The following is a 56782-nucleotide window of genomic DNA, read 5'->3' as shown; positions in this document are numbered from 1 at the left end:
AAAGAAGAAATTTCCAAGGTGGAACAAGCACAAGCGTACGAAGAGGCAAAGCCTGTTATTAAACAAATGGACAAACTGGATATTTGGCATAAAATCAGCAGAGGTTTAACAGAAGCGGGCTATGAATCAAGGGGCGTGAATTCATCTCTTTACTCAAAGGACAGAGTAGAGCTGGATGTGTATATGGAGCCTTCCGTTTCATCTGACGTCAAAACGCAGGAAAGCATTAAACGAATAGTATGTAAAATACTGGAAGAAAATAAGTTTCAGCAAGAGTCCTTTCATGTCACAATTAAATTCCTGCCCAAAAAACAAGCAAAATAGACTTGTCTCGGGCAGGAAATTCTTTTATTAAAATGCTTTTTCATTGGCGGCTGGAATATTCTCTGAGATAGAAATTTCAGCATCTCTGGGCTGATATGCAATTTTTCCGTCCAGCACATCATTTGCTTTTTGTAAGTCTAATAAATTTTCCCATCTTGCGATAACAAAAGCAGCCACGGCATAGCCGATAATATTGACCGTTGTCCGGTAATTACCCATAAAGCGATCAGGAGCCAGCATCAAAGCAACCGCTGCTACTGGAATGGATCCAGTTGCTGCTGCGGTTGCAGAGAGAGCAACAAAGGCTGATCCTGGAATGCCAGCCATTCCTTTAGACGTAAGAAGCAGGACACCAAGCATTAAAAGCTGATCTGATAGGCTCAAGTCCACACCCGTTGCTTGTGCTAAAAAGACGAGGGCAAGAGACAGGTAAATGGAAGCGCCGTCTAGGTTAAACGAATAGCCTGTAGGCACAACAAGACCAACGACTGCTTTGTTGCATCCTGCTTGTTCAAATTTATCCATAAGCTGCGGCATAACGGCTTCGGTAGAACCCGTGGCAAATGCCAGCATAATTTCTTCTCGTATATATAGAATGACCTTCCATAAACTTAACTTTAGATAGATTTGTAAAATAACAGCTAAAACAAGGACAAATGCTAGACAAGCAATCGTCATAGCGATAAAAAGCTTTCCGAATGCAGCAAGCATTCCCAAACCGTACTGACTAACCGCAAATGCCATGGCGCTAAACGTCGCAAGAGCGGTTAACTTCATAATGTATCCCATGATTTTAAATAACACATCATTTACTTTTTCCAATACATTTAGAAGAGTCTCTGCTGTTTTTCCTCCTATATGTACAAGCGCGATGCCGAACAAGCAAGAAATTAAAAGCACTTGAAGCATTGAGTTGCTTGAAAAAGCACCAACCGCGCTGTCTGGAATCATATTAAGAAAAAAATCACCTTCGCTCGGAAGTTCGGAGCCGTTTGTTTTCGCGTCCACTTCGCTTGTGTTTAAGCTTGAAGGATCGACATTCATACCGGTGCCGAGATTCATTACATTCGCTACTAATAGACCGATAATAAGAGCGAATGTTGTGACAATTTCGAAGTAAAGAATGGTTTTTCCGCCGATACGCCCAACTGTTTTAATGTTTCCAACCTTGGCAATTCCGACAACGACTACTCCAAAAATAAGAGGAGCAATCAGCATTTTGATGAGCTTAATAAAACCGTCTCCAATTGGCTTTACAGCATTTCCAAAGCTTGGCCACAAATATCCTACTGCTATGCCAAGTACAATCGCCATTATAATTTGAAAGAAAAGACCTTTATAAAAAGGTTTTTGCTTATCTTTTGCCGCTGTTTGTGTCATATGTTCTCCCTTCATCGTACATTTTTTTAGGTATTACAACAGATGTTATGTTTTTTTACATTTTAACGTAAGGTTGTTTGGAGTGTCATTAGTCTCTTTGACTAAAATTTAATAAAGATATTGGTTGAAGTATATAAGGAGAGAAGTGAAAGGAGTTAAAACATTATTATTTTTAATATAGATCTTTAAAAAAACTAATAAAAAGCACATGCAAAGGCATGTGCTTTTATTTATTAAATGAGTTTAATTCCGCTAATTAAAATGATGGTCGCCATAATGGCTTGAAGCGGTCTTGAAGGCACTTTAGTTGATAAACGGCTTCCGAGTAAAACACCTGGAATAGATCCAGTTAATAGATTAGCAGTCAACATATAATCAACGCTTCCAAAGCTTGCATTTAAAATACCAGCCACCGTAACGAGAAGAAACGCATGTGCAATATCAGTTCCAACCAGCTCAGATGTTTTTAGCTTAAATAAGTACAGCATCGCAATCGCAAATAATGAGCCAGAACCAATTGATGTTAGTCCGACAATGAATCCAAAGACTACGCCAATTCCGATTGTTAATCCTTTTTTCTGATTTAAGTCCATTTCTTGAAAACGATTTGGACGAATCAATTTATCAAAAAAGACGCGAAAGATAATTGAAATTGCAACCAGTGTCATGACATACCCAAGAGCATGCTTGATAATCGTTTCTTGATGCTCGTGAAAAGATGGAAATGCATGAAGTGTTACAATGGCAAGCACAGCGCTCGGAATACTTCCAAAGGCTAAATATTTTGCTAATTTAAAGTTAATGGTTCGCTGTTTATAGTGCTGAGCGACTCCGAATAATTTTGTGATAGAATTGTAGACAAGATCTGTGCCTACGGCAATCGATGGGTTAATGCCGAGTACAATCAGTAAGGGTGTTAATAAAGCGGCTCCTCCAACTCCCGTTAAGCCTACAAGGGTTCCAACGAATAATCCCATTAAGGTAATTGATAGTTCCATATTTCGTCCTCCTACTCTCAAAACCAAGTACATTGATCTGATTATAGAGCATTATGGCTCATATGTAAATAAAATTCTGAATATTTTTAGGGGAGTTGAAAAGGTTTTTTTACCCTTCACTATTTTAGGGAACGGACGATAAAGTCATAGGAAGTTATAAAAAAGTAAATAGAATACGTTTATTTATCTATGATTACGCTCTAATTTATGTTACAAATGTAAATGCAATAAAAGAGTTTATTTTTATCTCATTTGAAAGACCGGTGAATGCATGAGTTTTGTCACGAAAGATTTGTTAATTAATTTTTTGTTTATTTTATTGGCGCTGTTCTTAGTGCAGATGTTTTATTTGATCAAGTATGCTAAAAAAATTCATTGGTGGAAAGATCATTATATCGCGGTTTTTCCGATTTTAGCTATTACCTTTTGCCTTTTGTTTCCCGTTAACGGAGCTTATGTCCCGGATGACTATCGAATGGATTTGCGAAGAATTCCCTATATTTTAGGAACGTTATATGGAGGCTGGCCGCTCGGAAGCTTGCTTTTTGTCTTTATTTTGCTGCTGCGCTTGTTAATTGGAGGGTACGATGTAGGGTTTTTATCAACATTAATTGCTTTGCCGATTTTGACCATTCCTTTATTTTTCATAACGAAATACTTTTTACATTTTTCATTAAAAAATCGAATTATCATGAGTACCTGTCTTAGTGTAATAGGTTCTTTATTAGCTATGCTTGTATCTATTTTTGTTTTGCACGTAACGAGCATCCCGATTAGCGTTTGGGTTCAGTTCGCAGTTTTAGATGTAGCAGGCATGTTTGTGATTACAGTACTATGGGAAGCGATACGGGCAAATTTATTAGTGCTGCAGCGCCTGATGAAAGCAGAAAAACTAGAAATTGTAAGCCATTTAGCCGCCAGTATCTCTCATGAAGTGCGAAATCCTCTAACAGCAAGCAGAGGATTTATGCAAATGCTGCAAGAAGATGAAAAAGAACCCGTTAAAAAACGCTATATTTCAATTGCTATTAATGAACTAGACCGTGCAAAAGAAATCATTGATGATTACTTGCTGTTTGCCAATTCTGCTCCAGAACGAAATGAAAAAATGAACCTGTCAGAAGAAATTCATCATGTCACCCATATCATGACGCCTCTTGCCAACATGAATGGAGTCGCTATTGATTTTACATTTGACGAAGAAGCGAAGTTCTTCGTAATGGGAGAGAGAAGAAAGCTTCAGCAGTGTCTAATCAATTTATTTAAAAATAGTATTGAAGCTATGCAAAATGGAGGTACGTTAACCGTTAAAGTAGAAAAAGAAGGCGAGGCTGTTATCGTTGATATTATTGATACGGGCTGCGGCATGACCCAAGAACAAATCAATCGGCTAGGTGAGCCGTATTTTACAACAAAAGAAAAAGGTACGGGACTTGGAACAATGGTATCTTTCAGTATTATTCATTATATGAAGGGAAAAGTGAGTGTGTCTAGCGTAAAAGGAAAAGAAACGTGTTTTTCACTTGAATTTCCCCTTTGTGAATAAAGAGCAGCTTTAGGGCTGCTCTTTATTTAATGAAGTTCACTCACATACTGATCAATCAACGCCTGCAGTTCTTCTAGCGTCGTTTTACTTTTGTTAACAGGCAGCTGCTTTAGTGAATGAAGAGCACTATCAACAACAAACTTGCGAGGAGTCGATTGCTTAAACAGCTCTTCTTCAATAAAGCTAATAAGCTCTGTGCATTTTTGACGTTCGAATTCATCGGTAAATTGCTTGTGAATTTGTTTTTTTAAATCAATAAGTGCTGTAGAAATGTCCTGTTCTATGTGATTTCTGGTATCCGGGCAGGACGGAAGCCATTCTTTAATTGTTTGCGGATCAAGCAAGATGTCTCTTGAACTTGCTACTTCGTCTACAAGTGGAAGCAAGCGCTTGACGCTGTAAGTTATAATCTCATGTGGATCCGTATTTGTGCCGTTAACCATAAAATTATAGTGAAAGTTGCGATGAAGCATACCAAGAAACATAATTGCACAATCTAGCAGATACGGTTTCTTTTCTTCTCCAAATAAATCAATAAACCGTTTGTAGAACCAGTTTACTTCAATAAACTGGGTTTTTTTTATGTATGCTTTTAAATCCGGATCATTGGAAACAAATACTTCTTCAAGCAATGTGAAAAATTTATGTTTATGATGGTTTTTCATCTGCGCATCGATTTGTTTAATAAATACATCTACATCGGTCAGGCTTTTACCAACCAGCAGCTGATTGCGCTCTTGTTCAATTGTCGTATGAAGCCATGTAAAAACAGCGATTAATAATTCATTTTTTGAAGAAAAATAGTTGTAGAATGTTCCTTTTGAAATGCCGCTATAATCAATGATGTCTTGAATAGATGTAGCTTGAAATCCTTTTTCAACGAAAAGATGATGTGCATTTTTTACAACTTGCTGCTTTCGGTTATTCATTATTATCACCTAAATATAAAATTAGACTCATGGTCCAACTTCATGATACATGATTTAAAGCGTTTACACAAATGTTCTTTTTGAAATGAATTAATGATATCCCTTAGATGTATTGATATAAAAGGAATGTAGGGCTAAAAAAGCCGGGTGAATAAAGGGTGTTAACGCAGAATTTTTCACTTGCATAAATTGAACTCTCAGTATAATATACTCTATGTAGAACATGTGTCTAAAAAAATGAACTTAAAGTATAAGGAGGTACAATGATGAGTCAATCGATAAATCAAATGGAAAAGCCGCCGTATGGCATAATTGCTATTTTGTTAATAGGCGCTTTTATCTCATTGTTGAATGAAACGTTATTAAACGTGGCGCTGCCGTCTATCATGAAAGACTTAGATGTGACAACGTCGACCGTCCAGTGGCTTTCTACTGGATATATGTTAGTGAATGGTATTATGATTCCAACTACCGCTTTTTTAATTCAGCGCTATTCTGTCAGAGGATTATTTTTAACGGCGATGACTTTATTTACAGCAGGAACAATACTTGCTGGTGCTTCACCCGTATTTTCTGTATTGTTAACCGCTCGTATTATTCAAGCATCAGGCGCAGCCATTATGATGCCGCTTTTAATGAACGTATTGCTAACAAGTTTTCCATTAGAAAAACGCGGAGCTGCGATGGGGATCTTCGGTTTAGTTATGATTTTTGCTCCGGCAATTGGTCCAACATTATCAGGATGGCTAATTGAACACTACGAGTGGAGAATGTTATTCCACCTTGTTACGCCAATTGCGGCAATTGTATTAATAGGTGCTTTCTTCTTATTAAAAGACAAAAAAGAAAAAGTGGAAATCAACCTTGATTTCTTATCCCTTGTGTTATCTACAATTGGATTTGGAGGACTTCTATACGGATTTAGCTCAGCAGGAGATAAAGGCTGGGACTCTGTGGAAGTATACGGCACAATTATTGTAGGAGCTGTGGCTCTGATTCTATTTATTACGCGTCAGTTCAAGCTACAAACACCTATGCTTGAGTTCCGTATTTTTAAATATCCAATGTTTGCTTTATCGTCAACGATTTCAATGGTAATTACAATGGCGTTATTCTCAGCCATGCTGTTAATGCCAATATATGTTCAGACCGTACGAGGCATTTCTCCGCTTCATTCAGGATTATTAATGCTTCCAGGTGCGCTGCTAATGGGTGTGATGTCACCGATTACCGGAAAATTATTTGATAAATTCGGAGCGCGTGCACTGGCTGTAACGGGTCTAGCTATTACAGCTGTTACGACGTATTTCTTCAGTAATTTAGAGCTTGATACGACATATACAACGCTCATTACGCTTTATACGCTTCGCATGTTCGGAATGTCTATGGTTATGATGCCGGTTATGACAAATGGATTAAATCAGCTGCCGCAGCGCTTTAATCCGCATGGTACTGCGATGAATAATACGCTTCAACAAGTATCGGGAGCTATTGGTTCAGCTCTTTTAGTAACGGTGATGTCAAACCGTACAGTTACGCATGCAAAAGAGCTGGCTCAAGATGCGATGAGCGGAGCAGGATCCGCTAACGCAGCGGCAGCCGGGGCAGCTCAAATGAAAGAACAAATTGAGATGCAGGCAATGGTACAAGGGATTAACGATGCGTTTGCCGTTTCAGTAGTACTGGTGGTTGTTGCCTTAATTCTTTCATTGTTTATGAAACGCGCAACGCCAACAAGTGAAGACGAAGTGGTAAAAGAAAAATCAGGACGCGAGCAGTTTGCTAAATAAAAAAAATCCCCGCTGTCTGAGCGGGGATTTTTTTAGCTTGTATATCTAAAGCTTAAGCCCATTTTCTTTAACAGTTTCCGGTAGCCAATGGACGTTTGATCAGCCATAATATGCGCTTCCATCTGCAGATCTAAAGGCAAGTCCTCAGGCTTTTGGTTTTCCACCATTTCACGGTCTTCGTCAAAAACGCGAAGATTAAAGTCATACACACCTTCAACGGGAGAATCTTTGTCAAAGTTTCGAGCAATTGGTGCGAATAAACGCGTTTCACGGGCTGAAATAGGAGAGACTGCATTCATAATCCAAAGCTCTGCGCCTTGTGGGAAGTAAACTTTTAATGTAGCTGTAAACGGCGGATAAACGTCAAAGACGCGAAGCCATTTAAAATCTGGTGGATTTAAATGCTGCTGTTCTTTCGAGTAATTGCTCACAGTGCTCGTATATTCTACATGAAACCCATAATCCGTATCGTTTACTTTATATTTAGGCACAAAGGCGTTGTTTCGATCGCCAAACGTATCCGTATGAACCCAAGCAAAATGCGCTACGTCTAAAAAGCCTTCCATTTGTCGACCAGCTGAGCCCATAATATCAAAGCTCGGACAAACAATTTGCTGAAAATCAGGGTCATCCCACGCGTCGAAGTAAGGCAGGTTATCTTGTTCTCCGGTCAGGGAAGTCCATACTAATCCAAATCGTTCAATAACTGGATAGACGGCCATACACAGGCGGGGAGAAATGTTGGCGTCGGGGTGGGCTGGAATGGACGTGCATGCGCCGTCCGTTGCATAGCGAAAGCCGTGGTAAGGGCAGACAATTTCATCATCTTCCACCCAGCCCATGCTAAGCGGTGTGCCTCGGTGAACGCATAAATCACGAGCGGCTACAACTTTTTTTGTGGTGCGGTATAGAACTAGATTTACATCCAGTAATTTTACGGACGTTGGTTTCTCTGTGACATCACTACAGCGTGCGACGGGGTACCAATACTTGGCGAGCGTGGTCCAATCTTCTAGGCTGAACGTGCAGTCTCTTGGGTAGGGAGTTGCCGCTTTCGATTTCGTCATGGTTGGTTGTTGTTCCATCTATTTTCTTCCTTTCCTTTGTAAGTTCTTTTACTAAGGGTAATATAAAAAAAGAAAATTCACACAATTTTTGTGAGAGGTTCTAACATAAAATATATAACTTTGTAGAAAGCGCGGATTTCAAAAGATGCAAATTGGAGAATGTACCAATAAAAAAAATTAGAAAAGCGCTTCCCAAATAAATTTAAACGTGATATAATTTTCCAAGACGCTGGTGTAGCTCAGTAGGTAGAGCACTTGCATGGTAAGCAAGAGGTCGCAGGTTCGATCCCTGTCGCTAGCATATTAAAAAACCTTCTTTCGTGTAGAAAGAAGGTTTTTTTATTATTGTTGGCTAAAAGACGACCAGCAGTTCTTCCCTTCGTGTAAAGGAGCACCTGTGCTTTGTGAAGATACGCTAAAAGAAAAAACTGAACTGAAAAAAACTTTAAATCAACTGGGCGGTAAAATCTGTAACGGTGAAATGCGCGAAATGAACTATCAAGTAAATGTGAAAGGAAAAAACGCTGAAGAAGTTGCTCATCAATTTTTAGTGAAAAAAGGATTGATTAAAGAATAAAAATAAAGAAAAAGCAATTACAGGCACCAGCTGCTCTGTGATTGCTTTTTTATTGTGAGAAAACGGCGAGTTAATGAAAATGAGGTCTTATGAACAAGCTAAAGGTACCAAATTTGTTTTCTTATGGAAGGCAGGCGCCGCTATGAATCGATTTTTTACGTGTCATCCTGTGCAACATTCCTTTCAGCTTTTTTCAATCGAACACCTTGTAACTTTAGCCATCATCGTTGTTATAGGAACATTTAGTTTTTTGTGTCGAAAGCAGCTGCGAAGGAAGAGGTTTATGTTTGTTTTGCTTTCACTCGTTCTAATTGTTTCAGAAGTGGCCTATCAGGCTTGGGAAATCGGCTGCCATCAGTGGTCTGCCAAAACTTCCTTGCCTCTTCAACTTAGTGATATAGTCGTGCTGCTGGCCGCCGTTATGCTGATAACCAAAAGCAGGATTCTTTTTTATTTTGTGTACTTCGCAGGGATCAGCAGCTCTGTTCAAGCAATGATTACACCAGACCTTGGAGGCTATGCGTATGACCAGTTTCGCTATATTCAGTTTTATGTATCTCACGGCGGTGTGGTACTTGCTTGCTGTATGCTGATTGCTATCTGCAGATATCAGCCGACATTTCGTTCTTTATGGATGAGCGTGCTATTTGTCAATCTTTATGGAGCTTTTATCTATGTCATGAATCGTTTAATCGGTGCGAATTATTTATACATGATGAAAAAGCCAGAGCACGCTTCCTTACTGGATGTTCTTGGACCTCATCCTTGGTATTTAGTATGCATTGAAGGAATCATGATTCTTAGCTTTCTTGTCCTTTATCTGCCGTTTTGGATGCATAAAAAAATTAAAGGAAGTAAAAGCAAAGTCAATTTTGTTGAAGGAGAATGACAATACTGGTAGTTTATAAGTGTAAATGGATTTACTGACTGAACAAGCTGTTAGAAGCAAGGGTAAAAAATACAAAAGAATAAAACAAGCACAGACGTCAGAAGGAGAGTATCAAAATGAAAACACTTGTTATTTTAGCGCATCCGAACTTAGCATCTTCTCGTATTAATAAAGCGTGGGCAGAGCGAGTAAAAAAAGAAGAAAATGTACATGTTCATGACTTATACGCAAACTACTCTGATTTTAAAATTGATGTGGAGCAAGAGCAGGAGTTAGCTGTTCAATTCGATCGTATTGTTTTTCAATTTCCCTTTTATTGGTACAGCTCACCAGCGCTTTTAAAAGAGTGGCAAGATGTTGTCTTAACATACGGATGGGCTTACGGGAGCACGGGCACTAAACTTCACGGAAAAGAGTTTGTCGTAGCTACTTCTACAGGAGGTCCTGCAGAAGCTTATCAAGAAGGCGGCTACAATCGCTATCCAATGAGTAATCTGCTTCTTCCGTTTCAAGCTATGGCAAATTTAACAGGCATGAAGTTCCAAACTCCGTTTTTATTTCAAGGAGCAGGCGGTGACCTGAATGACAAAGTCATTCAAGACAGTGCAGAAAGCTACGCTCAATTACTAAAGCAATAAAAAAAGCCGCGTTAAAGCGGCTTTTTAATTTGTATTTGTTCGTGAGAAAGAAGTAAGCAGCTTTTGAGGAGCAATATCTAATCCTTCGATTAGCAATCCTGTCATAGCAGTTAGACTCCCGACTTCAAAGGATTCCCCGGCTCTCCAAAATGCGGATTCACCTTGTTTAATATAAATTTTTAGTCCGTCATCACCAGCTACCCAGCCTTCCCCGTGAACAACTAAGAGAAGCTGTGGAATTGTAGCTTCTTGACGAGGTGTATAATCATTTTCTTGAAAAGATAAAAAGCTAATTTTGACATCTCCAGTATGAGAAAGCAATGGATTTATTCTATAGGTAGAGTGAAGAAAGGAACGCTGTTCTTCAGATTGAAAACCATATAATTTCATACTTTCATCTCCTTGAATAAGAAATAAAAAAAGAATGCTTCTTATTTCATATACGCTTGTAATAAAAAAATAGAACTCGAAAGAAACAGCTCCTTCCTAGAAAATAGCTTGATTTTATTTTTATTTTTTTGTCGAAGCTGAAATTTTTTTGGAGGATAGGGAGGAAAAACAGAAGTTTTTTTGAATAATATAAAAAAGGTGTCCCTAATGGACACCTTTTCCTAATTTAAAAATGACTGTAATGCTTGTTTGTTTTGTTCAAGGTCTATGCTTAACACAGCACCAATGCCGGATATTCGTTCATTTGAATAGGAGCCTTCAACCGGTAGCCTAAGCGATTTTAAATCTGGCTGATTTCCAACTAAGAAGTCTTTTCCTATCACAATAAATGTTTTTGGTGGAATATTCGTATCCACATACGGATCAATAACTCCCCATAGCTTAGGAGCTTTCGCAAGCGTCTTTACTTGAAGAGCTTCATCCATTAATTTACCAATAACTTCTTGCTGACGTTTTACCCGTCCGAAATCACTTTGGCTATCGTGTCGGAATCGCACATATCCTAGTAATTTATCTCCGTGAAGAGTTTGTTTTCCAGGTTTTAGCGTCATGCCAATTCCTGATGACATTTCGTGTGGCACGGTAACTGTGATTCCATCAGGGGCAATTGTATCGGCAACTTTAGAAAAACCTTTAAAATCAACAACGGCATAATAGTTTACATCTACGCCAAAATTTTCTTTAATTGTCTTGCGCATTAATTCAGGCCCGCCAAATGCATAGGCTGAATTTAATTTGTTTTTGCCGTGTCCTGGAATATCCACATATGAATCACGCATCAAAGACACAATTTTAGGCTGATTGCTGTCTTTATCATAATGAGCAATCATGATTGTATCGGCACGCGAATGTTCTTCACCTCGAGAGTCAATTCCAAGAAGCAGCACATTCATGCTATCTAAATTGGCGCTTGCACCATTAAAATCAAACTGTCCATCTTTCCCAAAAGCTCCGTCTGCTTCTGCTAACCCTTGTTGGTATTGATAATACACATACGCACCAGCGGCGATTACAAGAATTAGAAAGAAAAGAAGTAGCTTTCTAAAGCGTTTCTTTTTTCTTTGCTTTTTTCTTTTATGTTGTTTACGTTCTGTATGTTCTTCCAAATGTCTCACCATCGCATTCAAAAATATTAATACTTTTTTGTTTGAAACCAATTATGCAAAAAATTATAAAACGACATAATAAAATTAACACTAAGGAATTAGATTAGCAAGTAAGTTCACTAGTAAATCTGTAGAGACAGCTAAAATAAAAGCAGTATATAAATAGAAGAAAGAGGAAATAAAGGTTATTTTTTTCTAGTATATTTGTTATAATCTATCATAGTTAGGGAAAAAGTTCTGTATTTTAAAAAGTGGATAAGAGGAAAGTCTCTGTTTTTAGAGAATGAAATATAGGTCTAAATGTAGGGAAAAGGAGTGAAGCGAATGAGTATATATGTGTCATCTTCGAACCTTGTGCTAATTCCAGAAGCGGCGTTAAGCCACTGGAAAAGTTATGGCACAGGGGAATTGACCGGAGCTATTATTTCAGGTAAAGATAGTGCTGAAATAATTAAAGAGCTTAATCAGTCGTCTATTCTGCCTTTTACAAGTTTTTTCTATCGAAAGCATTTTGTTATTTTGTTTGATAAAGAACAAGTGAAAAATCATTTTGAACAACTGCTTTTATTATATAAATCTCAGGGCTATGTTTTTTATTCTTCTACTCTATACGATGATCACTGGTCCCAGGTTCTTGAGGGAACCAAGCAGCTGCTAATAGTAAATGGGCAAGCGGTGCCGGTGCTTGAGCTTGAACAAAACGGTGAATTTGATGTTGTACGTGATAAAAGTGGTTTGCACATTGTGATAGATGATGACGAAGACGAAGAAAAGCAGCTGGAAAAAAAAGTTCATGAGCTTCCGCTTGAAGAAGGTACCTATTTTATTGGTGATCCGGGATTTATTGAAAACCGAGACATGCTGGTAAAAGAATATCTTCCTAAAGGGACGTATGAATTTATTTATAGATACGGAGAAAATGGCTGGCTGATGAAAGTAAGTATTCAACGAAAAGCGATTAAAGAGCAGCTTACTACTCTTCATGCAGCTTTGTCGTAACCCCTATTCATTCTGCTTAGGATTGCTAAATAACTATGTTATAATAGTAATATTGCACAATGAAAGGGGTTTTTTTATGGAAGCACGTCTGCAAAAAGTCGTATCATGGCTTAAAGAAAAAAATGTAGAAACGGCCTTTATTTCGTCAACTGAAAACGTATTTTATTTAACTGGATTTCACACGGATCCGCATGAGCGTCTGCTTGGCTTATTTGTGTTTAATGACGCTGAGCCTATGCTTGTTTGCCCGTCAATGGAAGTGGGGCAAGCAAAAGAAGCCGGCTGGAAGTTTGATGTAATTGGGTATGAAGATCATCAAAATCCTTGGGAACTCATCAAAGAAGCTTTACATAAACGAAACGTAATAGATGTGAAAAAAGTTGCTGTAGAGAAAGAGCAGCTGCTGTATGCGAGAGCGGAAGAACTGCTTAACTTATATCCACATGCTGAGCTAGTTGGAGCAGAAGAGAAATTAAATCAGCTGCGTTTAATTAAAGATGAGCGTGAAGTTGAGATTCTGCAAAAAGCAGCTGAACTAGCCGATTTTGGCGTAGAAGTAGGCGTAGCTGCTTTAAAAGAAGGCGTTACGGAAATGGATGTTCTGGCTAAAATCGAATACGAGTTAAAACGAAAAGGAATTCGCGAGATGTCGTTTTCGACGATGGTTTTATTTGGTGAAAAAACAGGAGAAGCCCATGGAAACCCAGGCCTTCGTACGTTAAAAACGGGCGATATGGTTCTGTTTGATTTAGGCGTAGTGCTAGATGGATACTGTTCAGATATTACGCGTACAGTAGCTTACAAGTCGATTAATGATAAACAAAAAGAAATTTATGAAACGGTACAGCGCGCTGAGCAGGCAGCTCTTGAAGCTTCCAAGCCCGGCACTCGCATTGGCGACTTGGACATGGTAGCACGTAATATTATTACAGAAGCAGGGTATGGAGACTATTTCTTACATCGTCTTGGTCATGGTCTTGGTATTAGCGTGCATGAGTTTCCTTCAATGAGCCGCAACAATGATGATGTGCTTCAAGAAGGCATGGTGTATACGATCGAACCAGGTATTTATATTCCGGGTCTCGGAGGCGTGCGTATTGAAGATGATGTAATCATTACAAAAGATGGATACAAAACGTTAACGAAGTACCCAAAAGAATTGCAAATTATTTCATAATAATGTCAAAAAATAGAGGCTGCCGTGCTGCAGGCTCTATTTTTTATAGGGAAAGAAAAAATTGGTTAAGGTTTCTTGTTTGCTTCTCGATGCAATTCCATAGTATGTTACGAAACGATAACATTTCTATCACATTTTCTAAAAACTATATCGTAAGCGAGTGCGGTAGTATATGCTGTACAGTAGGGGGCTTTTTAAGGTCGCAAGCAAGGAGGCTTTTTATGAGTAATTTTACAAAAGATGAGGAATTAATTATACATAAAGCAATAGATGTATTTGGTCAAAAGGACCGCATTGAAGATTATTCAGATGAACGAAAAAAGCACGGCATTCATGTGGTGGCGTGTGAAAATCACCCGCGCCAAGACGTAACTGCTTATGCAACGCTCGGTGGACATCACTGTCCGACAGGTTATACAGTTGGAGGGATTCCACTTCGAATTGAAATTGTGGGGGCTTGCCATCAGGAATTCGGTATTTATTCTGCTATTTTAGCAAATTGTATTTTCCATATGATGAAATCCCATGTGTCCATCTTCCCAGGAGCTATCTATAAAGATGTTATTACGGTCCTTGATGACAGCTTCCATATGCAGCATATTTTGCTGATTCCGCCGTTTTTATGGGATAATTTTTCAACTATTGAACTATCTGATAAAAAAGTAACATTTCTGCAAGCTGTTCCAATTTCAGAAAATGAACGTGCTTTTGCACTCGAGTACGGAGTAGATTCATTGCTAAGCCGCTTTGATGCTGAGCAGGTTAATGTCTTCAATTTAGAAAGAAGATCTGTTGTATAAACAAAAAGAGCGTTGATTTAGACGCTCTTTTTGTTATTAGTTAGTAGGTTAATTCTTTTTTCGGTATAGCTTTTTTATGACTCGTTTGATAGCTGTGCAGAACCATTCCTGCTACGATAATTCCCATTCCAACCCAAGAAAGAAGCGATGGTAAAGGACTTGATAGAAGGAAGACTTCACCTAGCAGGGCAAATAAAACTTCCATCGACTGTGTTGCTTCAACTGCACCTAACTTTTGAGAATCTTTTTTGACAAGATCCGTTGCGGCAAAAAATAAAACCGTTGCACATACGCCTGAAAGTAAAGCAACTAAGCTGCTTTGATAAATTTGAGTTGTTTTCGGAGGTCCATCGGTCACGTAGGCGTAGACAGAAAGAATAATCCAAAACGGCAGGCTTGAAAGTGTCATCCCAAGCACGCGCTGAAACGTATTAAGTGACGACAGCTCCATCATTTTACGATTGCCAAGAGGGTACGCAAAAGACGCAATCAAAATTGGAACGGTACAAAGCAAGGCCGTAGCGGCCGATAGTTTAGTCGCATGCTCAAGCTGCATCAATACAACGCCTATTAAAATAATGAACGAAAAACCTAGCTGTTTGAAAGGAATAACTCCTCGCTGTTTTCCTTCCGTGTAAAACAAAGGAGCTAAAAGAGACCCCGATAAAATCGTAATTTGCCAAGTGCCTGCAATAAGCCAGCCGGGACCGTAGGCTGAAGCAAAACAAAGAGGAGCATAAAATAAACCAAATCCCACCGTGCTCCAAAGCAGCCATTTTTTTGGCTGGGCTTTTATTTCTGCTAATACAGGTTTAATACCATCCCGAAAATAAACAAGTACAAGTAAAAGAGGTACCATAAAGAAATAGCGCAGCGATGCGCTCCACGCCCAGCTGCCTCCGGATAAATCCATTGCTCGATTTAAAACGAATGTAAAAGCAAAAAAGAATGATGCAGCAATACCCAATAAAAGAGGCTTCACTTTGACTCCTCCTCATTTGTCAACGCTTCACCTAATGTGAGCCAGTTGGTTTCGACAAGCTGTGATGTCAGTACGGCATCTTTTTGACGGCAAGCGTTTATGATTTCTTTGTGTTGGTCAACGGAAGCAAGGCTAGAAAGAGAAGAAAAACGAGCGATTTCCAGACGCTGAATTTTGGCGCTTGTTTGTTTTACAACACGCTCTAGTTCTACATTTTTTGCCCGGTTTAAAAAAATGGAATGAAATGCTTCATCCGCTTCAATTGCTTCAAGGACATTTCTTGTTTTGATCGCATGTTCTAGAGATTGATTGTGTTTGGTTAGTTCCTCTATGTCGTCTTCTTGTAATGACGTACAAGACAGCTTAGCAGCAAGTGCATGAAGAGCTGCGACGACAATAAAAGATTGTTTTGCCTCCTCAAGGTTTAATGGAGCCACTTTTGTAGAAGACCCAGGTGTTGTTTGGACAAGGCCTTCATCTTCGAGTCTCTTTAATGCTTCTCGAACAGGAGTGCGGCTAACTCCAAATTGCTCAGCCAATTCTTTGTCCTGAAGCTTTTGTTCCGGATGAAATTCAAGCATAACAATATTATGTTTAAGTGTTTGATAGACTTCCTCCCGCAGGGAAAGTCGTTTGAGAGGTTGAATGTTATTTTTCATAAAACCAATATATCGCATATTACATTAAATAACAATGTAAAAACTAAAAAACTTCATCTAAAAAGCAGTTAACTGCTTTTTAGATGAAGAGCTTAATTACTGCTGCGTAAAGATTTAGATAAGATACTCGCAATCGCTTTGCTGTGTTCAACCTGCGTTTTTTTTGACTCTTTTCGTTCGAGAGCTACTTTTTGAAGACTTTTTTCTTCTTCAGTTTGGACGATGACTTGAGGAACCGGTGCTGGTTTCCCGTTTTCTAATGCGACAAAGGTCAGAAAAGAAGTAGCTGCAATACGTTTAATGCCCGTTAACAAATTTTCGGCAATAACTTTGACAAAAATAATCATAGAGCTTTTCCCTGTGACAACAACAAATGCTTCATATGAAATAAAGTCTTCTTCGGTAACGGGTTCGATAAAGTCAACGTGATCAATGGAAGCTGTAACACACGACTTTCGAGAATGCTTAGCTGCTGAAAGAGAAGCCGTCATGTCCATATCAGCAACAATTTTCCCGCCAAAAAGAGTGTGATGATTGTTTAGATCATTTGGAAAAATGTGCTGTGATTTGACTACTCGTGAGACGCTGCAAAGTACTGCTTTTTCACTCATCGAAAACACTCCTTCAAACTGTTTATATGGTTTAATGTATGTTGACTGCTTGTTCTTATGTATACAAGTTATAGAAACCCCTTTCATAAAAAGCTCTTCACAAGCCTCTATATGGTAAAATAGAACAAATAAGAAAGAAAGGATGAGAGCATGAACTTAACTCAATTTTCTAGAAGAAAATATACGGATTCCCCTACACCTTTAGAAAAGCTATCGGTTTTATCTCAGCAGTTAAACGGACCCTCAATTTATATGAAGCGCGATGATATGCTTGGACTGACAGGGGGCGGAAATAAGACGCGTAAGCTTGAATATTTAGTAGCAGATGCAAAAGCCCAAGGAGCGGATGTGCTTGTAACGTGCGGGGCAATACAGTCGAATCACTGTCGTTTGACGCTTGCAGCGGCTGTAAAAGAGCAAATGAAGTGCGTGCTCGTATTAGAAGAAGGCGAAAATAAAGCAAGCGATCAGCCGACAGGGAATTATTTTCTTTATCATTTACTAGGTGCTCACGACATGCGGTTTGTTGCTGAAGGTTCAGATTTAACAGCGGAAATGAAAAAAGTAGAGCGAGAGTTGATTGAAAAAGGGCATAAGCCGTATTTGATTCCAGTAGGAGGTTCCAATGTTATCGGTGCAACAGGATACGCTGCCTGTGCACAAGAGGTGCTTATGCAAAGCTATGAGCAGCAGATAAAGCTTAGTCACGTGGTCTGCACAAGCGGCAGCGGAGGCATGCATGCAGGACTAGTGGCAGGTTTTCAAGGTCTTCAAAGTGACGTGTCTGTTATTGGAATGAATGTTAGTCGTGCTAAAGAAGAGCAAGAAGTGAAAGTTGCCAAGCTGGCGAGTGAACTTTATGATCATTTACATAGTAAAACGCCTTTTAACAAAGAAGATATTGTGTGTATGGATGAATATGTAGGTCCAGGCTATGCTGTTCCGACAGAAGAGATGGTGGAAGCAGTCAAACTTGTGGCCAGTACGGAAGGAATTTTATTAGATCCTGTGTATACTGGCAAAGCCATGGCCGGTCTGATTGATTTAATTCGAAAGGGCTATTTTAAAAAGGATGAAAATGTGGTGTTCATCCATTCAGGCGGTTCACCGGCTCTTTATGCATATACGTCAATTTTTTCATAAAAAAGAGATTGCGACATAACTAAACTAATCGAACCTAAAGACGAACAAATGGGATACATGAGCTCGTATAGATCGCTTGTGACACCGCTGTTGATTTCCGTGCAAGGCTTCGCTTTCCTCGGGCGGCCGATGAGCCTCCTCGCCGCTTCTGCTCCTGCGGGGTCTCATCTATTCCGCTTTTCCCGCAGGAGTCTTCGCCTTGCCCTCCAATCAACAGCTAGAAGCAGCTAGATACGTGAAACCTACGTTCACCCTACCAATGAAAAGATCCAAACGAGTTTGATTTTCCATCAAGAATCAAACTCGTTCGGATCTTCCTTTTTCGTTTATATAGGAATAGTAAGTGAAAACGTCACTCCGGTGTCTGTGTTTTCAGCTGTAATTGCTGCATCGTGCATCGTAACAATACGCTTTACGATACTTAAGCCGATACCGAATTCACCGTTCGCTCCTTTTTTAAACGGTTCAAACAAGTGTTGAAGCACACTTTGATCAATCGGCGGACCATCGTTGCTGATTGTACATTGAACGTTCGTTTGCTGTTTAGTAAGTGAAAGTGAAACCTTCGTACCGGCATAGCGCAGCTGATTATCGAGCACATTTTCGAACACTTTTGTCCACAGCTCTTTGTCTCCTTTAATCGTTGCGTTTACGCCATCAAATGCCCACTGTATTTCAGGGCGCCTCCACCGCAAACGATCCACTACTTCATGAAGAAGAGCAGTAAAATCAAAATCATCTTTTGCAAGCTGATGAGTGGACATATAGTCAAGCTTGGTTAAGTAAAGCAAATCGCGGATTTTTTTCTCAAGGTTTTTGGATTCATCTTCAATGACTTTTACTGTTTGAGATAAATCACCTTTTGGATAAATGCCGTCTTGAATTGATTGGGCGTAGCTTTGAATAACCATAACCGGTGTTTTTAGATCATGTGAAATATTTTGAAGCAGCGTTTGCTGTGCTTCATCTTTAGATACAAGCCTTTTGCGCATTTGCTCGATGGACGCGCCTAATTTGCCAATTTCATCGGAACGGTTCACCGTAACAGGCTCATGCCAATTTTGTTCGGCAATTTTTTTTACATCTTTTTCAAGCGATACAAGCGGCTTGCTTAAATATCTTGATAGCCAAATAGATGGAAGCCAGCTGAATAAAAATACAATAGAAATCACGAGAAGCAGCTGCTTAAAAAGAGCAGAAGTGAGCGCGTTGCGATACGTATCCCACGAAAATGAAAGCAAAAAAGCGGGCTGTCCGTTTACGCTTACTTTTCGAATCACATAAAAAAGCGTCCGGTTCCCGAGATCTTTTTCATAGCGAGCGACGATTTTTCGCTGACTGATTGCATCTTCCTGTGCTTTTCTCAAAAAGTCTTGAGGCAAAACGCGTGATGAAAAGTAGGAGATGTCGGCATGTTCGGGAAGTAAAATATGATCAACGGTTCGATTACCGAGCGTCGGTTCACTATCTTCATTGCTAAAGTAATATTCTCCTGAGCGGCTTGGCAGGCCGTATTCTTTTAATATATGCTGCTCATTTTCAATGGTAGTATAAATTTCATCTGTGAAGAACTGCCTGAGCGTCGTTGGAAATAAAATAGCGAGCAAAATTGAAATAAGCAGTAAAATACCGGAGATTACGAGCCAAATTTGAAATGCAAGCGACTTGTTTTTCATGCTTTCATCATCCGGTATCCGTATCCGTAAATCGTTTCAATTCGTGCTTGCGGCATTTTTTTGCGCACGCGCCTTACTAAATCATCCACCACTCGGTCTGTGCCAAAATAATCTTCTCCCCAAATGAGATTCAGCAGCTGCTCACGTGAAAAAGCCTGTCCAAGATCTTTTGAAATGGTAACAAGAAAATCAAATTCTTTGGACGTTAAATCAATTGGCTTTCCATTTTCACTGGCTGTACGGGTATGTAAATCGATTTCATAAGGAGTCAGCGTAATGGTATCGGTGTGCTTTTGATTTGGACCATATACGAGGTTCAGTAGTTTGTTTGCTCGAATGACTAGTTCACGAGGCAAAAAAGGCTTTGATAAATAGTCGTCGCTTCCCATTTCAAGTCCAAGAACTCGGTCAATATCGGCATCGCGTGCTGAAATGAAAATAACAGGCACATGTGGCGTTTGCTGCTTGATTTGACGAATGAGCTGATACCCGTCAATGTCAGGCAGCATAATATCTAAAATCCACAGATGTGGAGGGGTTGCAATCATTTCTTTGGCGTCTGTGCCGTTAAAAAATGAGCGAACGTCCCAGCCTTCTTTTTGAAGGTAAAGAGTTAAAACTTCATTTAAATTTTGTTCATCCTCTACTAAATATAGTGTAAAGCTCAAATTTGACACCTTCCTCTGAATATATGAAAATTAAGGTAAATAAAGCAAGATGCTTCATAAATCCCTGTGCACATTTCTTTAATGGTCTATGTACCCGCTATTATACTACGTGTTTGCTGTTATAAAGAAATTTTTCACAATTTCACATATTGTTTTGATACTTATCCCAAACTTTTATTTTATAGTATAGATAACATAAAATTTGCTACGTTAAAAGGAGTGTTTTTCATGGATCCACGTGACTATGAAAGAGAGCAAGAACGAAAAGAAGAATACGAAAACCGCCAGCAGCGCTATGATCAGTATCAGCCTTCATCGTCATCACAGCCTCCAAAAAGACGCTTATTTCCAGTGATTGCATCTTCAATCGCAGGAGCAGTGCTAGGGGGAGGAATTGTGTTATACGGGGCTCCGCAGCTAGGGTTAATGGATTCAGCTGATACGCAAACAGCGAATCAAACAACGCAGACTCAAACAGCCACAACAACGAGTACAACACCTCGAACAGTAAGCACAACTGTGAATCAGTCAGATCTTGTTTCAGTTGTAAATAAAGTATCAGCCGCTGTTGTAGGCGTGAACAACATTCAACAGCAAACAAATCCATTTTCTGGAGATACTCAAACGCAAGAAGCAGGAACGGGTTCTGGAGTTATTTTCAAAAAAGAAAATGGCAAAGCATATGTTGTGACCAATAACCACGTTATTGACGGCGCAAGCGAAGTAGAAGTGTCACTTTCAAACGGGCAAAAGGAAAAAGCTAAAATTGTCGGAGCTGATGCGCTAACAGATTTAGCTGTACTTGAAATGTCTGATAAAAATGTGGAACAAGTGGCGAAGTTCGGGAAATCATCAGATTTAGTAGCGGGTGAAACCGTGCTTGCAATCGGAAACCCTCTTGGTGAGCAATTCTCTCGTACGGTCACACAAGGTATCGTGAGCGCAGCGAAACGCTCCGTGCCTATTTCAGACAATTGGAACGTAGACGCAATTCAAACGGATGCGGCGATTAATCCAGGAAACAGCGGCGGTGCTTTGATCAATTCTTCCGGTGAAGTAGTCGGCATCAACAGTATGAAAATTTCAGAAGACAATGTAGAAGGCATCGGCTTTGCTCTTCCAAGCGATGAAGTGCAGCCAACGATTGAACAGCTGATGAAAAACGGAAAAATAACGCGTCCATATATGGGTGTAGGTCTTCAAGATGTAGGTCAGCTTTCAGCTGCAACAAAGCAAAATCAGCTAGGCCTAACAAGCGATACGTCTGAAGGAGTTGTCATAACGACGGTTGAACCATTTTCTTCTGCTTCTGATGCAGGTTTACAATCAAAGGACGTAATTGTTGCCATTGATGGAAACAAAGTCAGTACTTCTAGTGATTTACGTCAATACTTATATACAAAACGCAAAGTAGGAGACACGGTGAAACTAGACGTGTACCGAAATGGAAAAAAACAAACCATTTCTTTGAAGCTTTCAGAGCAGCAGGATAACAATGGATGAGTTCAACACCGTTAAAGCTGCTGCTAGCAGTGTTAACAGCGTGCGGAATTTTGACAGGATGCGAAGGGAAGCAGTCAAACACGATGTTTCCTTCTGTAGAAATTAGTCAGCTATCTTCTACTAAAGAAGTGGCATCGTATGAAGGAGGAATGGTGACAGGAGCTGAATTCAACCGTTTTTTAGCAGTTGAAGGGTTCTTAAATCCAGATGCTCCGCTAAATGATACAAGCTACCGCAAAGAGTTGTTGCGGCGGCTTGTCATGCAAAAAATCTTAATTTCGCATCTAGAGACAAGTAATAGAGTACAAAAACAAGTCGAGGATATGTGGAAGCAAATTACACGCTCATATGACGAGGATACAAGAAAGCAAGGTTATGAAGTCTTACACATTCGTTCTAATGACGTAACCAACCAGCTAACGAATCAGTTTAAATTAGAGGAATACTTCCGTAAACAAGTTACGTCTGATGAACTAGGTGCTTACTATAAACGTATTGAAAACGATATAACGCGCGTCTCTTTTACGCAGCTAGCTCTTCCAACTTTACATGATGCCGATGCCGTTGCGGCTGAACTGCAGAAGGGAACATCGCTTCAAGATGTTCAAAAAAAATGTGCTGATCTCCACACCATCAGCAAAATAGAGAATGCTGATAATCTAAAGCTTTCAAGTCTATCTTCCTCTTTTATAGATGCTTTAAAAAAACAGCACATCGGAGAGAGTAGCGAGCCTATTAAAATGGATAAAGTCTATTATATTCTTATTTTAAAACAAAAAGATAAAAAAACGGTATCAGAGGTCAAAGAAGAAATGATGAATGAACTTGTTTTGAATGGAATCAACCGGTATATCCAGGATGAACTGCCAAGGTTTCACGTGACTTTGAATCTTAGGTAGTTCCCTTTTATATAGATTGATTGTTTTCAAAAAACAAGCAGATAAAAGAGCTTTCTATTAATAGAGAGTTCTTTTACATTTTTAAGTAGACAGAAATGTCAGCACCTGATAAAATAAAGTTGTAAAACTTTCATTATTCGGAAAACTTATACCCTCCAGCTTTGGAGGGTTATTTTTTTGTGTTTTCATGCTGTACAATTTAATAGACGAACAAAAGCTCCTATCGTTTACGATAGGGGCTTTTCATTTCTTAAATGATGTAGTAATGCAGGAGACATCTCTACGTGAGAAAGGGCGATGTGTGAAATCGTTTTGGCATAAGGTGTAATGTCATTAATAAATTGTTCCAGTACGTGCAGGTGAGGAAGTTGGAGCTTTGTAATAAAGCAGGCTTGCCCGGCGATGCGTTCACAGAATAAAGCATAGGGATACTGAGAAATAAATCGTTTAAAACGCTCGTGCTCTCCGTTTTTCATGGTTACTTCAATAAAACATGATACCGGTAAATTCAGCTTTTCATAATCAATATCAATCGTATATCCCTTTATAACGCCAAAGCTTTCTAACTGTCTTACCCGCTCTGCCACCGAAGGAGGAGATAAATTAATTTGTTTTCCTAGCTCTCTTAAGGAAAGACGGCTGTTTTGCTGCAGCGCCTGCAAAATCGATAAATCAATTTCGTCAATTTTCAATTGGAAACCTTCTTTCTCATTAATGTTTCATTTGATTAGTAATAGTAGATAAGATGTTTTATATGTTATCTAAAATTTCTATTTTTCTTACTATAATAATTAAAAAGGAGTGAGTGGAAAATGGCAAGAGTTTTGTTAACAAACGAAGAGGGAACAAACTTTGAAAAAGCACTGAATTTAATTCCACATGTAAAAAGATTGTATGATGAGCTTTACGAAACGCTTTGGAACAGCGATGTACTAGAGGTAAAGACAAAGGAAAAAATTCGTCTTTATCTAGCAGGGGTTAACGGCTGTGAGACGTGTATGAGCATGTCGTATGTAGGTGATGAGACGCTTAATCAAAAAGTATTAAGAGAAGAAGAGCTTGAAGAAAAGGATCGACTACTGTTTCGATTTATTGATGTGTACCGGGTGAGCCCGAGGGATTTGACGGATGCTGATATGAATCAATTAAAGAAGTTTTACAGTGATACGCAGCTATTAGAGCTTTTGGCTGTTATTAATTTGTTTGATCAATTTCACAAACTGATTGTCAGTTTAGATTTATATGATTTTTGCAGTTTGCAGCGCAATTGATGTCTTCGTTAAAAATACCTTGACAGACAAAATACACAGGAGTAAGATAGCTTTCGTGAAGTGAAACATATCATGAATCGAATCGATTATTCTAGAAAATAGATCATAGACATTTGAATAAAATCGCTTAATCCATTATGGAGCGGAGGACCCATTATTTATGCACAGATTGTGCTCTGGGGTGAATCCTTAAAAAAGGTAGGGTTACTCTTAAAACCCGAACCCGACAGCTAACTTCGCAAGCGTTTTGAGGGGGAAGAATGTGAAAAAACACAGGAGCCTTCCTGTGTTTTTTTGTGCTTTTTTAAGAAGAAGATGTAATTTTTTAGAAAAAGTATAAGCTAAGAGAACACACAGCAGTTGAGGAAAGGAATAAATATATTATGAAAAAACAGTTTGCTGTATTGGGATTAGGTCGTTTTGGAGGCAGTTTGGTTGAGGAGTTTGCTAATTTGGATGTGGATGTGCTCGCTATTGACCGCAACCAAGAGGTAGTAAATAAATATAGCAACTCAGCTACATATGTTGTGCAAGCGAACGCAATTGATGAAGCTAGCTTAAAGGGGCTAGGTATTCGTAACGTTGATCATGCTCTTATTTCGTTTGGAGATGATATCGAAGCAAGCGTGCTCGCAACAATGCTTTTAAAAGATATGGGTGTTAAGCAAGTATGGGTAAAAGCGGTGAATATGTATCATCAAAAAGTGCTTGAGAAAATAGGAGCAGACAAAGTCATTCACCCGGAGCGTGATATTGCTAAGCGGATTGCTCATCACGTTGTGTCAGAAAAAATTATTGACTACATTGAACTGTCAAAGGACTATAGCATTGTTGAAATTGTCGCCTCTAAGAAACTTCATAATAAAACGCTGTTTGATTTAAATATTCGTGCAAAGTACGGCTGCAATATTATCGGATTTCAGCGAAAAGATGGGGAAATGGTGATTTCACCTACGGCGCATGAAATAATTGAACAAGGAGATATGCTTATTGTCATCGGACATAATCGCGATTTGAATCGTTTTGAAGAAGAAGGAGTTTAACTCATGAAAAAACAAATCATTAAACTCACCCCTCCGCAGCTGCTTGTCTCTATTTTTGGCGGAGGAATTATTATTGGTGCTCTTTTGCTGATGCTGCCTTTTTCTACTACTGAGCCAATCCGGTGGGTAGACGCTCTTTTTACGTCTACTTCTGCTATGACAGTAACCGGCTTAGCCGTCGTAGATACGGGCACTCGTTTTACTATCATTGGTCAAACGATTATTATGCTGTTAATTCAAATAGGCGGTCTTGGTATTATGTCATTTGCCGTGCTGATTTTTATAATGCTAGGTAAAAAAATTGGATTTAAAGAGAGAATGCTCGTTCAGCAGGCATTAAATCAGACGAGCGTCGGTGGAGTTGTGCTGCTAGTTAAAAGACTGTTTATCTTTTCATTTTTAATTGAGTTTATTGCACTTATCTTTTTAGCGATACGCTGGGTTCCAGAGTTTGGATGGTCTAAGGGACTGTTCTTTAGCTTGTTTCATTCGGTTTCGGCTTTTAATAACGCAGGGTTTGGGCTATTGTCTGATAACTTAGTTCAGTATGTAGGTGATCCTATTATTAACATAACGATTTCTTTTCTGTTCATTATTGGCGGGTTAGGATTTACCGTCCTTGCTGATATGTGGATCAAAAAATCGTATAAAAAGCTAACGCTGCATTCAAAAATTATGATTATCAGCACGTTTGCGATTAATGTAATTGCCATGCTTTTTATTTTTTTCTTAGAGTACGGCAATTCACATACGCTCGGAAATTTATCATTAGGAGACAAAGTATGGGCGTCTTATTTTCAAGCGGTAACGACAAGAACCGCTGGATTTAATACGATTGATTTAGCACACCTGCATGACGCAACTGTCTTTTTAATGGTCTTATTAATGTTTATTGGGGCAGGAAGTGCTTCAACAGGAGGCGGTATCAAACTCACGACGTTTGTGGTGATTATCTTTTCTGTATGGGCATTTTTACGAAGCAGGGAAGATATTGTTTTACTGAAGAGAAGGCTTCTTCCGCTTCACGTATTTAAGGCGTTAGCCATCACGATGATTTCGATTATGTTTGTGTTTGGAGCCATTTTTCTGTTAAATATTTCGGAAAACCTGCCGTTTGTAAAAATTATGTTTGAAGTTGTTTCAGCGTTTGGGACAGTAGGCTTATCAATGGGAGCGACTCCTGAACTTTCATACTTTGGACGCGTAATCATTATCTTTATTATGTTTTTAGGAAAAGTGGGGCCATTAACGCTTGCTTTTTCATTATCAAAGCAGAAGCGAGAAGCTGTACGATATCCAAATGAAGATATTATGCTAGGGTAGAAAAAATCGCCTCCAAGGAGACGATTTTTTTTATGTTATTCATGGAGTCAGGACATGAAAGATGTCAGGCATAAAATGGTCGCAATGAGTAAAAAGAAGGTGAAAACAAGAATACTGGGCAATTTGGAATGTCGGCGCATCAAAGGACCCCCTTTTTTATAGTGAAAAATCTCTTATTATATATAACGAAAGAAACATAAATATGATTCACTTTTTTAGCGAATTTTGAAGGTTTTTCTCATAAAAAATCTGCACGGCTGTCCTAAACATTTTGCCAAGCTGTTGCATACAATAAAAGCAGATAACAAGAAGTGAGGGATGATACGTGGGAAAACAAAATTTTGCGTTAATCGTCGTGTTATTTGTTATTGTAGGTGCGTCTGGCTTTCGTTTTTAAACGTTAACTATTTATTTACGCATAGCCTCCTTGAAGAAGGGAATACTAGGCGGAAGTAAAAAACCAAAATTTCTTCAATATTGCCGAACAATGAGGTCCTCTACTCATTCATCTAATCGGTATGTAGCCATGCGAAAGCATGGTTTCTTTTTTTGAAAATAGAGGATGAATAATGTTCATCCCCTTTAGAAATCAGTAGTAGCAAGAGCACCCTACGATTACTAATAGAATAAATAAAACAACGATAAATGAAAAACCAAAATCGCCTTTTGCGCCCATATGGGTAACCTCCTTTAATAAAAGTCACTATATCTTAATCTTATGAACTAATTGAGTTAAGTGACTGAGAAATTTGCCCATTTTTTAAACGGTAAATAGCTTATGAGAAGCATGCCCAACGCTTACTTTTTTCATTTGCGTAGAAATCCTTTATGATAAAGAAGAAAAGGAGGGCAAAGTGGTAGGAATACATGCAGAATACGTCATGAATCAGCTGGAAGAGGGTAAGTGGAAAGAGATCAAACGCGAAATTCAACAAGAAATGAAGAAAAAACCTGAAGCATCTGATTTGTACTGTTACTTAGCGGTTTGTTTAGCAAAGCAAATCGAAGAATCAATTATTTTCGAAAAAATGGTATTAAACTTAGAAATGGATCGTGCTCTTCATCAGGCACTAATATTAAATCCATCTTCAAGCTTGGCGCACTTCGTTCGAGGAGTAAAATACCGGGAAACTCCGTTTATGTTTGGAGGGAATTACGAAAAATCGCTGTCTTATTTGCAGCGAGCGCAAGATCTTGGTTTTGAAGGGATTATGCTGTTGCTCGAACTCGCCAAAACATATATTCAATTAAAAGAAATTAAAAAAGCGAAAGAACAGATCGCTTATGCCCGAGAAATTAATCATACTCATGTGGACATTAAAAAAGTCGAAAACATGCTGCAAACAGGACAATGAATCAAAAGTCCTGTTTTATTTTTTATTTTCAGGAAACGTATGCTGATTTTCATAAAGGATTTCTTTTTATATAACAATAAGAATATTTATAGATATTTTTATAAGTGAATGTAAGTCAAATGGCTTCTTAACTGCTAGATTTTTTACATTATTAGAGCGTTCAGTCTACATAGTTCCAAAAATAGTAAGAAACTATCAGCCTATGGATAAATTGTTAGAAAATATAGATAATTGTAAATAGATAGAGATAAAAGTTAAAAATGCGACTAACTAAAAAAGCAAAGGTATGATTTACTTTGCTTTTTATTTATACATATATGTAAAAAATATCATAATAAACTAATTTATTCTTAGGGAAATCCATCGTCTCAGGCGATGTGAAATAATGTATTTGAAGGAGGAGACCCAGATGAAGGTTATAAAGATGTTGGTTATTGCATTATTTAGTGTATGTTTAGTTGTCACACCAGCTGCTGCTGAAGTTCCGGGTGTCGACCATTCAATGAAACGGGGTGCTACACAAGGGATTGTAGCGGCATCTCACCCGCTGGCTGCTGAAGCGGGAAGGAAAGTTTTAGCTGAAGGCGGAAACGCTGTAGATGCGGCAGCTGCCATTCAACTATCTCTAAACGTTGTAGAACCGATGATGTCTGGTATCGGTGGCGGTGGCTTTATGATGATTTATGAAAAAAAGAAAGATAAAATCACGATGCTAGACAGCCGTGAAATGGCGCCGGCTGGTGTTACACCTAAGCTGTTTTTAGATTCAAAAGGAAAAGTAATCCCTTTTAGTAAGCGGCACATAACAGGAAAAGCAGTTGGAGTTCCTGGCACGTTAAAAGGAGTAGAAACAGCACTTGAAGATTATGGAACAATGGACTTATCAGATGTTATTAAACCAGCTATTACTCAAGCGGAACAAGGAATTAAAGTAAATTGGTCAATGGCTCAGTACATTGATGAAAATGTGGACAAGCTTGAAAGATACCAAACGGCCGGTGACGTATTTGTACCGAATGGCAAACCGTTAAAAGAAGGAGATAAGCTTGTTCAGGCTGATCTTGCTAAAACATTAAAGCTTATTCAAAAAGAAGGTTCAGACGCTCTTTATAAAGGAGAAATTGGAGAAGCGCTTGTTAAAGAAGTTCAAAAACGCGATGGAAGCATGACCATGGATGATTTAAAAAATTATGTTGTAAAAGAACGCGAGCCGGTAAAAACAACTTACCGAGGCTATGATGTGGTTAGTGCGGCTCCTCCTAGCTCCGGTGGATTAACTGTGCAGCAGATTTTAAAGTTAATGGAAGGCTATGATGTAGAAAAAATGGGTTCCAATACGCCTCAGTATTTGCAGCATTTAACGGAAGCTATGCACTTAGCTTTCGCTGACCGTGCGGCATATATGGCGGATGAAGACTTTTATGAAGTGCCGAAAAAAGGGCTATTAGATGAAGATTATATTAAAGAACGTCGCAAATTAATAAATCCAAATAAAGCAACGCCTAATGTTAAAGAAGGAGATCCTTGGAAGTATGAAGGAAAAGAAAATCCAAATAAAGCAACTGTAACGGAAGAAAATCCAATTGGCCAAACGACTCATTTCTCTGTCGTGGACAAATGGGGGAACATGGTTTCTTACACGACTACTATTGAACAAGTATTTGGCTCAGGAATTATGGTTCCTGACTACGGATTTATGCTCAACAATGAAATGACAGATTTTGATGCCGCCCGGGAGGCGTGAACCAGGTTGAGCCTAAAAAACGTCCTCGAAGCAGCATGTCTCCGACGATGCTGTTAAAAGACGGAAAGCCGTTCATGGCAATTGGTTCACCGGGAGGTCCGACCATTATTGCGTCTGTAGCAGAAACGATTATGAATGTCATTGACCATAAGATGCCGATTCAAAAAGCAATTTTAACACCTCGCATTTATTCAGGCGGCTATCCAACCGTAAGATGGGAACCCGGCTTTAGCCAAGATACGATCCTTGAAATGATGGCTAAAGGAAATGCGTTTGAAGAAACGCCTCAGCATATTGGAAACGTCCAAGCTGTTATCTATGACTATGAGACGGGGAAAATGTACGGAGGAGCGGATAATACGCGCCAAGGCACAGTGTTAGGAGTAGACGCGATTAAATATGTGTCTAAACAGTCAAAACCAATTAAAGAAGAGAAAAAAGGAGAGTTCACCGTTGAAGTCAACAGCGCGGTGTATCCATTTACAGATAAGCAAGTGAAGCTGATCGATGGAAAGCCTTATGTTCAGTCCGACCGTCTCCTGTTAGGCTTAGGCGTCATTGATTCGAGTGGCTTAAAGCTGTATAAGCCAAATCCTCATTCCTATTTATCGGTTATCAAAGTAGCAAAATCACTTGGCTACAAAGTGAAATGGGATGATGAAAAGAAAGTGGTCTCATTAGAAAAAGATCCTGGTGAAGGTGATACCGGTGATGATGAAGATGGAGACATTATTACAAATTAAAAAAAGTCAAAGGGGTAATCCCCTTTGACTTTTTTTTATGGAAGCAAATAAAATTGGCGATTTTAAGCCAAAAGACAAAAAAATTTGCACAGTTTTCCAAAAAGTTGCAGAAATCGACAACTTTTTTTGCGTGTGTAAGAAAACACGTGATAAAAAGACTGATAGAATGCTTTAAACAAAGTTGGCATCATTTTTGCATAAGAAATAGATGAGGGGCTGTATGAATGAAAAAAATACATAGTTAAATAAACGCCTATGTTTACTTCACACAGAATAAAATGCAACGGAGGTATAGAAGATGAAAAAAGAAATTTCAGTTATCGGTGTACCAATGGATTATGGACAAACAAGAAGGGGTGTAGACATGGGGCCTAGTGCGATACGCTATGCGGGCATGAATACACGATTAGAAGCTCTTGGCTATACCGTACACGATGAAGGTGATATTAAAGTAGAAATTAAAGAGCGAGCAGACGTAGATAAAAATACAAATTTGAAAAACTTAGCGGCCGTAGCGAGTGGCAATGAACAGCTTGCTGCAAAAGTTGAAGAAGTGCGAGCGCAAGACCGCTTTCCGTTAATACTAGGTGGAGACCACAGTATTGCGATTGGAACGCTTGCAGGAGTCGCGAAAGGTTCAGAAAATTTAGGCGTTGTTTGGTATGATGCTCATGGTGATTTAAACACCGCTGAAACATCTCCATCAGGCAACATTCACGGCATGCCGTTAGCTGTGAGCCTTGGTATTGGACATCCCGTGCTTTTAAATATTGGAGGTTATACGCCAAAAATTAAACCTGAAAATCTAGTTATTATCGGTGCACGCTCATTAGATGATGGGGAAAAAGAGTTAATTAAAGAAAAAGGAATTAAAGTGTATACAATGCATGAAATTGATCGCTTAGGCATGACCCAGGTGATGAAAGAAACGATTGATTATTTAAGCGGTACAGACGGCGTGCATTTGTCACTAGATTTAGATGGCTTAGATCCAGATGATGCACCGGGAGTAGGTACACCAGTAAAAGGCGGCATCAGCTACCGAGAAAGTCATTTAGCAATGGAAATGTTAGCGGAAGCAGACATGGTGACATCCGCTGAGTTTGTAGAAGTGAATCCCATTTTAGATCAGCACAATAAAACAGCAGAAGTAGCGGTTGCTCTAATGAGCTCATTGTTTGGAGATAAGCTTTTATAAAAAAGAGCTACTTATAGGTATCGTGTAGAGAAAGTATAGTATAATTCAAGAAACGGTCATGCAGGACAGGACTAAACGGCTGTCACCCTCGCTATGGGGCTGGCGCCGTTTGCAAATAATCCGACGTCCATTGAGTTGAGCCATGAAATGAAAAGGTTATGTCATGACAGGCTACCTAGTAAGCAGCTATAAAAACATAATAAACCTAAAAAAATGAAAGCGATTTCATTTTTTGCAGCAAAGGGAGGAAATGGGATGAATATTCCACAGGGACAGCCAGGAGAATTAAAAAGAACGATGAAAACAAGGCATCTTTTTATGATATCACTAGGAGGATGTATTGGTACCGGTTTTTTCCTTGGATCAGGTTATACCATCAATGAAGCAGGCCCGATGGGAGCAATGATTTCCTACTTGGTAGGAGGGCTTATCATGTATTTAACGATGCTGTGTCTTGGAGAACTATCCGTTGCCATGCCAGTTGCAGGATCGTTTCAAACGTACGCCACTAAATTTATCGGCCCCGCAACTGGTTTTGCGATTGGATGGCTATACTGGCTAGGCTGGGCAGTAACGGTTGCGCTTGAATTTTTAGCAGCCGGACAGTTAATGCAAAGATGGTTTCCAGACTCGCCCGTTTGGTTATGGTGCGCAATTTTCGGGCTATTAATCTTTTCGTTAAATGCACTTTCAGCCAAAGCATTCGGTGAAACAGAATTTTGGTTTTCAAGCGTTAAAATTTTCGCCATCATTATGTTTATCGTTGTAGGCGGAGCGGCAATGTTTGGACTCATTGATATGAAAAGCGGGCAGGAAGCACCGTTTTTATCAAATTTCTTTGCCGAAGGGCTATTTCCAAATGGCGTAACAGCTTTGCTGATTACAATGATTACGGTGAACTTTTCGTTTCAAGGAACAGAATTAATTGGAATTGCAGCAGGAGAAAGTGAAAATCCTGAAAAAACCATCCCAAAAGCAATCAAACAAACGGTTTGGCGTACGCTTTTCTTTTTCGTCTTATCCGTGTTTGTCCTAGCAAGCATGATTCCTCGTGAAAAAGCAGGCGTTGTAGAAAGCCCGTTTGTTGTTGTGTTAGATAGTGTAGGAGTTCCGTATGCGGCGGATATTATGAACTTTATTATTTTAACAGCTCTTCTTTCAGTAGCAAACTCTGGATTTTATGCAGCTACACGTATGCTTTATTCTCTTTCACGAGAAGGAATGGCAAGTCCTGCGCTTGGAAAAGTAAACAAAAGAGGAGTTCCGTTTAATGCGTTGTTAATTACGCTTGTGATTTCATGTTTTTCTCTGCTTTCAAGCGTAGTGGCAGCTAAAACCGTTTTCGTATGGCTGATTTCACTGGCTGGACTCGGCGCTCAAATTGGCTGGATTGCGATTACAGCTTCACTGCTTGCATTTAGACGCACTTACGTAGCGAAAGGCGGAAAAGTAGAAGACTTAAAATTCAGAACACCTCTTTATCCGGTTCTTCCGATCGTAGCTCTGATTACAAACTGTATCGTCATGATCAGTCTTGCGTTTGATCCCGAGCAGCGAATGGCGTTATACTGCGGAGGTATTTTCTTTATAGGCTGCTATATTTATTATTATTTGAAAATTCGAAAACAAAATCAGGCAAAACAGGAGCAAGAAGTTCAGCTCGCGGAAAATAAACGAATGATTATTTAACATAAAAACCCGGAAAACTACGATTTTCCGGGTTTTTATATACTTATATTTAACTGTCTAACGTGGCATCTTCGTTTTTACGGCGGCGGAGCAGCTTCCATAGGGTGACAAGAGCAACCAATGTAAGGACAATACCGCTGCCGAGCAGAATATGACTCACCGTTTTATCCTGCTTTTTTTGGCCTTGTTCAAAATATTTTTTGTACATCGCCACCGCAGCTTTATGTTGCTTGTATTTTTTCGGAACGTTCATTTCTTTTCCAAGTTTCCAGCCGTCTTTATAAGCTTTTTGCTGTAAAGGTTTCACATCTTTATTTGAATAAAAGCCTGCTTTGTACCATTTTTCTAGTTGGGGCTTGTCCTGAAGACTTTTTGGCGCTCTATAGGTCTGATAGGTAAAAGCTGAGTCGTACCCCTGGGCTTTTATATCTTTTTGCTTTTGTTTTTGCCCTTTTTCGTATCCTTGCTCAAAGGCTGTTTGCAGTTCGCCTTCTGCTTCTGGAGGCACTTCAAGTGAAAGATCGTGATAGCCTTGAACGTAGCCTTGCTTTTCAAACTGCTTTTTTTGCTGGTCCAGCACTTCGGCTTGGCCAGTTTCAAAGCCTTCTGTAAAAGCCTGACGTGTGACATCCTCCTCATCATACATGCTCGGAACACTCATTGAATCATTTTCAAGGCCTTGCTGATAGCCTTCTTTTTTTGCTTTAACGGATAAGTCCATTAAAGAAATAGCTTTTTGGTAGCCTTGAACATAACCTTTATTCCAATCGGGTGACTTAGAAGGGAAGGATTCGACATCTGATTGAATGGTAGCGTGTTTGTAATCAAGCACGCCTTGCTGATACCCTTCCGCTTCACCAGCGGACATTTCATTTTCTTGTTCCGTCTTGAGTTCTTCCTCTTTTTGCTGCTGTCCTTTTTTATACCCTACCGTATATCCCATCATAAACCACGTGAATTCTTCAGAAGATTTGTCCAGTCCTGTCGTTTGATCAAACTGTTCAAATTTTTTCTCTCCGTATCCATCTTCTTCTCCAAGCGAATAGCCTTCTTGGTAGAGAGAGTCAAAAATAGCTTTTACATCTTCATTTGTATCCACGTCTGTTGGCTGATCCAAAGCGTCCGGAGAGGAATCAGGAGTAGCATAAGAAGGAATGGGATCACTTGCAAGAATAAGTAAGCAAGCTGTACTAATAACGGCTAATTTTTTTTTCATCATTTCTTCACCTTTTAGTTCAAAGTCAATGTTTATTTTGTAGTTTAAGCGTACAGCTTTCCATGTAGAAAGACGTGTAAAAGTTATTCCAATTATGAAAATTATAACATTTAAATGGAAAGGAGAATAGGTGGTAAAAAGGAGAAATATGTGTTTTTTACGTTGTTTTATCTTTAGCGCTGTTGTGCTTTTCTACTTTAAATGAGCGATAAAATACTTCAGCTACAAAACAGAATAAAAGGGAGAAAAGTACAAATAATTCAGCGAACTCCATCACACGAAATGAACTGTAGCCATTTTGCAAAGCCATGGAAAAACTAAACCCTTGCATCATATACACACCGATAGAAAACCCGATTAAGCACCCTAAAAGCAAAACTGATATCCAAATGATTTTCATATGTTTTACTCTCCGTGTTCTTTTCTTAAAAAGATATTCTACCGATAGTTCCTGTTGGTTTTTTGTCTTGTGCTTTGTTTGTGCTATTAAAAATTGCATACAAATCATTTATTTGGAAAAAGCTAAAAAAAGAGAAGAAAGGTGTTTTTAATCGTGCCTTCTTTATTTAAAAATAAAAAAAGCAAAGAAAATAAAAAGAGTACAGAAGCATCGTCATCAACGGAACAAACGACAGCACTTTATTTGTGGTGAATGCTATGCTGTTGATTTGATTATTTATAAGGTGCACAAAGGGTTTGAAGTAATAGCTAGAGCGGCTAGACGTGTTCTTTATAATTGCAAGTAAATGTTCAAGAGTTTTTAAAAGAAAGGCTAACGATTATGCCGGTATTACTCTTTATCCCTTTTCACGTAGTGATTCCGCTTACGCTGCTTTTTATAGCATTTATTAAGCAACGCGTGAAAAACAAAAGCGCTGCAACCATTATGATGTTTGCAGCGCATTCGCTTTCTATCCGGCAGAGACTATAAGAATAGTTTCTACTAGAGATACATTATACTAGCTGTCGGCTACTGTAAATGCAGCTGTTCTCGCTCTTGTTTTACTTGTTCTAGCTGTGAAATCGTAACAAGCTGATACCCTTGTGCATGGAGTTTCTTCATAATTTCAACGGCTGCTTCGGCGCTTGTTTGGTAGATATCATGCATTAAAATAACTTTCCCGTCTCCGACCTGACTCATAACTGCTTGAACGGAGTGAGGAACGTTTCTATATTTCCAATCTTCGGGATCGATATCCCATAGAGTCACACCAACATTTCCGATATAACGTCTTACATTTGCATTCACAGCTCCGTATGGAGGGCGTACATGCAGTGGTTCATACCCGCTGACTTGTTTAATAAGCGCCTGAGTATCACCAATTTGGTGTTTGACCTGTGCTTCATTCAAACGAGTGAGCTGGGGGTGATCCCAAGAGTGATTGCCGACTTCGCTGCCTTCCTTGATCATACGTTCGATTGTTTCAGGATAATATTGAACGCGGCTTCCTAATACAAAAAAGGTAGCGTGTCCGTTTACTTCTTTTAATCCGTCTAAAATCACATTGGTAGATGAAGGGTTAGGTCCGTCATCAAAGGTCATTGCAACGACTTTTTTAGTTGGATCAATAGGTGCTCCTTGCTGCGGTATTTCGTTAACAATATGTTTTGGAGGCGTTTCTTTAACTTTATTTTTATTTGCCGCTTCGTCTTTGTAAACATCGTTCATTACGTCTTTAAATAAATCTTTTTGAATAGCGATTGTTTTAGGTTTTGTTTGTTCAGCTCCTAACTGATAAGGTTTAAAGTAGATTACAATACTGTTTTCAAGCAATGCAAAATGACTGAAATTTTGATCAGTTGACTGAGTTCCTTTTTGAAGGTTCGGGTCAAAATCAGCTGTTTTCAGTTGTTTTTTTAATTCAGCGTATGAAATAGCCGAAAGGCGATCTAAATAGTTGGCATCTCCTTTAAATAAATCCTTTAGCGCCACTTGCTTTTGAGCAGGCAGGTCAAATGTAAAGGTTTTAAGAGAAGACGTTCCTTTCTCTCCATTTACAGATTCATATTCATCAAAGACAACGCTTAGCGTTTGCTTGCTGTAATGGACGATTTTATATGTAATGGTTAATTCAGATTTTTTGTCCTTTGACTGCTTCTGCAGCTTTTTTTCATAGTGCGCCACTTCATCTGTTACATAAGCTTGAATGGATTGATCAACTTCTTTTTTGCCAAAGGAAGGGTAGCTGATTGCATAGCCTCCGTAGGTAAGATCCTTAACTAGCGTTTGAATTTCAACGTTAGGATAGGTTTGATCTGTTTGAATACTTGCTGTTTTTTTCTCTGTACTGTTTGCTTTGACAATATACCCTGCTGCACCAAGAAGCAAAATGCAGCATCCAAGCAGTGTCAAAATACGTTTGTAGCCCATGGTTTTCATTTAGTAATATTCCCCTTTTTGTATATATCTACCTAATAGACGCATGAGAGCATCATTTAGTTTTACTTTTTTTTAAAAAACAAACTATTTTTCTACTTATTCCGTCTACCTTATAGACTTACTTCAGCAAGAGAAAATAGAAGGAGTATAAAAGACGATGAAAAAACATGATGCACATCAGATGCTCGTAGCGTGCATAACCGAGCATAAAGCGGATTTTTACAGGCTTGCTTTTAGCTATGTGAAAAATCAAGAAGATGCGCTTGATATTGTGCAAGAATCGATAAAAAAAGCACTCATTTCAATGGACAGTATCAAAGATATTCAATCGATTAAAAGCTGGTTTTATAAAATTGTCGTACGAACAGCACTCGATTTCCTTCGTAAGCATAAACGCTTAACGCTTATGGACGAAGAAGCGCTTGAGTACCTGAGCAGTGGACGTGAAGATCAGTATGAAAATATCGATTTGAAAAAAGCAATGGATCGGCTGCCTGTTAAATATAAGACCATTATTATTCTACGATTTTTTGAAGACTTAAAAATGGACGAAATTGCAGAGATTGTTGAAGAAAATGTAAATACGGTCAAGACAAGACTCTACAGAGCGTTGAACCTGTTGCGGATTACGATGACGGAGGAGGACTTAGAACAATGAATGAAAAAATAGAAAAGTTAAAGAAGCAGTACCGTGACATTCCTATTCCGCAAGAATTAGATGATGTGGTCGAACAGGCAATTGCTTCACATCCTCGTAAAAAGAAATCCTATATTTGGCCAAGCACGATTGCGGCAGCAGCGGTAATTTTTATCACAACGGTGAATGTAAGTCCAGGTGCCGCAAATGCAATGGCAAAAATTCCTGTACTTGGAAAAGTAGTAGAAGTAATCACGTTTGATGAACTGAAGCAAGAGGAAAAGCATTCTCGTATTGATGTAAAGACGCCATCGATTTCAGGTTTGCAAAACAAAGGTCTTCAAACAAGTTTGAATGAAAAGTATGTAAAAGAAAACGAGCAGCTGTATGAACAGTTTAAAAAAGAGATGAAAACATTGCAAAAAGGAGAGAAAGGAAACGTGGCTGTTAGCAGCGGCTATGATATCATGACGAATACTGATGATTTGCTTGTTGTGCACCGATATGTGGAAGAATCGAGAGCTTCAACGTCAAGTGTGAATCACTACGACACGATTGATAAAAAACAGGAAGTGCTCGTTACGCTTCCAAGTCTGTTTAAGGATAAAAGCTATATAAAAGTTATTAGTGAAAATATTAAAGAGCAAATGAAAGAGCAAATGAAGCATGAAGAAGGCAAAATTTACTGGCTGACTGAAGAAGATATGACCCCTTTTAAAGAGATTGATGAAAATCAAAGCTTCTACATTACAAGGAATCACAAGCTGAGAATTGTATTTGATAAATACGAAGTTGCTCCAGGTTACATGGGGAACATTGAGTTTGAAATTCCGACAGACGTTATTTCCAACCTCCTAGTCGGTGAACGATATATTCATTAAAAAACAGGCATGAACGCTGAATGTTCATGCCTGTTTTTTTACATAAAGAAACGAAAAAATTTATTTTTATGCAAAAAAAGTTGAAATATATAAGCAATCATGTATAATGTTTTGTATATATTTTCATTATTTTTGTTTATAAAGTCTTAGAAAAAACGATGTGAACGGTTGCATTTCTAGAGAGGAAGTGAAGAAGTGAAACGCACGTTAAATCAAGATACCATTAAAGATGCCATGTTGTTTAATCAGCTTGTAATGCAAGTAAGCAAAGCTCTTTGGAAGTCTACTGAAAAGGATTGGGAACAGTGGGTTAAGCCGTACAATTTGAGCATTAATGAACATCACATTTTGGGGATTGTTTATCAGCTGGAAATTGCGTCGATGACCGACATTTCAAAGCTAGGTGTTATGCACTTGTCCACAGCTTTTAACTTTGCCAAAAAATTGCACTTGCGGGGCTATCTTACCCTTTCTAAAAATGAAAGAGATAAGCGGAATACATACGTACAGCTCACAGAAGAAGGAAAAAAGATGTTCTTAAAAACGATCGAGGATTATAACCCCCTTGAAAACCCTTTGTTTCAAGGAGCGATGCCGCTGAGAGATGTTTACGGAGAGCTGCCTGACTTCGTCGAACTAACGGCTCTGATTCGAAGCATATACGGAGAGGATTTTGTCCAGTTTATCGAACGTTCTTCTCAAGAACCCGCTAGCTTGAAAAAATAAAAAAAGCCTTCTTGTGCAAGCTGAGAAGGCTTTTTGCATATCAACTTTTTTCGGTTAATCGTTCAAGTTCTTCCGAGGAATGTGCCATCTTCTCAATACGTAGAGATAGCTGCTTCATTACGTCCGCTATTTTTTCAAGTTCTTTTTTGGTTAGAACGGTTTGTTGTTTGTTCTCCGTTGTCATGCTAAGGACGTTCGTGAAAAAAGAAGTAATATTGTTCATATTACCAGCCGTATCTTTTGTTAATGTAGCAACTTCGCCACCTAAAGCTGAAACGCTTTCGATTTGTTTTTGAATGTCTCCGATAAAAGTTGAAATATTAGAAATAGATTTCTTCGTTTCTTCCGCAAGCTTCCGTACTTCTTGCGCCACCACTGCAAATCCTTTTCCATGCTCACCCGCCCGAGCCGATTCAATCGAAGCGTTTAATGCTAATAAATTTGTTTGTTCAGCAATAGAAGTGACAATTGAAACAATTTGATGAATTTGCTGTGATGTATGTTCGAGCGTTTTCATTTTGTTTTGAATGAGTGACGTGTTTTTTTGTATGCTTCCAAGCATGTTTTGTTCTTCCCTTAATTTTGCTTGACTAGTAACGGACTCTGCCTCAATAACTTCTGCTAGTTCAGAGCTTTTGTTTGCATAGGAAACGACATCAGAAGACTGCTTGCGCATTTGATCCATAAATTTCTTCGTTTCTTCAGATAACGAAGAAAGGACAGATGAGGTGCGAGAGATTTCTAGCTGAATTTGCTCTTTTTGAATTTGAAGTCCAGCGCGCTGCTCGTCATATTCAAGCTCATAGGCTTTTAACACTATTTGCTGTTCTAGACTAATAAGCTTTGTCATACTTGCAATAAAAGCCAGGCATTCTTCTTTTGACTCTATCGTATGTTCACAGACTGAAAGCAGTGACGTAAATAAATTTTGAAATGCGCATAAATACCAGTTTGGCTCAAGTCCAATTCTAACGTGCATCTTGGAAATTTTTTGACGTTTTGCCACAAAAGCGTCGTCTATTTGTCCATCAAACATTTCTAAGATGTGCTGTTTTAACGTTTGTTTTAATGCATGAACGCTGCTGTGCTTTTCGATAATCGCAACCAAATGAGCCTGTTCGCCAATAGCTTTGTAAAAATCATTCACAATCTCTTCAATGGCGTTCAGCGCGTGAACTTGAAATCTGGCAATCCGTTTGAGATCATCTGCTGTTAAAGAAATCATGTTAATCTGTTTTTTTATCATCGGATCCGATACATGCAGCTTTACAGTGATGGATTCGACAGCCGCGGCTTCGGCGTTCACTTTGTTTCGTTTAAACCAATTCATGTTTATCACCTTTATTTGCTAGAATAGTTGTTTTTCTTTTCTTCTTATATTTCGGCGTTTTATATCCAAGAGTTGAGGCTGTTTAAAAAGATTGTTATCAAATTGTTATCTTCTATTAATTGAATTGTTATCCACAGATGGTATGGTTGTATGGTGCTTAAAACATGATTCGGGGAGGAAACGAAATGAAAAAAATGCTATCGGCGCTTCTTATAGGAGGAGCTTTATTTGCAGGTCCGGCAATGGGACATGCTGCGTTTGGCGACACGGTTTTAAAACAAGGGATGACAAATGATGATGTAGAACAAGTTAAAACAGTGTTAAAAGATAAAGGATTTTTAAAAGGCGAAGTATCGCGATATTTTAATTATGAAACAAAAAAAGCGGTCATGGCTTTTCAAGAAAAACATAACTTAGAAGCAGACGGAGTAGTTGGGGAAAATACATACAATGCATTAGGTAAAGACGGCGTTGTAGAAGGCGAATCAGAAGTGAATACAGATAAAGTAATTACCAAAGCAAAATCTTTAATGGGCACGCCGTACAAATGGGGCGGTACTACACCTTCAGGATTTGACTGCAGCGGATATCTTCAGTATGTATATAAAGAAAGCGTAGGCATCGATATTCCAAGAACGGTTGAAGATATCTATAAAGCAGGTGAAAATGTAAGTGAACCCCAAGTAGGAGATCTTGTTTTCTTTGAAACGTATAAAGAAGGTCCTTCTCATGCAGGCATTTATCTTGGAGATGGAAAGTTTATTAACGCATCGTCTTCTAAAGGAGTTACAATTAGTGATAAAAATTCAAGCTATTGGAAAGAGCGCTATATTGGAGCAAAGCGTATTACAGCCAACTGACTATAATTAAATAGATAAAAAAAGGCAAAGTCTAAGGGCTTTGTCTTTTTTGTTTTGGTTTCAGTAGGTAGGAGGCGGTAGGGGATAACCCTATACAAAAAGGGCTAGTCATGAGCGTATTTGTATGGAAATACGATAAAAGTTCTGTCACCTTTATGGTAGAGCTTGTATATATTGATAGAGTAATCTCTTAGGTTACGTCAATTGTTGTAGGTAATTTGAAGGGATAGCAATATAAAAAGGAGGAACAAAATTTATGTTTTTTTGTTGTTACCGTCGCTATGTAGAAAAGATAAGACACCTGTTGTTTTCAAATAGATTTGCTGAATTTATTCAGGAAAACACAAAAAAAGCAGTAGAAGACGTTGTTTATTCCGATACGTTTAGAGAATATGTGATCAGTATTATTAAAGAATCTCAAGAATCACCTTTTAAAGAAATTGCCGAGCAGTATATCGGACAAGAAGTTGTGATTGAAACAACGGCTGGTCCGCTTGAAGGCGTTGTGACGTTTGTTGGGGATAACTATTTAGAATTAGTAGAGTCTCCGACGTCAACGGTATTACTTCCATTTACAAGCATTGTTACTATTCAAAGCGCTTAAACGAAAGGAGAGAAAAGTATGTTTCAAGATGCATTACGAGAAAATGTTGGTTCATTTGTGCAAATTATCACAGCTATTGACGTTATTAATGGAACACTGCTCGCTGTTACGGACGCAGCGGCTATTGTACGTACATCAAGCTCATATGGTGAGCCAACGGATGTAACTATTCCACTAGTATCCATTACGTATGTTCGAATTTTTAGCGGAGTTGAGTGAGTTTGAAGGTATCGGTTGTTATTCCAGCTTGTAACGAAGCTGATTCATTATTACCTGTGCTTAAAGAAGTTCAAAAAATGAAGCCGTTTGAAATTATTGTCGTGGTAAATGGATCCAGTGATACAACAAAGGAAATTGCTGAGGGTGCAGGCTGCCGCGTTGTTTATTATGAAGAAGCTCTTGGTATTAATATTGGAAGAGCCATTGGGTCCAAAAAAGCAAAAGGAGATATTTTGCTTTTTTTGGACGGAGATATAGCGGTTCCTCATGAAGAGCTGATGAAATATACGCAGGCTATAGAAACTGGTCATGATATAGCGTTAAACAACCTTTCATGGATTATGAAGCGGAAGGTGCGTCCGCATCCCGTTTCCGTTGCAAAATATATGCTGAACTTATGCTTACAGCGTGAAGATTTATCTGTTCAAGCATTAACAGCTATTCCTCATGCCATCAAAAAAACATCGGCGGCTAAAATTGGATACGAGAACTTAGCTCACCCGCCCCTCGCCCATACGATTGCCCTTATAAAAGAAATGTCAATTGTTGCACCGTGTTCCTCAGACGTTATTTATACAAATAAGATTAGAACCACTCACAAAACAATTCCTACCAATTCACCTTTTCCTATTTCGACTAATTATATTATTGGAGATCACATTAAAGCGTTAGCTCGTCTTATCGAAGAAAAAGGAATAAGAGGCGGACTAACAGACGGCGATCGAAACCGTAAAATCATTTCCGCTTATACACCGAATGTGAAGCGGAAAACAGGCATCAAGTACAGTGCTGTTATTCCAGTAGGTGAAGAAAAAGAGACGATTGCAAGCGTTATTAAAGAAGTAAAAAAAGGCGGAGTGGAAGAAATCATTGTGGTTGCCAATGGAGCAGATGAAGTAACGGTTAAGCGAGCGATTGAAGCTGGAGCCACTGTTCTTCATTATAAGGAGCGGCTTGGACACAACGTACCTCGGGCAATTGGAGCGATGTACAGCAGCGGAGAAGTTTGCTTGTTCGTAGATGGAGATATTGTTATTTCCGCGGAAGATTTACGTCCCTATTTAGAGGCAGCTGACCAAGGAATTGATGTAGCGCTTAATAATTTAGAGTGTCTGCTGGACGAAGTGTATCCCATCCACTCTGTAAGTGCGGCGAAATATTTTCTTAACATTATTTGCAAACGTCCTGATTTAACCATTAATACAACGACGGCGATTCCTCATGCCATTAAACGGAATGTAATGGAAAAAGTAGGCTACGAATCTCTTATTATTCCGCCTTTATTTCAATTAAAAAGTATCATGTACGGCTTTATGGTTCAGCCCGTTCATTTTGTTGATGTGGCGCGGACAAATCGTATTCGAAAGGAGCATATGAAAATCAAAGGTTTGGCGGCATCAACGCAGCGAATTCTAGGAGATTATGTAGAGGCCATTGCATACTATATCAGCCAAACCAGCGAAAGAGGCGAATTTCTTCCGGACATACGAAGACATGATATTTTGTTTGAGGTGTTGAAGAATGAATAAAAAAGTTGCCGTTATTGGTCTTGGCTATGTGGGACTGCCGCTTGCTCTGTTATTTGCTAAGAAAAATTATAGCGTTGTTGGCCTTGATATTGACACGCGGAAAATTGAAGCGCTAAAACAAGGGAAAAGCTATATCCCAGATGTGCGTAACGATGTAATTAAAAGCGAGAAAAACTTTCAAGCATATGAGCTGAAAAATGGTATTTTAGCATTTCAAGCATGTGATTATGTAGTAGTGACCGTACCAACTCCTATTACAGAGAATCACAATCCGGATTTAGGGCCAGTCATTAGTGCATCTATATTTTTGAAAGAACATATGGTGAAAGGGCAAACGGTTATTTATGAAAGCTCTACTTACCCAGGCACGCTTGAAGAAATTGTTTTGCCTATTTTGAAGGATTCCAATTTGCGACCAGGAATAGATTTTTATTTAGCTTATTCTCCAGAAAGAGTCGATCCGGCAAACAAGTCGTATGACATTGAGCATATTCCAAAAGTGATTAGCGGCTACAGCAAAAAATGTCTCCATCACGTGCAGACGTTTTATAAAAGTATTTTTCAGCAAGTCGTGTCTGTTTCTTCTCCAAAAGTAGCGGAAATGTGCAAGCTGTTTGAAAACATTCAGCGCCTTGTCAATATTTCGTTAGTGAACGAAACAAACGAACTGTGTGAGGAATTAGGAATAGATTTTTATGAGGTATTACAAGCGGCATCTACTAAGCCATTTGGATTCACTCCTTATTATCCAGGTCCCGGAATCGGAGGGCATTGTATACCGGTTGATCCGCTGTATTTTTTATGGAAACTAAAACAAAATGGGTTAACGAGCGAACTTATTGAAGCGGCACATCATATTAATGAAGAAATGCCAAATAAAGTGATTAAGCGAGTTGAAAAGCAGCTTGAAGCAAATGAAAAGCGTGTGTTCGTTGTAGGCGTTGCGTATAAAAAAGACGTAAATGATATACGTGAATCGCCGGCGCTGCCGGTTTGTGAAAGGCTTTTAGAAAAAGGGTATGAATTAACGTATCATGACCCGTATATTGACTCTGCCGTCTTTAAGAAGCAAACGTACTTTTCTGTCCCGTTGACAAAAGAAGAAGTTGAAAAAAACGATATTGTGCTGGTATTAACTGATCATAGTCAAGTCGATTGGTCAATTGTAAAACACGCAAAAAAAGTTGTAGACACAAGAGGTATTTTAAATGAATGAAGCCGCTGAATTATTCAGTGGTTCTTTTTTTAGGGGTGATATCAATGAAAACTCTTTCTGTCGTACTGCCCATTTACAATGAAGAAGAAACGCTAAAAAACGTGCTTAAACAAATTAAGAAAGTAAATGTGCTCGAAATCATTGTAGTCGCGAATGGCTGTACCGATGCTTCAGTGAAAATAGCCAAAGAAGAGGGATGCACCGTAAAAGTAGTGGAAAAACGCCTTTATCCACATGAAGCGAGAATGGAAGGAGCAAAGATTGCCAAAGGAGATGCCGTCTTATTTGTAGACGGAGACATTATTCTTTCTGCTTCTGAGCTTGAGCGTTTTGTTCAGCCTTTGTTATTTGGGAGCAGTGATGTGGTGCTAAACAAGTGGGAAAAAACAAAAGTGAATACTTTTAATCGCAGCGAGCTAACGTGGAGTGCGGTCTTGCATCATGCGATTGGGAAGCCTCACTGGACCAATGCTTATTTAAAAGCGCCTTACGGGGTACTGTCAAACGTCTTGAAAAACTACTGGAAGATGCCGCCTCTTTCTTTATTTGTGACATTCTTAACACAGTACCGTGTAAGTATGCATATGACGATTGAAACGCAGGGGAAAGGAAACTTTCGTCCGTTTGATCGCCCGCTGCGCAGCAGAGAAAGGATTAAGTCCTACCAGCAGCTTCTTCAAACATACTACACGCTTGCGTCAAATCGCAAAAGGCGAGTGGATCTGCTTGCGAAGCCCATTCCAATTGTTGAGCAAGGCTGGGGGAAATTATCTGCTTTTTATGGAGGCAAACAGCTGTCTGTTATTATTCCGGTTTGCAACGAAGAACAAACAATTAAACAAGTGATTGCAGAAGCAAGAAAACTTGAACCGTTAGAAATCATTGTTGTGATTAACGGTTCAAGTGATCAGTCAGAGGTGCATGCCAAAGAACAGGGTGTCAAAATCATCGTCTACAATGAGCGGTTAGGGCATGATTGCGGAAGAGCGGCAGGAGCACTTGCAGCAACAGGAGATATTCTTCTCTTTATAGACGGAGATTTTGTATTGCCCGCACAAGAGTTATATCCGTTTGCTTCAGCGGTAGCGAGCGGTGTCGATGTAGCTTTAAACATATGTGAAGACGAAGCAAAGCTTACGCATGTGGTGCAGGGCTGGAAGTATGTGTTGAATGAGACTATAGGAAGAAAAGATTTATTAATGAGCTCCATGACAGCTGTTCCTCATGCAATCAGCAGAGAGTGCCTGGAGCAAATTGGCCCCGAATCTCTTGCTGTACCGCCTTTTGCCCAAGTAAAAGCGGTGATGGAAGATTTTCAAGTGCAGGCCGTCCATCATGTTGACGTAAATAAATTCAACCGGTTTCGATACTCTGAACACCTATCATTGAAGAGCTATTCTGCTACCGCAGAACTCATTATTCATGATCATATTTTGGCTTTTCTATCCTATCTTCAGCGTGATTGAGCAGGGGCTGACTTATAGAGAGAATATCCAAAATGAGAAAAAGAAATTTGCTGATAGTTTGTTTTTCTGTTCTCCCCCTTGAATTTGTTCTCAGTTGTAACTAAAATTGTTACATGTGTAGACAAAAGTAAAAAAGGAGGAAAAGAAATGAAAAGCTATCAGCTTGGAACGTTTTTACTGCGTCTTATGCTAGGTTTAACGTTTTTTATTCATGGACTTGGCAAATTCCAAAGTGGTATTGATAATACAGTTGGCTTTTTCCACAGCATGGGCATTCCTGCGTTTTTCGCCTATGCGGTTGCTGTTATTGAATTCGTAGGAGGAGCTGCCATGATTCTTGGTTTTCAAACGCGCTTAGTTGGTGTCCTGTTCTCGATTGTGATGATTAGTGCTGTTTTTACAGCGAAAAGCGGTGCTGGTTTTACCGGCGGCTATGAGTTGGAACTTGCGCTTTTTGTCGTTTCGCTTCATATGATTCTAGCAGGAAGCGGCGCGTATGCATTAGACAATCGATTACAAAAAACAGAAGAATATTATTCTTAAAAAAGGTAGGCGCGTAGCGTCTGCCCTTTTTTTGTAAAATATGTCCTCCTATCGATTCATTTTCCCTAAAATATACAGCTGTCATTTTTAAGAAAATTCTTATATATGGTACTATTTGGTCATAGATTGACTATACAGTCAATCTATTTGAACGATACAGGGAGGTTTTTAAATGAAAACGGAAAGAGAAAACGGAATTGTCCGTCAAGTGAATACGATTCAAACAAAAGAAGAGCGCTTTAATCCTTTTTCTTGGTACGAAGACATGAGAAACAGTGAACCTGTGCAGTGGGATGAAGAAAGGCAGGTATGGGATGTTTTTCACTATGAAGGGGTTAAAGAAGTGCTTGAACAAAAGAATATTTTTTCTTCTGATCGAAGACCTCCACAAAATCAAAGACAAACCGCTCTAGGAACGAGCTTAATTAATATTGATCCGCCTAAGCATGCTGAAATGAAAGCGCTTGTTAATAAAGCTTTTACGCCTAAAGTAATGAAAGCATGGGAGCCTAAAATTGCTCGTATTACAAATGAATTATTACAAGAAGTTGAACACCTTGAAGATATTGATATAGTCGAGCATCTTTCCTATCCGCTTCCAGTTATGGTGATTTCCGACATTTTAGGCGTACCGATAGAAGATCAGCGTCAGTTTAAAGATTGGTCGGATATTATTGTAGCGGGTCCGTCGAATAACGAACGTGAAACGCTAGAGAAATTGCAGCAAGAGAAAATGAAAGCAAATGATGAGCTAGAAACTTATTTTTATGGAATCATTGAGGAAAAACGTACACATCCAGGAGATGATATCATCTCCGTGCTTCTTCAGGCAAAAGAAGAAGGGAAGCAGCTAACGGATGAAGAAATCGTCGGGTTTTCTATCCTGCTGCTGATTGCAGGAAACGAAACAACCACGAATTTAATTTCAAATACTATTTATTGTCTAATGGAAGATAAAGCTTCTTTTGAACGGCTCAAACGAGAGAAAGAACTTTTGCCTTCTGCGATTGAAGAAGTTCTTCGCTATCGTTCACCCGTTCAGGCTCTTCACCGAATCGTGAAAGAAGATGTGATTCTTGCAGGAAAGAAATTAAAAGCTGGCGAGCACGTCGTTCCATGGATGGGATCAGCGCACCGCGACGCTCAGTACTTTGAAGAGCCGGATGTATTTAAAATTGACCGAAAGTCAAATGTGCATATGGCATTTGGAAGAGGCATTCATTTTTGCTTAGGAGCACCGCTTGCTCGAATAGAAGCAAAAATTATGCTGTCCGAGCTGATTGACCGTTATCCGCATATGGACTGGAGCCCGTCTTTTGAGTTAAAGCCAATTGAAAGTACATTCGTATACGGGTTAAAAGAATTATTGATTCGTAAACATATATAAAAAAAGCACGCTCTGCGTGCTTTTTACTCTTTTTCTGCTTGAATTCTCGCTTCAGCGATTTTATCGGTATAATTATATCCCCATTGAAACATCAGCTCAATAATAGGAATGAGCGTTTCTCCAAAAGGCGTTAAATAATATTCTACTTTAGGCGGAACTTGTTTATAGACTTCGCGGTGGATAATTCCGTCGCGCTCGAGTTCGCGAAGCTGCAGCGTGAGCATTCGCTGCGTCACGCCGGGAATGAGTCTGCGCAGTTCATTAAAGCGCCGGCGTTCTTTTGATAATTGATATAAAATGACGGTTTTCCATTTGCCTCCGACTACATCAACGGCTGCTTCCACTGGGCAAGAATAGCCGTGAGGCTCCCATTTTGTTAAGTCGTATTTCATAGTGATTACTCCTTTTATCAGTGAGTTCAGCTGCATTTGTGCTGCTTATACTATAGCACGTCTTATTTGATAAAAACATGGAAATGATTCATGGAATTATTGACGGAAAATTTAAAAAGTAATGGAAATAATTATGAGTTTGTTGTATGATAAAACTATGAAAATAACTTTTTTATTAAAAAGCGAGATATTTTGAAAGCGCTTTATTTATAAAGGACGACAGGGGAAAGGGCGGAGGAATGATGAAAAGATTTATCAAAGTAGAAAAAAAAAATCATGTGGCGGTTGTACGAATGAATCAGTCAATGCTCAATCGTTTGAACAGTGAAGTCATGTATGAGCTTCAAGAAACGATGAATGAGCTGCAGCAAGATGCTTCGGTTGGATCTATTGTATTTATGGGAGAGTACTATAAAATGAACGGAGACAGCAGAGCCACTTCTTTTTTACGTGAAGAAACAGGAAAGCTTTATCAGCCGATTCATGCAGTAACAGCTCGAGCGATTTTTCAGCGCATTTCATGCAGCTCCAAACAAACGATTGCGCTTCTTACAAACTTTACGTTCGGCGGAGGGTATGAGCTAGCTTTAGCATGCGACGTACGAATTGCGGAAGAACCTGTGCAAATCAAGTTAACAAACGGCATGACCGTTAGTGCGCAAGAAGCGTGCAACATGGGGAAAGTGCAGCATGTTGTGCAAAAAGGAAAAGGATTAGACTATTCGCTTGCGCTGAAAGCATTAGAAAAGGAAGCTTAAAAAACGCTTTCACTTTATTTTTATAAAGTGAAAGCGTTTTTATTTTATTTTATTGGTAAAATGGTATTGAAAATTCTGAAAAAAGGAGTAAAATGATAACAAATCTACTTATTTTAAATAAGCAAAGGAGCTGGTATCAATGCCATTTATTTTTAAAGAAGCGGTAGTCGGATTGTTTACAGCGGCAGCAGCAGGTTTACTGGCGTTTCAAGGAGTAGAAGTGGTGTCAGCCATCATTCATCTGCTAACTTTTTGGAAACAGTAATAGCTAATAAGTAGAGGAACAACTTATAAAGATAAGGGGCTTGAGACTTTCTCGGCCCTTTTTGTTGTGGAGTTCATTATTTTTCAGTATACTAACGGTGGAAATTAAGACATAATATGGTTACATAGCAGGGATTTGCAAACTCAGTATGGAAGTATGTAGACTCTGAAAAAATAAACAATGATCACTTTTGCCCGGTAACAAGTCTTGTTATCGGGTAACGTATGTAAGGGGTGTGGATAAGTGAAAGATAAAAATTTAGCAGAAGAACAGCAGCGAGTTGATTGGGTAGTAGAAGAAATCAGTCAAAAAGCTGAAAAGATAGGCAAAAGTGTAGGAAATGTAAAAGGCGAAATTGTTGATTTGCGGAGCACGTTTTGGGACGATGTCACGGTTAATATGGATGAGCCGGACGATGTGATTGAGACATTTACAAGTATTAAGCAGCAGGCCGAACTTTTAGCTGAACGTGAAATTACCCATAGACAAGCGTATGATCAATTAAAAACGTTAAAAAAATTAACGCAATCCCCTTATTTTGGACGTTTTGATTTTATAGAAAATGGTGAAAAAGAAGCGGAAGCTATTTATGTAGGCGTAGGTTCCTTAATGGATCAAAAAGGTGAAGCGTTTTTAATTTATGATTGGCGTGCGCCTATTTCGAGTCTTTATTATGATTATTCACCAGGAAAAGCGCAGTACGAAACGCCGGGTGAAGCGATTAAAGGAGAGATGAAGTTAAAGCGTCAGTTTATTATTGAAAATAGCGTAATTAAAAGCATGTTCGATACAGGAATTACTATTCGAGACGAGCTGCTTCAAGAAGTGCTTGGACACAATGCAAGCAGTCAAATGAAAAGTATTGTCGCGACTATTCAAAAAGAACAAAACCAAATTATTCGAAATGAAAAAAATAAAGTATTGATCGTTCAAGGTGTAGCAGGAAGCGGCAAAACATCCGCGGCTCTTCAGCGCGTGGCTTATCTTCTCTATCATTACCGAAAGCAGCTGACTGCGGAAAATATGATGCTATTTTCGCCAAATCCGCTTTTTAACAGCTACGTCTCAACTGTTCTTCCGGAGCTTGGAGAAGACAATATGAAACAAACAACGTTTCAGCAATATGCCGATGGACGGTTAGGAAATGAGTTTGAAGTCGAGGACTTGTTTGTTCAAATTGAATATTTACTAACGGAAAAAGATATCGCGACAAAACAGCATAAAATGCAGGAGATCCGCTACAAATCAAGTCGTGAATTTAAAAAGCAAGTTGATGCGTATATCAAAGAGCTGTCTACTAAAGACATCATTTTCAAAAACGTTAAGTTTCGCGGCGAAATCGTTTTATCTGCTCGGCGTTTGCTGTCTTATTTTTATTCACTTGACACGGGAATTTCCATTCCTAACAGGATGCAGCTCGTAGCGGAATGGGCGCTTAAGCTTGTCAACCAGCTTGAAAAACTGGAGCGTAAAAAAGATTGGGTTCAAGAAGAAATTCAATTTTTAGAAAAAGAAGATTATGTGGAGGCCTATCAGCATCTGCAGAAAAAGGAAGGCTACACGGAAAGTTCATTTGACGACTTTGACCGTGAACAAGCATATTTAGCAAAAGCCGTTGTAGCTAAAAAAATGAAATTTATTAAGCAGGCCATCAAGCAGCTTAAATTTATCGACATTCGCCGCATCTATATGCAGCTGTTTGAAAGGCATCACCTTTTTTCACATGTAGAAGGGTGGGAAGAAACAGCTAAAAACACGGTGCAAAGTGTTACAAACATGAAGCTGTCTTATGAAGACGTAACGCCTTATTTATATATTCAAGATCAAATTGAAGGGCGCAAAGCTAATCCTGTTATTCGCTACTTATTTATTGATGAAGCCCAAGACTATTCACCTTTTCAGCTGGCGTTTTTAAAAGAGCTGTTTCCGCATGCTAGAATGACGCTGCTTGGAGATTTAAATCAAGCGATTTACGCGCACGCCCTGAATGCACCGACCATTCTTTCAAGCGAGCTGTACGAAGAGAAAGAAGCAGAAACGCTGACGCTTACAAGAAGCTATCGATCAACACGTCAAATTGTCGAATTTTCAAGGGATATGGTGGCAAACGGCCATTTAATTGAGCCGTTTAATCGAGACGGAGCGAAGCCAACCGTGACGGCTACAGGTAACGTCCAAGAGCTGCATAAGACAATCATACACAAAATTAATGAATTGAAGGAACAAAACTATAAAACAATAGCTGTTATTGCTAAAACAGCTGAAGAAAGTCGAGAAGCATTTGAAGCTTTGCCTGCTTCGATGTCTGCAAGGCTGCTGACAAAGGAAACAAGTTCATTTGAAAAAGGCATGCTTGTTCTTCCTGCTTACCTAGCTAAGGGGATTGAATTTGATGCTGTCATCATTTATAATGCATCGAGTGAATCTTATCAAGATGAATACGAGCGGAATTTATTTTATACAGCGTGCACAAGAGCCATGCATGAACTGCATTTGTTCTCACTTGGTGAAATCAGTCCGTTTATATCGAATAAAGAAACCTATGAATACCAAGGCAAATAAAAAGAAAACGGCCAGTGGCTTGAGCATATGAGAAAGTGGAGTAATAGTAGAAGTAGTACGGGAAATCGAGGGTGAAATCGCTAAGGTTTTATCTTCGATTTTTTATTTACATGAATTCAGCCTATTTTCATTGCCGAAATAAAAATTGTTTGGTTAAAGTTCAGCTATCATAAAACAAATTAGCAGGACAGTGAAAGGAGGAATTTTATATCCAATATTTACGAATAAATGTATTACTTTGTACAAAAAAGCTCTGAGCTGTATACAGCTCAGAGCTTTTTATAAGTTATTTACTGTGTAATCATGTTTATACTATCTGAACTGCTTACAGTAGGCTGGCTTCTTTTTATTGACTTTCAAAATGCAGTAAGTATTTCACTAAATAGAGGCCTGAGTTTGTTTTTTCTTGAAGAGGAATGGTCAGGCATGTGACGTAATAATACCCTTTGGGAATATCATAGCTTAAGGTTTCGGATAGGACGCTTTTGATTTCAATCCCATCGCTTTCGACGTGAAAAGGAAGGCGAGTTGTCTTTTCAGCTTGTGATGCGTCGGGCTCTTCGTTTATCCACAATTCAACAATGGCTTTTGTGTTCGACACGGCTTCAAACGAAATGGCTTTATCGTCTGCGACGTATCCTTTTTGAATATCTTCATCACTCCAGTCGTGATGGGGCTTTGGCTGTCCTTTTTGAAACAGCGTAAACTGATGATAAGATATTGTTAGCTCTTGTTCTTTCCATTTTGTTTTCATCGTTTCACCTCTTCAAAGTAAAGCTTGTTCTGCTATTATTGCACGATAAATTGTACGCGCGTACCGTCTGGGTACTGTTCTAATTGATTTCCAACCCATGAGCCAGCTCCGCGGTTATCAGAAGGTGAGATATAGCGAATGTCAGCTCCTGCTCCGCCTTCTTCACACATAGCCATTGGCCATTCGTCACGGTCATAGCCTGTTTTTGTTGGATATCCTTTTAGAGATTCTTCCCGGTTCGCTTCCGCACCGTCGCGATCGATTGTGCAAACGGAAGAGTGCCCAGCGGCAATTGCGTCGCGAATATGATCGCCCGTTTCAGGATATCGGTCTAACGGAAAATAAAGCGTTGCATCATAGTTTACTTCAGCTTCCGTTTTTTCAGGAGCTAAAAACGCCGCATGTCCCATAAACCCTAAAACACATGCAATGATAATGAATAAACTTGTCATTAATTTTTTCCCGTATGTAGCCATCTCAAACCTCCAGGGTAGCCGTTTTTACAGCTTAACTATACTCTCAGATTGCTAAGTTTAGATTACAGCACAATAAATGCAGTGTAAACAAGTATTTACATTTATGTAAAAATGATCTTTTTGTCTTATGTGTAAGAGATACAAATCCGTGAAATATTCCGTGAGTTATACTTTCTGCTGTGCATTTACTTATTGGTCAGTTTAAATGAAATGTGAAGTGTCTATTTGTATATGATTGAGCCTGTTAAAGGTCTGAGGTACTAAGTGGAAAAATCCGAGCAGTGGAAAACGAAACAGTAAACTTCCTTTACTTGACAACATACCCTGATAGGTATAAAGTTGTGTATACATTTACTTCTTGCGTATAGCTTAAAAGGAAGAAACGCAATAATCCATGGGCGGAGGTATTAGTATGGTGGAATATGATAAGCAAGTTAAAAATCGTTTGAAACGAATTGAAGGTCAGTTAAAAGGCGTCTTAAATATGATGGAACAAGGAAAAGACTGTCGTGACATTGTGACGCAGCTTTCAGCAGCTAGAAGCGCAATTGATCGCACGATGGGCGTTATTGTCAGCACGAATCTTGAACAGTGCGTAAGGGAAAGCATTGAAAAAGGCGAGGATACGGAAAATTTAGTAAAAGAAGCAGTAGAGCTGCTAGTAAAAAGCAGATGAGATATTCGTTTCATCTGCTTTTTGTTTTTACTGCATGCTGCTCATAAGGATAAAAACGGCTGTTCCTAAACACAATACGGATAGGAACAGCCGGTTTTTAGGTTTATCTCGTTTTAAGAACAGGAAAGATATATGGAGAGAAAGGAGGAGGTCAAGGTGAGTGATGACAAAAAGTCACCAACATATAACCATGCGGAAATTCATCATAAAATTGAGGCTTCTCCAAAAGCGCCGGGAATCAAAGCTGCTTTTCGCTTTAACCACGCTTCTTCTCCGTGGGTACGAGGAATCAGCTCAGGTTTGTCTTCAAGCCTGCCGATTTTAATCGGAATTTTGTATGGGCATTTGCAGTACGGACTCATTGCAAGCATTGGCGGCTTTACATATTTGTATACAAAAGATGAGCCTTACGCGCAGCGTGGCGTTAAGTTATTTTTAGCTTTGCTGGGCGTTACGCTTTGCTTTACACTTGGCTCGTTATTTGCTGACGTAGATTGGATGAAAACCATTTTATTTGGTGTTATTGGAGCCGTATCGGTTTATGTCTTCGGGGCATTAAAAATCCCAGGACCTTCTGCTATGTTTTTTGTGCTTTCATTTGCGGTGAGCACAAGCATTCCAGCTCCAAATTTACAGGCTGTTTTTTTACATGCAGGACTCGTTTTTTTAGGAGGAGCACTATCCTGGTGCATTAGCATGAGCGGCTGGCTTATTAATCCGCGCGGACCTGAAACTGCCGCTGTGGCGAAAGCGTACAGGCAGCTAGCTTCATTTGTCGGTTCGCTTGGCACGGAATCGTTTCACGCGGAGCAGCACAAAACGGTTGTAGAGCTTCGGGCTGCGGAAACAGCGATGAAGCAAGCGAAAATTAATCGGAAAAAATCATCATTTGCACATCGGCTGTTTTTATTAAATCAAAAAGCAGAAGGGCTGTTTATCTTTGTGATGGCCGCTGCAAATGATTTTAATCCGGCTGTTTCTAAAAAAGCACAAGCGGTGATTGAAACATTCGCATCCGAAATGGCCACGTTAAAAAAACATAAAAAAATTCGAAATGTCAGAGAAGAAATTGAAGAGCTGTCTATAAAAGAAGAGCTGCGCACATTATTATTAGATGTAAATGACGTTCTTCAAATGAAGGAATTAAAAGAAACAGAGTACATTCAGTTCTCGCACGGTACCATAAAAGAACGGTTAAAAGCTGCTTTTCACAAACGTTCATATGTGCTTAAAAACGCTTTGCGCTACGGAATTATTATGATTATCGCCGCAGCCGTTGCCTACACTACAAATATTCCAAGGTCTTACTGGATTCCGCTTACATGTGCAGGAGTAATGCTTGGGGCAACCGTGCGTGCCACCGTTCAGCGAGGTATTCAGCGTTCAGTGGGTACGATTTTAGGTATTTTAATTGGGACGGGAATTCTCATGCTTGAACCGACGGGAATCATCATTGCGCTCATTGTCTTTTTGCTTCAGTCAACGATTGAGATTGTAATTGTAAAAAATTACGCGCTTGGCACGCTTTTTATCACGCCGAATGCTCTTTTAATCGCTGAGAGCGGTCATCCCGATAAAGCTATTAGCTACTTTACGTCCGCTCGGGTGATTGATATTGTTATTGGTTCTGTTATTGGAGTGGTTGGCACGGTATTAATTTTTAAACGAGCTTCTTCGCTTCGTTTACCGTATTTACTTGGAGATGTGATTCGAAAAGAAGGACAATTTTTAGAAATGCTAAGCACGGAACAAGATGAAGAAAAAATTAAACAAGAAAGAAATAAACTTCAAGGAGAACTTGTTAATCTTCGGGCGCTGTACGATAATGTTATCGGAGAATATTCTAAAACGGCTGTCAAACTTGAAGGATTGTGGCCTGCGGTTGTTGCTACGCAGCAGTTAGGATATATGCTTCTTGCCTCGTTTGAAGGATATAAGCTGTCAGAAACGGAAAAACAAGAGCTTCAGGAAACGTTTCAGAAGCTAGCCGCAGCGGCAGAGCAAAAACGAGCGCCAAAGCTTTCAAGTGTTCCCGCTTTGAAACGCTATCCTATTATTCAACAGGAAATAACCGCTTTGTATGAAAGTCTGCAGGTAGAAATATAAAAAGCACGGAACCAATAAGGCTCCGTGCTTTTATTTTTACATATCGACAACTTCATTTACCGTCTTATTTACATCGTCACGGGTCATTTTTTCTTTTCCTTTCATCAAGGCGTTTAATGTTCCATCGGCAAGCGCTAACGGAATTTTACAGAAATGAAGAATCGGAAGAGATTTGACATCTTCTAAATATTTCTTTCCTAATGAAAGATTGCGGCGGGCATAGGCAAACATATCTTCTCTGCTCCAGTTGTTAGGGAAGAAGCTGACACCACGCTCTGAATCTTCCGAGGTATTGCGCAGGATATTTACAGACTGCAAGCCGCGTCCAAACGCAATAGCTAATTCTTTATCTGTCTCCGTGCCGTCATACCATTTCCAAATGTCGTTAAGCATCACGCCTACTAGACCAGCTACGTAGAACGTATAGTCATCTAAGTCCGCTTCATTTTGAATATGCCAGTCTTTTTCTACCCAATCGGCCATCCCTTTGGCCATAATGGAAGTTGCATCTAGTACTTGATCTGCAACTCCAGTCGGACAAAGCGCAATCCAGTTGCCGAGCTGAAGCGATACGTCAGGTAAATCAGCTTGATAAGGACCTACTAATGCCATGTACTCGTCT

The 56782-nt window shown here is 39.2% G+C and carries 56 protein-coding genes, 1 tRNA gene, 2 pseudogenes and 1 riboswitch (2 of these 60 cut by a window edge); of the genes and pseudogenes, 37 read left to right on the top strand and 22 right to left on the bottom strand.

Annotated elements, in window-relative coordinates; translation table 11 throughout:
* Positions 1-324, top strand: the 3' portion of a protein-coding gene (locus ACLHDF_RS03820; protein ID WP_413917684.1) for a hypothetical protein. It extends 72 nt beyond the left edge of the window; only the last 324 of its 396 coding nucleotides appear in the window; its start codon lies off the left edge, out of view; it ends in the stop codon at positions 322-324.
* Between the two features lie 27 nt (positions 325-351).
* Here ACLHDF_RS03820 and ACLHDF_RS03815 read toward each other — a convergent pair whose 3' ends face one another.
* Together ACLHDF_RS03815 and ACLHDF_RS03810 are read right to left on the bottom strand one after the other, a co-directional pair.
* Positions 352-1704, bottom strand: a complete 1353-nt coding sequence (locus ACLHDF_RS03815) for a cation:dicarboxylate symporter family transporter (protein WP_413917683.1) — start codon at positions 1702-1704, stop codon at positions 352-354.
* Between the two features lie 233 nt (positions 1705-1937).
* Entirely contained in the window at positions 1938-2702 is a 765-nt protein-coding gene (locus ACLHDF_RS03810; protein WP_028415040.1) for a sulfite exporter TauE/SafE family protein, read from the bottom strand.
* Between the two features lie 271 nt (positions 2703-2973).
* Here ACLHDF_RS03810 and ACLHDF_RS03805 point away from each other — a divergent pair, with 271 nt between their 5' ends.
* Positions 2974-4248: an ATP-binding protein gene (locus tag ACLHDF_RS03805; protein ID WP_413917682.1), complete on the top strand. Its 1275-nt coding sequence runs from the start codon at positions 2974-2976 to the stop codon at positions 4246-4248.
* Between the two features lie 26 nt (positions 4249-4274).
* Here the strand turns inward: ACLHDF_RS03805 and ACLHDF_RS03800 are convergent, their stop codons facing one another.
* The gene (locus ACLHDF_RS03800; RefSeq protein WP_413917681.1) at positions 4275-5177 is read right to left on the bottom strand and encodes a TetR/AcrR family transcriptional regulator; all 903 of its coding nucleotides are present in this window, start codon (positions 5175-5177) and stop codon (positions 4275-4277) included.
* 266 nt (positions 5178-5443) lie between these two features.
* On the opposite strand from ACLHDF_RS03800, the gene ACLHDF_RS03795 reads away from it, so the two are divergent.
* Positions 5444-6967 (top strand): DHA2 family efflux MFS transporter permease subunit, encoded by a 1524-nt coding sequence (locus ACLHDF_RS03795; protein WP_413917680.1) that lies wholly within the window; start codon positions 5444-5446, stop codon positions 6965-6967.
* Between the two features lie 32 nt (positions 6968-6999).
* Here the strand turns inward: ACLHDF_RS03795 and ACLHDF_RS03790 are convergent, their stop codons facing one another.
* Entirely contained in the window at positions 7000-8052 is a 1053-nt protein-coding gene (locus ACLHDF_RS03790; RefSeq protein ID WP_413917679.1) for a Rieske 2Fe-2S domain-containing protein, read from the bottom strand.
* A gap of 210 nt (positions 8053-8262) precedes the next feature.
* On the opposite strand from ACLHDF_RS03790, the gene ACLHDF_RS03785 reads away from it, so the two are divergent.
* From ACLHDF_RS03785 to ACLHDF_RS03770, 4 genes and pseudogenes are all read left to right on the top strand, one after another.
* Positions 8263-8335: transfer RNA gene (locus ACLHDF_RS03785), tRNA-Thr, on the top strand.
* 60 nt (positions 8336-8395) lie between these two features.
* Positions 8396-8611 (top strand): annotated as a pseudogene (locus tag ACLHDF_RS03780) (glycine betaine ABC transporter substrate-binding protein); the annotation flags it as partial.
* Between the two features lie 142 nt (positions 8612-8753).
* Positions 8754-9500 (top strand): TIGR02206 family membrane protein, encoded by a 747-nt coding sequence (locus tag ACLHDF_RS03775; RefSeq protein ID WP_413917678.1) that lies wholly within the window; start codon positions 8754-8756, stop codon positions 9498-9500.
* A gap of 116 nt (positions 9501-9616) precedes the next feature.
* Positions 9617-10138 carry an NAD(P)H-dependent oxidoreductase gene (locus ACLHDF_RS03770; protein WP_413917677.1) on the top strand — a complete coding sequence of 174 codons (522 nt, stop codon included), beginning with the start codon at positions 9617-9619 and terminating at the stop codon, positions 10136-10138.
* 24 nt (positions 10139-10162) lie between these two features.
* Here the strand turns inward: ACLHDF_RS03770 and ACLHDF_RS03765 are convergent, their stop codons facing one another.
* A complete protein-coding gene (locus ACLHDF_RS03765) occupies positions 10163-10528 on the bottom strand; it encodes a cupin (protein ID WP_413917676.1) in 366 nt (121 codons plus the stop codon).
* A 221-nt stretch (positions 10529-10749) separates the two neighbouring features.
* Positions 10750-11481 (bottom strand): LCP family protein, encoded by a 732-nt coding sequence (locus ACLHDF_RS03760; RefSeq protein WP_413918257.1) that lies wholly within the window; start codon positions 11479-11481, stop codon positions 10750-10752.
* A gap of 537 nt (positions 11482-12018) precedes the next feature.
* On the opposite strand from ACLHDF_RS03760, the gene ACLHDF_RS03755 reads away from it, so the two are divergent.
* The 3 genes from ACLHDF_RS03755 to ACLHDF_RS03745 all read left to right on the top strand — a co-directional run bounded on the left by ACLHDF_RS03755 (position 12019) and on the right by ACLHDF_RS03745 (position 14670).
* Complete coding sequence (locus ACLHDF_RS03755) at positions 12019-12693, top strand: hypothetical protein (RefSeq protein ID WP_413917675.1); 675 nt, start codon at positions 12019-12021, stop codon at positions 12691-12693.
* 76 nt (positions 12694-12769) lie between these two features.
* The gene (locus ACLHDF_RS03750) at positions 12770-13870 is read left to right on the top strand and encodes a M24 family metallopeptidase (RefSeq protein ID WP_413917674.1); all 1101 of its coding nucleotides are present in this window, start codon (positions 12770-12772) and stop codon (positions 13868-13870) included.
* Between the two features lie 221 nt (positions 13871-14091).
* Positions 14092-14670 (top strand): suppressor of fused domain protein, encoded by a 579-nt coding sequence (locus ACLHDF_RS03745; RefSeq protein ID WP_413917673.1) that lies wholly within the window; start codon positions 14092-14094, stop codon positions 14668-14670.
* A gap of 40 nt (positions 14671-14710) precedes the next feature.
* Here ACLHDF_RS03745 and ACLHDF_RS03740 read toward each other — a convergent pair whose 3' ends face one another.
* The 3 genes from ACLHDF_RS03740 to ACLHDF_RS03730 all read right to left on the bottom strand — a co-directional run bounded on the left by ACLHDF_RS03740 (position 14711) and on the right by ACLHDF_RS03730 (position 16922).
* On the bottom strand, positions 14711-15652 hold the full coding sequence (locus ACLHDF_RS03740; RefSeq protein WP_413917672.1) for a multidrug resistance efflux transporter family protein: 942 nt from the start codon (positions 15650-15652) through the stop codon (positions 14711-14713).
* Positions 15649-16329, bottom strand: coding sequence for a GntR family transcriptional regulator (locus ACLHDF_RS03735; RefSeq protein WP_413917671.1), 681 nt, complete (start codon positions 16327-16329; stop codon positions 15649-15651). The genes ACLHDF_RS03740 and ACLHDF_RS03735 overlap by 4 nt, the downstream gene beginning before the upstream one ends.
* 74 nt (positions 16330-16403) lie before the next feature.
* Positions 16404-16922 carry an acyl-CoA thioesterase gene (locus tag ACLHDF_RS03730; protein ID WP_413917670.1) on the bottom strand — a complete coding sequence of 173 codons (519 nt, stop codon included), beginning with the start codon at positions 16920-16922 and terminating at the stop codon, positions 16404-16406.
* 150 nt (positions 16923-17072) lie between these two features.
* Between ACLHDF_RS03730 and ACLHDF_RS03725 the strand changes: the two genes are divergently transcribed.
* Positions 17073-18065 carry a D-cysteine desulfhydrase gene (locus ACLHDF_RS03725; protein WP_413917669.1) on the top strand — a complete coding sequence of 331 codons (993 nt, stop codon included), beginning with the start codon at positions 17073-17075 and terminating at the stop codon, positions 18063-18065.
* Positions 18066-18099: 34 nt separating this feature from the next.
* On the opposite strand, the gene ACLHDF_RS03720 is transcribed toward ACLHDF_RS03725, so the two are convergent.
* The 3 genes from ACLHDF_RS03720 to ACLHDF_RS03710 form a co-directional block, all read right to left on the bottom strand.
* Positions 18100-18279, bottom strand: a complete 180-nt coding sequence (locus ACLHDF_RS03720) for a hypothetical protein (protein WP_413917668.1) — start codon at positions 18277-18279, stop codon at positions 18100-18102.
* A gap of 112 nt (positions 18280-18391) precedes the next feature.
* Positions 18392-19741 carry a sensor histidine kinase gene (locus ACLHDF_RS03715; RefSeq protein ID WP_413917667.1) on the bottom strand — a complete coding sequence of 450 codons (1350 nt, stop codon included), beginning with the start codon at positions 19739-19741 and terminating at the stop codon, positions 18392-18394.
* Positions 19738-20409, bottom strand: coding sequence for a response regulator transcription factor (locus tag ACLHDF_RS03710; RefSeq protein WP_413917666.1), 672 nt, complete (start codon positions 20407-20409; stop codon positions 19738-19740). The genes ACLHDF_RS03715 and ACLHDF_RS03710 overlap by 4 nt, the downstream gene beginning before the upstream one ends.
* Before the next feature lie 228 nt (positions 20410-20637).
* Here ACLHDF_RS03710 and ACLHDF_RS03705 point away from each other — a divergent pair, with 228 nt between their 5' ends.
* The gene (locus ACLHDF_RS03705) at positions 20638-21912 is read left to right on the top strand and encodes a S1C family serine protease (RefSeq protein ID WP_413917665.1); all 1275 of its coding nucleotides are present in this window, start codon (positions 20638-20640) and stop codon (positions 21910-21912) included.
* The gene (locus ACLHDF_RS03700; protein WP_413917664.1) at positions 21909-22811 is read left to right on the top strand and encodes a hypothetical protein; all 903 of its coding nucleotides are present in this window, start codon (positions 21909-21911) and stop codon (positions 22809-22811) included. The genes ACLHDF_RS03705 and ACLHDF_RS03700 overlap by 4 nt, the downstream gene beginning before the upstream one ends.
* A 227-nt stretch (positions 22812-23038) precedes the next feature.
* Here ACLHDF_RS03700 and ACLHDF_RS03695 read toward each other — a convergent pair whose 3' ends face one another.
* Positions 23039-23503, bottom strand: coding sequence for an Lrp/AsnC family transcriptional regulator (locus tag ACLHDF_RS03695; protein WP_413917663.1), 465 nt, complete (start codon positions 23501-23503; stop codon positions 23039-23041).
* A 120-nt stretch (positions 23504-23623) separates the two neighbouring features.
* Here ACLHDF_RS03695 and ACLHDF_RS03690 point away from each other — a divergent pair, with 120 nt between their 5' ends.
* From ACLHDF_RS03690 to ACLHDF_RS03680, 3 genes are all read left to right on the top strand, one after another.
* Positions 23624-24082 carry a carboxymuconolactone decarboxylase family protein gene (locus ACLHDF_RS03690; protein WP_413917662.1) on the top strand — a complete coding sequence of 153 codons (459 nt, stop codon included), beginning with the start codon at positions 23624-23626 and terminating at the stop codon, positions 24080-24082.
* A 114-nt stretch (positions 24083-24196) separates the two neighbouring features.
* Positions 24197-24342, top strand: a riboswitch (cyclic di-AMP (ydaO/yuaA leader).
* A 123-nt stretch (positions 24343-24465) separates the two neighbouring features.
* Entirely contained in the window at positions 24466-25125 is a 660-nt protein-coding gene (locus ACLHDF_RS03685; RefSeq protein ID WP_116075556.1) for a potassium channel family protein, read from the top strand.
* 3 nt (positions 25126-25128) lie between these two features.
* Positions 25129-26448: a TrkH family potassium uptake protein gene (locus ACLHDF_RS03680; protein ID WP_413917661.1), complete on the top strand. Its 1320-nt coding sequence runs from the start codon at positions 25129-25131 to the stop codon at positions 26446-26448.
* 589 nt (positions 26449-27037) lie between these two features.
* On the opposite strand, the gene ACLHDF_RS03675 is transcribed toward ACLHDF_RS03680, so the two are convergent.
* On the bottom strand, positions 27038-27124 hold the full coding sequence (locus ACLHDF_RS03675) for a YjcZ family sporulation protein (protein ID WP_413918256.1): 87 nt from the start codon (positions 27122-27124) through the stop codon (positions 27038-27040).
* 178 nt (positions 27125-27302) lie between these two features.
* Between ACLHDF_RS03675 and ACLHDF_RS03670 the strand changes: the two genes are divergently transcribed.
* The 4 genes and pseudogenes from ACLHDF_RS03670 to ACLHDF_RS03655 all read left to right on the top strand — a co-directional run bounded on the left by ACLHDF_RS03670 (position 27303) and on the right by ACLHDF_RS03655 (position 33177).
* Positions 27303-27803 (top strand): tetratricopeptide repeat protein, encoded by a 501-nt coding sequence (locus ACLHDF_RS03670; protein WP_413917660.1) that lies wholly within the window; start codon positions 27303-27305, stop codon positions 27801-27803.
* Between the two features lie 409 nt (positions 27804-28212).
* Positions 28213-30290 (top strand): annotated as a pseudogene (ggt, locus tag ACLHDF_RS03665) (gamma-glutamyltransferase).
* 298 nt (positions 30291-30588) lie between these two features.
* The gene (gene rocF / locus ACLHDF_RS03660; protein ID WP_413917659.1) at positions 30589-31488 is read left to right on the top strand and encodes an arginase; all 900 of its coding nucleotides are present in this window, start codon (positions 30589-30591) and stop codon (positions 31486-31488) included.
* Between the two features lie 255 nt (positions 31489-31743).
* Positions 31744-33177, top strand: coding sequence for an amino acid permease (locus tag ACLHDF_RS03655; RefSeq protein ID WP_413917658.1), 1434 nt, complete (start codon positions 31744-31746; stop codon positions 33175-33177).
* Positions 33178-33226: 49 nt separating this feature from the next.
* On the opposite strand, the gene ACLHDF_RS03650 is transcribed toward ACLHDF_RS03655, so the two are convergent.
* Together ACLHDF_RS03650 and ACLHDF_RS03645 are read right to left on the bottom strand one after the other, a co-directional pair.
* Complete coding sequence (locus ACLHDF_RS03650; protein ID WP_413917657.1) at positions 33227-34393, bottom strand: hypothetical protein; 1167 nt, start codon at positions 34391-34393, stop codon at positions 33227-33229.
* 157 nt (positions 34394-34550) lie between these two features.
* On the bottom strand, positions 34551-34793 hold the full coding sequence (locus ACLHDF_RS03645; RefSeq protein WP_413917656.1) for a hypothetical protein: 243 nt from the start codon (positions 34791-34793) through the stop codon (positions 34551-34553).
* Positions 34794-35129: 336 nt separating this feature from the next.
* Between ACLHDF_RS03645 and ACLHDF_RS03640 the strand changes: the two genes are divergently transcribed.
* Positions 35130-35324, top strand: a complete 195-nt coding sequence (locus ACLHDF_RS03640) for a hypothetical protein (protein WP_413917655.1) — start codon at positions 35130-35132, stop codon at positions 35322-35324.
* Positions 35325-35363: 39 nt separating this feature from the next.
* On the opposite strand, the gene ACLHDF_RS03635 is transcribed toward ACLHDF_RS03640, so the two are convergent.
* Positions 35364-36773, bottom strand: coding sequence for a polysaccharide deacetylase family protein (locus ACLHDF_RS03635; RefSeq protein WP_413917654.1), 1410 nt, complete (start codon positions 36771-36773; stop codon positions 35364-35366).
* A gap of 157 nt (positions 36774-36930) precedes the next feature.
* Here ACLHDF_RS03635 and ACLHDF_RS03630 point away from each other — a divergent pair, with 157 nt between their 5' ends.
* The 3 genes from ACLHDF_RS03630 (at position 36931) to ACLHDF_RS03620 (ending at position 39017) form a co-directional block, all read left to right on the top strand.
* Positions 36931-37431 (top strand): RNA polymerase sigma factor, encoded by a 501-nt coding sequence (locus ACLHDF_RS03630; protein ID WP_413917653.1) that lies wholly within the window; start codon positions 36931-36933, stop codon positions 37429-37431.
* A complete protein-coding gene (locus ACLHDF_RS03625; RefSeq protein ID WP_413917652.1) occupies positions 37428-38291 on the top strand; it encodes a DUF3298 domain-containing protein in 864 nt (287 codons plus the stop codon). Before ACLHDF_RS03630 ends, ACLHDF_RS03625 begins: the two co-directional genes overlap by 4 nt.
* A 195-nt stretch (positions 38292-38486) precedes the next feature.
* Positions 38487-39017, top strand: coding sequence for an HTH-type transcriptional regulator Hpr (locus ACLHDF_RS03620; RefSeq protein ID WP_413917651.1), 531 nt, complete (start codon positions 38487-38489; stop codon positions 39015-39017).
* 40 nt (positions 39018-39057) lie between these two features.
* Here the strand turns inward: ACLHDF_RS03620 and ACLHDF_RS03615 are convergent, their stop codons facing one another.
* The gene (locus ACLHDF_RS03615) at positions 39058-40347 is read right to left on the bottom strand and encodes a protoglobin domain-containing protein (RefSeq protein WP_413917650.1); all 1290 of its coding nucleotides are present in this window, start codon (positions 40345-40347) and stop codon (positions 39058-39060) included.
* Between the two features lie 185 nt (positions 40348-40532).
* Between ACLHDF_RS03615 and ACLHDF_RS03610 the strand changes: the two genes are divergently transcribed.
* The 8 genes from ACLHDF_RS03610 to ACLHDF_RS03575 all read left to right on the top strand — a co-directional run bounded on the left by ACLHDF_RS03610 (position 40533) and on the right by ACLHDF_RS03575 (position 48171).
* Positions 40533-41207 (top strand): NlpC/P60 family protein, encoded by a 675-nt coding sequence (locus ACLHDF_RS03610; RefSeq protein WP_413917649.1) that lies wholly within the window; start codon positions 40533-40535, stop codon positions 41205-41207.
* Between the two features lie 256 nt (positions 41208-41463).
* Positions 41464-41811 carry a DUF2642 domain-containing protein gene (locus ACLHDF_RS03605; RefSeq protein WP_413917648.1) on the top strand — a complete coding sequence of 116 codons (348 nt, stop codon included), beginning with the start codon at positions 41464-41466 and terminating at the stop codon, positions 41809-41811.
* A gap of 18 nt (positions 41812-41829) precedes the next feature.
* Entirely contained in the window at positions 41830-42030 is a 201-nt protein-coding gene (locus tag ACLHDF_RS03600) for a hypothetical protein (RefSeq protein ID WP_413917647.1), read from the top strand.
* A 2-nt stretch (positions 42031-42032) separates the two neighbouring features.
* Positions 42033-43559, top strand: coding sequence for a glycosyltransferase family 2 protein (locus ACLHDF_RS03595; protein WP_413917646.1), 1527 nt, complete (start codon positions 42033-42035; stop codon positions 43557-43559).
* Entirely contained in the window at positions 43552-44775 is a 1224-nt protein-coding gene (locus tag ACLHDF_RS03590; RefSeq protein ID WP_413917645.1) for a nucleotide sugar dehydrogenase, read from the top strand. The genes ACLHDF_RS03595 and ACLHDF_RS03590 overlap by 8 nt, the downstream gene beginning before the upstream one ends.
* Positions 44776-44819: 44 nt before the next feature.
* On the top strand, positions 44820-46241 hold the full coding sequence (locus ACLHDF_RS03585; protein WP_413917644.1) for a glycosyltransferase family 2 protein: 1422 nt from the start codon (positions 44820-44822) through the stop codon (positions 46239-46241).
* Between the two features lie 147 nt (positions 46242-46388).
* The gene (locus tag ACLHDF_RS03580) at positions 46389-46784 is read left to right on the top strand and encodes a DoxX family protein (protein WP_413917643.1); all 396 of its coding nucleotides are present in this window, start codon (positions 46389-46391) and stop codon (positions 46782-46784) included.
* A 172-nt stretch (positions 46785-46956) separates the two neighbouring features.
* The gene (locus tag ACLHDF_RS03575; RefSeq protein WP_413917642.1) at positions 46957-48171 is read left to right on the top strand and encodes a cytochrome P450; all 1215 of its coding nucleotides are present in this window, start codon (positions 46957-46959) and stop codon (positions 48169-48171) included.
* Between the two features lie 23 nt (positions 48172-48194).
* Here ACLHDF_RS03575 and ACLHDF_RS03570 read toward each other — a convergent pair whose 3' ends face one another.
* Positions 48195-48563, bottom strand: coding sequence for a winged helix-turn-helix transcriptional regulator (locus ACLHDF_RS03570; protein ID WP_413917641.1), 369 nt, complete (start codon positions 48561-48563; stop codon positions 48195-48197).
* A gap of 239 nt (positions 48564-48802) precedes the next feature.
* Between ACLHDF_RS03570 and ACLHDF_RS03565 the strand changes: the two genes are divergently transcribed.
* The 3 genes from ACLHDF_RS03565 to helD all read left to right on the top strand — a co-directional run bounded on the left by ACLHDF_RS03565 (position 48803) and on the right by helD (position 52148).
* The gene (locus ACLHDF_RS03565) at positions 48803-49321 is read left to right on the top strand and encodes an enoyl-CoA hydratase/isomerase family protein (protein ID WP_413917640.1); all 519 of its coding nucleotides are present in this window, start codon (positions 48803-48805) and stop codon (positions 49319-49321) included.
* A gap of 139 nt (positions 49322-49460) precedes the next feature.
* The gene (locus ACLHDF_RS03560; RefSeq protein ID WP_016765178.1) at positions 49461-49586 is read left to right on the top strand and encodes a hypothetical protein; all 126 of its coding nucleotides are present in this window, start codon (positions 49461-49463) and stop codon (positions 49584-49586) included.
* Between the two features lie 243 nt (positions 49587-49829).
* A complete protein-coding gene (helD, locus tag ACLHDF_RS03555; protein WP_413917639.1) occupies positions 49830-52148 on the top strand; it encodes an RNA polymerase recycling motor HelD in 2319 nt (772 codons plus the stop codon).
* A 346-nt stretch (positions 52149-52494) separates the two neighbouring features.
* Here helD and comJ read toward each other — a convergent pair whose 3' ends face one another.
* Together comJ and ACLHDF_RS03545 are read right to left on the bottom strand one after the other, a co-directional pair.
* Positions 52495-52902 (bottom strand): competence protein ComJ, encoded by a 408-nt coding sequence (comJ, locus tag ACLHDF_RS03550; RefSeq protein WP_413917638.1) that lies wholly within the window; start codon positions 52900-52902, stop codon positions 52495-52497.
* Between the two features lie 35 nt (positions 52903-52937).
* Entirely contained in the window at positions 52938-53312 is a 375-nt protein-coding gene (locus ACLHDF_RS03545; RefSeq protein WP_223269005.1) for a NucA/NucB deoxyribonuclease domain-containing protein, read from the bottom strand.
* A 481-nt stretch (positions 53313-53793) separates the two neighbouring features.
* Between ACLHDF_RS03545 and ACLHDF_RS03540 the strand changes: the two genes are divergently transcribed.
* Positions 53794-54054: a metal-sensitive transcriptional regulator gene (locus tag ACLHDF_RS03540; RefSeq protein ID WP_413918255.1), complete on the top strand. Its 261-nt coding sequence runs from the start codon at positions 53794-53796 to the stop codon at positions 54052-54054.
* Between the two features lie 156 nt (positions 54055-54210).
* The gene (locus tag ACLHDF_RS03535) at positions 54211-56160 is read left to right on the top strand and encodes an FUSC family protein (protein WP_413917637.1); all 1950 of its coding nucleotides are present in this window, start codon (positions 54211-54213) and stop codon (positions 56158-56160) included.
* A gap of 36 nt (positions 56161-56196) precedes the next feature.
* Here the strand turns inward: ACLHDF_RS03535 and ACLHDF_RS03530 are convergent, their stop codons facing one another.
* Positions 56197-56782 carry the 3' portion of a squalene/phytoene synthase family protein gene (locus tag ACLHDF_RS03530; RefSeq protein ID WP_413917636.1) on the bottom strand. Its footprint extends 233 nt past the window's final position, so the window shows 586 of its 819 coding nt (coding positions 234-819); the start codon falls outside the window, past its right edge; the stop codon is at positions 56197-56199.

The sequence above is a fragment of the Priestia megaterium genome, assembly GCF_046599315.1.
In the GTDB taxonomy this organism is placed as follows: Bacteria; Bacillota; Bacilli; order Bacillales; family Bacillaceae_H; genus Priestia; species Priestia megaterium_F.
This window is presented reverse-complemented; position numbering and strand designations above follow the sequence as displayed.

What these genes read in the sequence shown, in the direction of transcription:
- ACLHDF_RS03560 (WP_016765178.1), top strand. Translation starts at nt 49,461, where the DNA reads ATGCCATTTATTTTTAAAGAAGCGGTAGTCGGATTGTTTACAGCGGCA.
- ACLHDF_RS03815 (WP_413917683.1), bottom strand. Translation starts at nt 1,704, where the DNA reads ATGACACAAACAGCGGCAAAAGATAAGCAAAAACCTTTTTATAAAGGT.
- ACLHDF_RS03675 (WP_413918256.1), bottom strand. Translation starts at nt 27,124, where the DNA reads ATGGGCGCAAAAGGCGATTTTGGTTTTTCATTTATCGTTGTTTTATTT.
- ACLHDF_RS03750 (WP_413917674.1), top strand. Translation starts at nt 12,770, where the DNA reads ATGGAAGCACGTCTGCAAAAAGTCGTATCATGGCTTAAAGAAAAAAAT.
- ACLHDF_RS03610 (WP_413917649.1), top strand. Translation starts at nt 40,533, where the DNA reads ATGAAAAAAATGCTATCGGCGCTTCTTATAGGAGGAGCTTTATTTGCA.
- ACLHDF_RS03585 (WP_413917644.1), top strand. Translation starts at nt 44,820, where the DNA reads ATGAAAACTCTTTCTGTCGTACTGCCCATTTACAATGAAGAAGAAACG.
- ACLHDF_RS03565 (WP_413917640.1), top strand. Translation starts at nt 48,803, where the DNA reads ATGATGAAAAGATTTATCAAAGTAGAAAAAAAAAATCATGTGGCGGTT.
- ACLHDF_RS03650 (WP_413917657.1), bottom strand. Translation starts at nt 34,393, where the DNA reads ATGAAAAAAAAATTAGCCGTTATTAGTACAGCTTGCTTACTTATTCTT.
- ACLHDF_RS03775 (WP_413917678.1), top strand. Translation starts at nt 8,754, where the DNA reads ATGAATCGATTTTTTACGTGTCATCCTGTGCAACATTCCTTTCAGCTT.
- ACLHDF_RS03755 (WP_413917675.1), top strand. Translation starts at nt 12,019, where the DNA reads ATGAGTATATATGTGTCATCTTCGAACCTTGTGCTAATTCCAGAAGCG.
- ACLHDF_RS03580 (WP_413917643.1), top strand. Translation starts at nt 46,389, where the DNA reads ATGAAAAGCTATCAGCTTGGAACGTTTTTACTGCGTCTTATGCTAGGT.
- ACLHDF_RS03810 (WP_028415040.1), bottom strand. Translation starts at nt 2,702, where the DNA reads ATGGAACTATCAATTACCTTAATGGGATTATTCGTTGGAACCCTTGTA.
- ACLHDF_RS03725 (WP_413917669.1), top strand. Translation starts at nt 17,073, where the DNA reads ATGAACTTAACTCAATTTTCTAGAAGAAAATATACGGATTCCCCTACA.
- ACLHDF_RS03700 (WP_413917664.1), top strand. Translation starts at nt 21,909, where the DNA reads ATGAGTTCAACACCGTTAAAGCTGCTGCTAGCAGTGTTAACAGCGTGC.
- ACLHDF_RS03615 (WP_413917650.1), bottom strand. Translation starts at nt 40,347, where the DNA reads ATGAATTGGTTTAAACGAAACAAAGTGAACGCCGAAGCCGCGGCTGTC.
- ACLHDF_RS03765 (WP_413917676.1), bottom strand. Translation starts at nt 10,528, where the DNA reads ATGAAATTATATGGTTTTCAATCTGAAGAACAGCGTTCCTTTCTTCAC.
- ACLHDF_RS03790 (WP_413917679.1), bottom strand. Translation starts at nt 8,052, where the DNA reads ATGGAACAACAACCAACCATGACGAAATCGAAAGCGGCAACTCCCTAC.
- ACLHDF_RS03635 (WP_413917654.1), bottom strand. Translation starts at nt 36,773, where the DNA reads ATGAAAACCATGGGCTACAAACGTATTTTGACACTGCTTGGATGCTGC.
- ACLHDF_RS03795 (WP_413917680.1), top strand. Translation starts at nt 5,444, where the DNA reads ATGAGTCAATCGATAAATCAAATGGAAAAGCCGCCGTATGGCATAATT.
- ACLHDF_RS03575 (WP_413917642.1), top strand. Translation starts at nt 46,957, where the DNA reads ATGAAAACGGAAAGAGAAAACGGAATTGTCCGTCAAGTGAATACGATT.
- ACLHDF_RS03685 (WP_116075556.1), top strand. Translation starts at nt 24,466, where the DNA reads ATGAAAAAACAGTTTGCTGTATTGGGATTAGGTCGTTTTGGAGGCAGT.
- ACLHDF_RS03590 (WP_413917645.1), top strand. Translation starts at nt 43,552, where the DNA reads ATGAATAAAAAAGTTGCCGTTATTGGTCTTGGCTATGTGGGACTGCCG.
- ACLHDF_RS03605 (WP_413917648.1), top strand. Translation starts at nt 41,464, where the DNA reads ATGTTTTTTTGTTGTTACCGTCGCTATGTAGAAAAGATAAGACACCTG.
- ACLHDF_RS03645 (WP_413917656.1), bottom strand. Translation starts at nt 34,793, where the DNA reads ATGAAAATCATTTGGATATCAGTTTTGCTTTTAGGGTGCTTAATCGGG.
- ACLHDF_RS03680 (WP_413917661.1), top strand. Translation starts at nt 25,129, where the DNA reads ATGAAAAAACAAATCATTAAACTCACCCCTCCGCAGCTGCTTGTCTCT.
- rocF (WP_413917659.1), top strand. Translation starts at nt 30,589, where the DNA reads ATGAAAAAAGAAATTTCAGTTATCGGTGTACCAATGGATTATGGACAA.
- ACLHDF_RS03690 (WP_413917662.1), top strand. Translation starts at nt 23,624, where the DNA reads ATGGCAAGAGTTTTGTTAACAAACGAAGAGGGAACAAACTTTGAAAAA.
- ACLHDF_RS03705 (WP_413917665.1), top strand. Translation starts at nt 20,638, where the DNA reads ATGGATCCACGTGACTATGAAAGAGAGCAAGAACGAAAAGAAGAATAC.
- ACLHDF_RS03655 (WP_413917658.1), top strand. Translation starts at nt 31,744, where the DNA reads ATGAATATTCCACAGGGACAGCCAGGAGAATTAAAAAGAACGATGAAA.
- ACLHDF_RS03600 (WP_413917647.1), top strand. Translation starts at nt 41,830, where the DNA reads ATGTTTCAAGATGCATTACGAGAAAATGTTGGTTCATTTGTGCAAATT.
- ACLHDF_RS03730 (WP_413917670.1), bottom strand. Translation starts at nt 16,922, where the DNA reads ATGAGTGAAAAAGCAGTACTTTGCAGCGTCTCACGAGTAGTCAAATCA.
- ACLHDF_RS03745 (WP_413917673.1), top strand. Translation starts at nt 14,092, where the DNA reads ATGAGTAATTTTACAAAAGATGAGGAATTAATTATACATAAAGCAATA.
- ACLHDF_RS03545 (WP_223269005.1), bottom strand. Translation starts at nt 53,312, where the DNA reads ATGGGACATGCGGCGTTTTTAGCTCCTGAAAAAACGGAAGCTGAAGTA.
- comJ (WP_413917638.1), bottom strand. Translation starts at nt 52,902, where the DNA reads ATGAAAACAAAATGGAAAGAACAAGAGCTAACAATATCTTATCATCAG.
- ACLHDF_RS03570 (WP_413917641.1), bottom strand. Translation starts at nt 48,563, where the DNA reads ATGAAATACGACTTAACAAAATGGGAGCCTCACGGCTATTCTTGCCCA.
- ACLHDF_RS03760 (WP_413918257.1), bottom strand. Translation starts at nt 11,481, where the DNA reads ATGAATGTGCTGCTTCTTGGAATTGACTCTCGAGGTGAAGAACATTCG.
- ACLHDF_RS03800 (WP_413917681.1), bottom strand. Translation starts at nt 5,177, where the DNA reads ATGAATAACCGAAAGCAGCAAGTTGTAAAAAATGCACATCATCTTTTC.
- ACLHDF_RS03625 (WP_413917652.1), top strand. Translation starts at nt 37,428, where the DNA reads ATGAATGAAAAAATAGAAAAGTTAAAGAAGCAGTACCGTGACATTCCT.
- ACLHDF_RS03805 (WP_413917682.1), top strand. Translation starts at nt 2,974, where the DNA reads ATGAGTTTTGTCACGAAAGATTTGTTAATTAATTTTTTGTTTATTTTA.
- ACLHDF_RS03630 (WP_413917653.1), top strand. Translation starts at nt 36,931, where the DNA reads ATGAAAAAACATGATGCACATCAGATGCTCGTAGCGTGCATAACCGAG.
- ACLHDF_RS03715 (WP_413917667.1), bottom strand. Translation starts at nt 19,741, where the DNA reads ATGAAAAACAAGTCGCTTGCATTTCAAATTTGGCTCGTAATCTCCGGT.
- ACLHDF_RS03735 (WP_413917671.1), bottom strand. Translation starts at nt 16,329, where the DNA reads ATGCGATATATTGGTTTTATGAAAAATAACATTCAACCTCTCAAACGA.
- ACLHDF_RS03770 (WP_413917677.1), top strand. Translation starts at nt 9,617, where the DNA reads ATGAAAACACTTGTTATTTTAGCGCATCCGAACTTAGCATCTTCTCGT.